This window comes from Streptomyces sp. TRD_SC_5 (assembly GCF_056836825.1).
In genome coordinates, this window is record NZ_JBWZZS010000001.1 from 4,315,019 (window position 1) to 4,372,219 (window position 57,201).

Genomic DNA, 57,201 nt, shown 5'->3' on the forward strand with positions numbered 1-57,201 from the left:
GGCTCAAGGAGGTGCGCGGCTCGACGGTGGTGGCGGCCGACGGGACCGAGGCGGAGGTCGACGCGATTGTCTTCGGTACGGGCTTCCACGTCACCGACATGCCGATCGCCGAGCGGGTGGTGGGCGCGGACGGCATCACGCTCGCCGAGGCGTGGAAGGACGGGATGGAGTCGCTGCGCGGCGCGACGGCGGCGGGTTTCCCCAACTGGATGACGATCATCGGGCCGAACACCGGGCTCGGGAACAGCTCGATGATTCTGATGATCGAGTCCCAGTTGAACTACATGGCCGACTATCTCCGGCAGTTGCGGGTCCTGGGCGGCAGGGTGGCGCTCGGCGCGCGGGCTTCGGCCGTGCACGCGTGGAACCGGCGGGTGCAGGACCGGATGAAGCGGACCGTGTGGAGCACGGGCGGCTGCGACAGCTGGTACCTGGACGCGAACGGTCGCAACACCACCATCTGGCCCGGTACGCCGAGCGAGTTCCGGCGCGCGACGCGGGAGGTGAACCTCGCGGAGTACGAGGTCATCCGGGCGGCGCGGGATGCGGAGGGCGCTCCGGGTGCTCAGGGCGTTGAGGGCGTTGACGGTGCTCAGGGTGCTCAGGGTGCTCAGGGTGCTCGAGCGACCGTCGGTGACGAGGCCGAGACCGCGGAGGCCGTCGCATGAGCCGGCTGATGAAGGTCGTGGGTGAGCCGCTGGTCGCCTCGCGCGAGCTGACCGCCGTCTCCGCCGACGGGTCGCGCCTGCATGTCGAGGTGTACGGGCCCGAAGGTGCCCCCGCGCTGGTCCTGGCGCACGGCTGGACCTGCTCGACGCTCTTCTGGTCGGCGCAGATACGGGAGCTGGCCGGTGCCGGCTCCGGTGAGTACCGGGTCGTGGTCTACGACCAGCGGGGGCACGGGCGTTCGCCGGCCGTCGGGCGCGACGGTTACAGCACCGACGCCCTCGCCGACGACCTCGAAGCGGTGCTCGCCGCCGCGCTCGCGCCGGGCGAGCGGGCCGTACTGGCCGGGCACTCCATGGGCGGCATGACGATCATGGCCGCCGCCGGGCGGGCCGGGTTCCGTGAGCACGCGGCGGCCGTTCTGCTGTGCAGTACGGGCAGTTCGCGGCTGGTCGCCGAGTCGCTCGTACTGCCGATGCGGGCGGGGCGGCTGCGGACGCGGCTCACGCGGGCGGTGCTGGGGGCGCGGGCGCCGCTCGGGCCCGTTACGGCGCTGTCGAAGGCGCTTCTCAAGTACGGGACGATGGGGCCCGGGACCTCGCCGGAGCGGGTGGCGGAGTGTGCTCGTATCGTCCACGCCTGTCCGCGAGCGGCGCGGGTGGCCTGGTCGCACGTGCTCGGGGAGCTTGATCTCGCGGCTGGTCTAGCGGAGTTGACCGTCCCCACTGCCTTCATCGCGGGGAGCGCCGACCGGCTGACGCCGCCCGTGCACGCCCGAGAGATCGTGGCCGCGTTGCCGAATTCGCTGGGGCTCACCGAGCTGACCGGGGTCGGGCACATGACTCCGGTGGAGGCGCCGGAGGCCGTCACGGCGAAGCTCCGTGAACTTGTGACCCAGTACGTCGCCGTCCCGGCTGTCCGTGATGAAGAGAAGGAGCAGGCCGTATGAGCAGCAGGCAGAGCCTTGAGGGTCAGGTCGCGGTCGTCACGGGCGCGGCGCGGGGGGTCGGCGAGCTGCTGGCCCGCAAGTTGTCGGCGCGCGGGGCGAAGGTGGCGCTGGTCGGCCTGGAGCCGGACGAGCTGAAGGCGGTGGCGGGGCGGCTGCACTCGGAGGCGGACTGGTGGTACGCCGATGTCACCGACCACGAGGCGATGGCGCAGGTCGCGCGGGAGGTGAAGGAGCGCTTCGGGAAGGTCGACATCGTCGTCGCCAACGCGGGGGTCGCTTCCGGGGGGCCGTTCGTGGACTCCGATCCGGTTGCGTGGCGGCGGGTCATCGAGGTCAACCTGATCGGCGGGGCGGTGACGGGGCGGGCGTTCCTTCCGGTGCTCATGGAGAGCCGGGGGTACTTCCTCCAGATCGCGTCACTGGCGGCGATCACGCCGGCGCCGATGATGACGGCGTACTGCGCGTCGAAGTCGGGGGTCGAGGCGTTCGCGCACTCGCTGCGGGCCGAGGTCGGGTATCGCGGGGTGCGGGTCGGGGTCGGGTACCTGTCGTGGACCGACACGGACATGGTGCGGGGCGCGGACGAGGACGACGTGATGCGGGAGCTGCGGCAGCGGCTGCCCTGGCCTTCGAACCGGACGTATCCGCTCGGTCCGGCGGTCGACCGGATCGTCGCGGGGATCGAGCGGCGCTCGTCGCACGTGTACGCGCAGTGGTGGCTGCGGGGGATGCAGTCCGTGCGGGGCTATCTGCCGACGCTCATCGGTGTGGTGGGGCAGCGGGAGATGAAGCGGTTCGAACCCCGGCTGGCGGGGGTCTCGAAGGGGCTTGTGGGGGCGGGCGGCGAGGCGGACGAAAAGGCGCGTACGCAGCGTTGATGAAGGCGGTGTACGCAGCGTGATGATCGAAATGCGTTGAATGTCCGGTCGTGTCAGTCTGGTCGAGGCCCAGCGGGGCGATACGCCCCGCTTCCACCCCCTCACATCCCCGTAGGAGTGAACCTCATGGGTATCAAGGACCAGTTCAAGGACAAGGCGCAGGAGCTCGCGGACCAGGCGAAGCAGGCCAAGCAGTCGAAGCAGGGCACGCAGGACAACCCGCCTTCGCGCGGTACGCAGGACGAGGCGTCGGAGCGACTCCGGCGGGCCCGGGAGGACCGGGACCTGGGGCAGGGCCAGGACATGCTCGACGACGAGCTGGGCGAGGGCCCGGAGCGTTACCGGGCTTGACGCGGTGGCTTCGCGAGGCGGTGCCTTGCGACTGCCCGCGTGAGGAAGGGCGCACCCGATCACCACCGGGTGCGTCTTTCCGCGTGGCGGGGCGGGGCGGGGTTGGGGGTGGGCCGGCTTCGCCCCGGCCCGGTGGGCCGGTTCCGGGCGCTGCGCGCCGGGCCCTGGCGGGTTCGGCGACGGCGGCTGAGGTGCGGTGCGTGTTTCGGGGGCTGCGGGGTGTGGTGCGGGGCGGGTTTCGGCGCCGGGCGCCGAGACGGACGTACTGCAACCCGCAGTCGCCGGCGGTGCTCTGCCGAGTGCTGGGTGCTGGTGACCTGCGCTACCCGCAACCCCTCCAGCGGGCGGGTGGGGCGGCCCTCGGCCGCGCTCCAGCCGGCGCTGTGGCGTCCTCCGGGCGTCAGCTCGTGCGGGGCGGGAGGTCGGGGCGGGTCTTGTTGGGGACGTTCGTGTACGTCGGCGGGGTCGCCGCCGGGCGCGACGCCAGGAGGTCCAGGGCCACCTGGACCGCGTCGTCCAGCTGCGCGTGGCGGCCTTCCGCCCAGTCGAGCGGCGTGCGCAGTGCCTCTATGTCCGGCTCCACACCGTGGTTCTCCACCGACCAGCCGTACGCGTCGAACCACGCCGCGTTCATCGGCACCGTGATCACCGTGCCGTCGCCGAGGGTGTGGCGGCCCGTCATGCCCACCACCCCGCCCCACGTGCGCTGGCCCACCACCGGGCCGAGGCCCAGGAGTTTGAACGCCGCCGTGATCATGTCGCCGTCCGAGGACGTCGCCTCGTCGGCCAGGGCCACCACCGGCCCCCGGGGGCCGTTCGAGGCGTACGACACCGGCTCCGCGTCCCGCGTCAGGTCCCAGCCGATGATGACGCGGGTGAGCTTCTCGACGACCAGTTCGCTGATGTTGCCGCCCGCGTTGCCCCGTACGTCGACGATCAGAGCGGGGCGTGAAACCTCCATCCGCAGGTCGCGGTTGAACTGCGCCCAGCCGGAGCCCCCCATGTCGGGGATGTGCAGGTAGCCGCATTTGCCGCCGCTCAGCTCGCGGACGACCTCGCGGCGTTTGGCCACCCAGTCCTGGTAGCGGAGCGGGCGCTCGTCGATCAGCGGGACGATCGCCACCCGGCGCGCCGGGCCTTCGCCCTCCGCCGGCTTGAACGTCAGCTCCACCGTCGTCCCCCCGGCCGCCGCGAGGAGCGGGGACGGGCCCGCCACCGGATCCACCGGGCGGCCGTCCACGTGCGTGAGGATCGCGCCCTCCCTGATGCCCGTACCGGCCAGCGGCGACCGCGCCTTGGAGTCGGACGACTCGCCGGGGAGGATCCGCCGTACCATCCATTGCCCGTCCCGGCACACGAAGTTCGCGCCGAGCAAACCCATCGCCCGCTGGTAGTGCGGCGGCCCCTCGTTGCGGCGCGCGGCGGCGACGTACGCGTGCGAGGTTCCCAGCTCGCCCAGCACCTCGCGGAGCAGATCCGCGAACTCGTCGGGGGTCGCCACGCGTTCGAGGAGCGGGCGGTACTGGTCGAGGATCGCCCCCCAGTCGATGCCGCACATGTCCGGCTCCCAGAAGTACGCCCGGACGATGCGGCCCGCCTCCGCGTACGCCTGCCGCCACTGCGCCTCCGGGTCGACCTGGTGCAGGATGCGGCGCAGGTCCAGATAGACCGTCGAGTCGCTGTCGCCCGTCTCGGTGGCCGGGACCGCGCGCAGCTCGCCCTCGTCCATCACCACCAGGCGTGACCCGTCACCGCTCACCGCGAACCAGTCCAGGTGGTCGACCAGTTCCGTCTTGCGTGCCTTGGTGAGGTTGAAGTGTTCGAGGGTCGGGCGCCCCGACATGTCCGCCGGATTGGCGAACGTCTCGCCCAGGGCTCCCGAGATCGGCCAGCGCAGCCACACCAGACCGCCGCCGGAAACCGGTTGCAGACCTGAGTATTTGGACGCGGAGACGGGGAACGGCGTCACGCGGTTGGGCAGGCCCTCCACCTCCACCAGCACCGTCACGCCGTCGGTGCTCTCGCTGTCCTCGCCCTCCACCGGATCCAGCCCGCCTGCCGCCGGGCGCCCTTCCGCGGACAGGGCGAAGGGGGACGGTGTCGCCGAGGAGAGCGTGACGAGGTACGGGCGGCAGCCCAGGGGGAACGAGAGGTCGCCGGTGTGGACGTCGTACACCGGGTCGAAGCCTCGCCAGGAGAGGAAGGCCAGGTAGCGGCCGTCGCTCGTGAAGACCGGGTTCTCGTCCTCGAAGCGGCCGTTCGTGACGTCGATGATCTGCTTCGTCTTGATCTTGGCCATCTTGATCTGGCGCAGCGAGCGGCCGATGCCGGGGTGCGACCAGGTCAGCCAGGCTCCGTCGGGGGAGAAGGCCAGGTCGCGGACCGGGCCGTTCGTGGAGCGGGTCAGTTCGGTGACGCTGGGTGCGGCTGGTGTCTCTTCTGGTTCTTCCGTCGTGTCCACCAGGAGCAGCCGGCCGTCGTGCGAGGCGATCGCCAGGCGTTCGCCCTCCGGGTCCGACACCAGTTCGTGTACGCGCCCGAGCTTGCCGGACGCGAGGCGGCGTCGCTCGCGGTCGCCGCTCGCGCGCGGCAGGTACGCGATCTCGATCGCGTCCTCGCCCTCCGCGTCGGTGATGTACGCGACCTTGCCGCCGCCACCGAGCATCTCGGGCAGGCGGGCCCGTACGCCGGGGATGTCCGTGATCGTGCGGGCCGGGCCGTCGCGGTGGGTCAGCCAGTACAGGCTGCCCCGGACCACCACGGCGCTGGCGCGTCCTGTTGTGTCGACCGACAGGCCGTCCACGTTGGCGGCCGCCGGGACGTGGTACTTGCGCCGGCCGGCGCGGGGGCCGCCGAGGCGGACTTCCAGGCGGCGGGGTGTCGCGCCGGGGGAGAGGTCGTCCACCAGCCACAGGTCGCCCGCGCACTGGTAGACCACCCGGGTGCCGTCGCTGGAGGCGTTGCGGGCGTAGAACGCGTCGTGGTCGGTGTGGCGGCGGAGGTCCGTGCCGTCGTACGCGCAGGAGTAGAGGTTGCCCACGCCCTCGTGGTCGGAGAGGAAGGCGATGCGTCCGTTCACGAACATGGGGCAGTTGATGTGGCCGCCGATGTCGGGGAGCAGTCGCTTGCCGTGCAGCCACAGGCGGCCCGTGGCGCCGCCCCGGTAGCGCTTCCAGGCTGCCGGCTCGTGCGGGGGCTTTCCGGTGAGCAGGAGCGTACGGCGCTCGTTGTCGATGTCCGCGATCGCGATGTCGGAGACCGGGCCCCAGGGCAGCTTGGAGCCGGGGCTGCCGTCTGTGGGGAGGGTGTAGGCCCAGGAGAAGTGGGAGAAGGGCTGGCCGTGGGAGGCGACGGCCAGGATGTGCGCGGGGGCGTCGGGTGTTTCGGGCGCCCAGCCGCAGACCCGGGTGTCGAGTGAACCCCAGTGGCTGAGCCTGCGGGCGGGGCCGCCGTCCACGGGGGCGATGTGGACCTCGGGGTCCAGGCTGCGCCAGGTCGTAAACGCGATGTGGCGGCCGTCGGGGGAGAAGCGGGGGTGGGAGACCTTCGTACGGTCGACGGTGATGCGCCAGGCGCGGTCCGGCTGCTTTCCGGGGGGCGCGATCGGGGCCAGCCAGAGGTCGTCCTCTGCCGCGAAGCACAGGAGGTCGCCGTGCAGGTGCGGGAAGCGGAGGTACGCGTGCGTGTTGCTTCCGGGGGTCGGCTTTTCTCCGGGGGCGTCGGGGTCGGTGCCGCGCCGGGGCGTTTCCTCGGGCGTCGAACGTTCGGCTACCGCTTTGTATCCCTCGGGGTGGTTGCGTTCAACGCCCTGCGGGGAGCGCCCCGGCACGTCCCCTCCCGGCACCGTGGAGTGCGAGGCGGGGGTGTCTGTCGCGCCCTCGGTCGCGTCGGCCGGAGGTATGCCCTCCGCGCCCAGGGGCTCGGTGGGCTGGGGCTCTTGCGGGCCGACGGACCCGGGTGCGTCGCTCACCCCCCAATGCTTTCCCCGGGGCGGGGGCGCGGCAACTTGTGGCGCAGAACACCACCGAAACGGTTTCGTTTCGGTGGGAGAGCTACGTAAAGTTGTGGTGTACGAAACCGTTTCGTTCGCTAGGAGGTGGTGGGGATGGCACGTACGCGGCTCACGCCTGAGCGTGAAGGCGAGTTGTACGAGGCTGTGCTCGACCTGCTCCGCGAAGTCGGGTACGACGGTCTGACCATGGACGCCGTCGCGTCCCGCACCCGGTCCAGCAAGGCCACCCTCTACCGCCAGTGGGGGAGCAAGCCGGAGCTTGTGGCCAGGGCGCTGCGGCACAGCAAGCCCGTCAGTCTGGCCGATATCGACACCGGGTCTTTGCGCGGTGACTTTCACGCCCTGGTGGAGCGGACGGACGACTGTCAGCTGGAGAGGGACTCCGCGCTGATGCGGGGGCTCGCCCAGGCCGTGCACCAGAACCCCGATCTCCACCAGGCGCTTCGGGAGTTGCTCATCGCGCCCGAGCTCACCGGGCTCGACGGCCTGCTGCGGCGTGCCGTCGACCGGGGGGAGATCCCCGCCGAGACGGCCGCCCTGCGGTACGTCCCGCACATGCTGGTCGGCGCCTTCGTCGCCCAGGAACTCATCGAGGGCCGGTCGCCCGACCGGGCCTTTCTCTCCGACTACGTCGATGCCGTGGTGCTGCCCGCGTTGGGCGTCGCCTGATGGTCTTGGCTTAGCGCCGTAGCGGCGCCGTGGTCTCCCCGCCCGGCGTCCGTCCCCGTAGAAACGCTCCACCTGACGCGCACCGCTCTTGTCGTCGGGCTGGTCACCCCTGCCCTGTTCGCACCAACGACCTGACCGGGAGTACGCCCTCGTGGCCACATTCCTCTACAAAATGGGCCGGTTCGCCTTCAGGCGCCGCCTCTTCGTCGCCCTCGCGTGGATTGTCCTGCTGGTGCTCGCCGGTGTCGGCGCCGCCTCTGCTTCCACCGCCACTTCCAGTTCCTTCTCCATACCGGGGACCGAGGCTCAGAAGGCCTTTGATCTCCTTGACGAGCGCTTCCCCGGTGCTGCCGCGGACGGTGCCACCGCCCGTGTGGTGTTCAAGGCTCCTGACGGGGAGCTGATGACCGATCCCGATCACCGGGGTGAGGTGCAGAAGGTTGTTGACGGCCTGAAGTCCGGGGCCGGGGCCGACCAGATCGCCTCGGTTGTCGATCCGTACGCGGGCAAGGCTGTGAGCCGGGACGGGACTACGGCGTACACCCAGGTCTCGTACAAGGTCAGCGGCATGGAGCTGACCGAGGAGGCCCGGGAAGCGCTTGTCGAAGCCGGTGACGAGGCTCGCGACGCCGGGCTGACCGTCGAGATCGGCGGCGACGCGCTTCAGGCCGTGCCCGAGACGGGCGCCGGTGAGATCGTAGGAGTTGTGGTGGCCGCGATCGTGCTGGTCATTACCTTCGGGTCGCTGGTCGCCGCCGGGCTGCCGCTGCTCACCGCGATCATCGGGGTGGGGATAGGTGTCTCCACCATCGCCGCGCTCGCGAATGTTCTTGATCTCGGTTCTACGACGTCGACGCTCGCCATGATGATCGGGCTCGCCGTCGGGATCGACTACGCGCTGTTCATCGTGTCCCGTTACCGCGCCGAACTGGCCGAGGGGCGTGAGCCGGAGGACGCGGCCGGGCGGGCCGTCGGCACCGCCGGGTCGGCCGTGGTGTTCGCCGGGCTGACCGTCGTGATCGCGCTGGTCGGGCTCGCTGTCGTCAACATTCCCATGCTGACGAAGATGGGCTTCGCCGCCGCCGGGACCGTGGTGATCGCCGTTCTCATCGCGCTCACGCTGGTGCCGGCTCTGCTCGGCTTCGCGGGCAAGAAGGTCTTCGGACGCAAGGCCCGCAAGCGGCAGAGTGCCGCCGCCGAAGGTGCGGACAAGCCCAACATGGGTACGCGCTGGGCCCGCTTCGTACTGCGCAGGCCCGTTGCTGTGCTGGTCGCGGCAGTGGTGGGGCTCGGTGTCGTCGCCGTACCGGCGGGCTCGCTGGAGATGGGGCTGCCCGACGACGGTTCTCAGCCTGTCAGTACTACTCAGCGCAAGGCCTACGACCTCCTCTCGGACGGCTTCGGGCCCGGGTCCAACGGGCCGCTGATGGTGGTCGTCGACGTCGAGGCGGCCGAGAAGCCCAAGGACGCGGTTGGTCGGGTCGTCGAGGTGGTCAAGGGCATGGACGGTGTCGCCGCCACCGTGCCGGGGCCGCTGAACAAGGCCGGTGACACGTCGGTCGTCACCGTTGTCCCGAAGGACCGGCCCAGCTCGGCGGGGACCGAGGAGCTCGTGCGCTCCATCCGGGAGGCCGGTGCGGGCATTACGTCCGACACCGGCGCCGAGGTCCTGGTCACCGGCGCCACGGCCATGAACATCGACTTCTCGCAGAAGATGAACGACGCGCTGCTGCCTTACCTCGCGCTCGTCGTGGGGCTCGCGTTTCTGCTGCTGATGCTGGTGTTCCGCTCGATCCTCGTTCCGCTCAAGGCGGCGCTCGGGTTCCTGCTGTCCGTGGTGGCGGCGCTCGGCGCGGTGGTCGCGGTGTTCCAGTGGGGCTGGCTGGCCGGTGTGTTCGGTGTGGAGCAGACCGGGCCTGTGATGTCGATGATGCCGATCTTCATGGTGGGTGTCGTCTTCGGGCTCGCCATGGACTACGAGGTCTTCCTCGTCACGCGCATGCGTGAGGCGTACGTCCACGGGGAGCGGCCGGGGCAGGCGATCGTCACCGGATTCCAGCACGGCGCGCGCGTCGTCACCGCCGCCGCCGTGATCATGATGGCCGTCTTCGCCGGCTTCATCGGGTCGAGCGAGTCGATGGTCAAGATGATCGGCTTCGGGCTGGCGATCGCCGTCTTCTTCGATGCCTTCGTCGTACGGATGGCCATCGTGCCGGCCGTGCTGGCGCTGCTCGGCAAGAAGGCGTGGTGGCTGCCGCGCTGGCTCGACAAGGCGCTGCCGAACGTGGACGTCGAGGGCGAGCAGCTGCGCAAGGTGCTGGGTGATGGCGCCGACGACGCTTCCGAAGGCGAGCGGGAGCTGGTGCGCGCCTAGGCGCTGAGAGGCTCCGGGGCCGCTCCATGAGCGGAAGGCGGCCCCGGTCGCGCACCGGCTCGTGGGGACGGGTTCCGGTGCGGCGGTGAGGTCCCCCCGGCCACAGGCCGGGGGGACCTCACCGTTTCAGTGGGCCGCTGCTTCCGGGGTTACGGGCTCCTCTGCGGCGTGTGTACGGCGCAGGAAGCGGAGCAGTGGCGCCCGGTCGAACTGGATCACGGCCGTGCCCTGGTCCGACCGCAGTTCCAGCACGGCCTGCACCCTGCCGCACGGCCATACCCGTACATCACCGCTCTCGGTTTCGGCCGGACGGGTCATGCCGGCCTCCAGGAGGGCGCGGGTGAAGACCCATTCGTTCTCGGCGCCGTCGGGCGAGACGTCCGGCGGGAAGACCAGGTGGACGGCTGTCGGGTCCGCCTGCGGGTCGTAGCGGAGGGCCACGGGGACGGCGTGGCGCTGGGGGCCGTCCGTGACGAGGCAGGCCCGTGCGTGGTCCTCGATTGCGGGGTGCATCGGGCGGCTCCTCAGGTTCGTGGCTTATATCCTCTAATGTCCCATATTTTGGGGCGCGCGCTCCGCGTTATTTGTGACCCGTGCGCTCTTGCGACCTCTTTGCAAGAGGGCACTATCATCGAACGGTTCACCACACCGCAGGAAGCGGAGCCTCCCCATGCATGTCCCCGACGGATTCATCAACACACCTGTCTCGGCTGTGGCAGGTGTTGTCGCGGTAGGTGCCGTAGCTGTCAGCCTGCGCGGCGCCCGCCGTGAACTGGACGAGCGGACGGCTCCGCTCGCCGGGCTCGTCGCCGCGTTCATCTTCGCCGTACAGATGCTCAACTTCCCCGTGGCGGCCGGTACCAGCGGGCATCTGCTGGGTGGTGCGCTCGCCGCGATACTCGTCGGCCCGTTCACGGGTGTGCTCTGCATCTCGGTCGTGCTGCTGATGCAGGGCATTCTGTTCGCGGACGGCGGCCTCACCGCGCTGGGCGTCAACATCACCGTGATGGGTGTGGTGACGGTGGTCGTCGCGTACGCGCTCTTCCGCGGGCTGGTGATGGTCCTTCCGCGCGGGCGTCGCTCCTCGGTCACCGCTTCGGCGTTCGTCGCGGCTCTGGTTTCCGTGCCCGCCGCTGCGGCGGCCTTCACGCTGATCTACTCCGTCGGGGGCACGACGGACGTACCGATCGGCAAGGTGCTGACCGCGATGGTCGGCGTACACGTCCTCATCGGCATCGGTGAGGCCGCGATCACCGCACTGACCGTGGGCGCCGTCATCGCCGTACGCCCCGACCTGGTGCACGGCGCGCGCGGACTCTCCGCGCCGCTCAAGCTGCTGGTGCGCGGCGAACTGGTAGACGCTGCTCCGGCGGAAGAATCGGTTCCGGTCGCTGCGCGCTCCACCCGCAAGGTGTGGGGCGCCGGGCTGGCCTCAGCGGTCGTCCTCGCCGGGTTCGTCTCGTTCTACGCGTCCGCCAGCCCCGACGGGCTGGAGAAGGTCGCCGCCGACCAGGGCATCGACAAGAAGGTCGAGGACCACGCCGCCGCCGACTCCCCGCTCGCCGACTACAGCATCAGCGGCATCAGCGACGGCCGGATCTCCGGTGGCCTCGCGGGCGTGGTCGGCGTCGGCGCGACCGTCGCCGTCGGCAGCGGCGTCTTCTGGACGGTACGGCGCCGGCGCGGGCACCAGTCGGCGTCGGCGTCCGCCTCGGCGCCGGGGTCGGCGGGCGTAGGCACGCCGGCTGCTGCCGAGGAAAAGGAAACCGCCTGACATGGGCGCAGGCCACGCCCACAAGCTCTACCGGCACGGGCACACCGCCGTGCACGCCCTTCCGCCGCACTGCAAGCTCGCCGCCGTCTTCTGCTTCGTGCTGGTTGTCGTCTCCACCCCGCGCGAGGCGATGTGGGCCTTCGGGGTGTACGCGGCGCTGCTCGGGGCGGTCGCGTACGCCGCGCGCGTTCCGGCCGGGTACCTGCTGAAGCGGCTGCTCATCGAGGTGCCCTTCGTGGCCTTCGCTGTACTGATGCCCTTCGTGGCGCAGGGGGAGCGGGTGGAGGTGCTCGGCATGTCACTGAGCGTCTCGGGTTTGTGGGGTGCGTGGAACGTCCTGGCCAAGGGCACGCTCGGCGTCGCCGCCTCTGTGCTGCTGGCGTCCACGACGGAGTTGCGGTCTTTGTTGCTCGGGCTGCAGCGGCTGAGGCTGCCGCCGATGCTCGTGCAGATCGCGTCGTTCATGATCCGGTACGGCGATGTGATCACCGATGAGATGCGCCGCATGTCGATCGCCCGGCGCTCGCGCGGATTCGAGGCGCGGGGCGTGCGGCACTGGGGCGTTCTGGGCAAGACCGCGGGTGCGCTCTTCATCCGCTCGTACGAGAGGGGTGAGCGGGTGCATCTGGCGATGGTCAGCAGGGGGTACACCGGCACCATGCCGGTGATCGACGAAGTGACCGCGACGCGGGCGCAGTGGTCGTACGCGGCGGCGCTCCCGGTGTCCGCGCTCGCTGTCTGTCTGTTGGGATGGACCCTATGACCTCCACCATGTCCCTCGAGGTGAACGGCCTCGCCTACGCCTACCCCGACGGCCACCAGGCGCTCTTCGGCGTCGACCTGAACGTCGCGCGCGGCGAGCGCGTCGCGCTGCTCGGGCCGAACGGTGCGGGCAAGACCACGCTCGTACTGCACCTCAACGGCATCCTCACGGCGGGCGCGGGTTCCGTGACCGTGGCGGGGCTGCCGGTCGGCAAGCGGCACCTCGCCGAGATCCGGCGCCGGGTCGGCATCGTCTTCCAGGACCCCGACGACCAGCTCTTCATGCCGACGGTCCGCGAGGACGTGGCCTTCGGGCCCGCGGCGGCGGGCATGCGCGGTGCCGAGCTGGAGGCGTGCGTGACGGCGGCGCTGGAGCGGGTGGGCATGGCGCAGTACGCGGACCGGCCGCCGCACCACCTGTCGTTCGGGCAGCGGCGGCGGGTGGCTGTCGCGACCGTACTGGCGATGGAGCCGGAGATCCTGGTGCTGGACGAGCCGTCGTCCAACCTGGACCCGGCTTCGCGGCGCGAACTGGCGGACATCCTGCGGTCGTTGGATGTGACGGTGCTGATGGTTACTCATGACCTGCCGTACGCCCTTGAGCTGTGCCCGCGTTCGGTGATTCTGAGTGGCGGCGTGATCGTCGCCGACGGGCGGACGCAGGAGCTGCTGTCGGACGAGGCGGTGATGCGGGCGCACCGGCTGGAGCTGCCGTTCGGGTTCGACCCCGGGTCGGTACGGGTGGAGGCGTAGGGCCCCGCTTGCGGCGGCTCTCAGCCCCTCCGGCATTTGAAGGAGCGGGGTCTGGGGCGGAGCCCCTCACGCGGCGGCACCCGCACCCCCCGCCACCCCGCTCCGGCAGGTCCATGGACCATGGAGGGATGAGCGCGAGCGCAGTAGTGGATGCACGAGGCACGGTGGCTGCCGGATTCGAGCCGGTCAGGGACGCGTTCGTACGTAACTTCGGGCAACGCGGCGAACGCGGCGCCGCCGTCGCCGTCTACCGCCACGGCCACAAGGTCGTCGACCTGTGGGCGGGGACCCGCGACGTGGACGGCGTGGAGCCGTGGGCGGTCGACACCGCCCAAGTCGTACGGTCCGCCACCAAGGGCGTCGCGGCGGCCGTGCCGTTGCTGCTGCACCAGCGCGGGCAGATCGACCTGGACGCGCCGGTCGCGACGTACTGGCCGGAGTTCAAGGCGAACGGCAAGGAGCGGGTGCTCGTACGGCACCTGCTCTCGCACCGGGCGGGCATACCCGTGCTCGACCGCCCGCTGACGCCCGCCGAGGCGATCGACGGCGTCTCGGGACCGCGCGCCGTCGCCGCCCAGGCGCCCGAGTGGGAGCCCGGCACCGACCACGGCTACCACGCGCAGACGTACAGCTGGCTGATCGGTGAGCTCGTGAAGCGCGTGACGGGGCGGACCGTCGGACGGTGGATCGCCGAGGAGATAGCCCGGCCGCTGGGGCTCGACTTCTGGGTCGGGCTGCCGGCGGACGAGGCGCACCGCGTGGGCCGGGTCGGGTCCGTCGAGGCGCCGGCCCCGGACGGCGGGGCGCTGCGGCTGCGGCCCAAGCGGAGCGTGAGCGAGGCGTACGGGGATCCGGCGTCGCTCACCCGGCGCGCGTTCGGGGCGATCGATCCGCTCGCGGACGAGAACGACCCGGCGTACCGGGCAGCCGAACTCCCCGCCTCCGGCGGGATCTCCACCGCGCGGGCGCTCGCGCGGTGTTACGCGGCGATGATCGGGGAAGTCGACGGGCACCGGCTGTTCGCCCCGGCGACGCTCACCCTTGCGCGGACCGAGGAGTCGTCCGGACCGGACCGCGTCCTCGTCGTCAACACCCGCTTCGGACTCGGCTTCATGCTGCACGGCTCCGGCGCGCCACTGCTCGCGCCCGGCTCGTTCGGACATCCGGGGCGGGGCGGCTCGCTCGGGTTCGCCGATCCGGAGGCGGGGATCGCCTTCGGGTACGTGACGAACGGGCTCCAGAAGGGAGTCACCGCCGACCCCCGCGCACAGGCCCTGGTCGGGGCAGTGCGGTCCGCTGCATGATCGGTCGATGCTGACACAGCGGTTCGAGGGATACGGCGTACTGGTCACCGGCGCCGGACAGGGCATCGGCGAGGCGACGGCGCGGCGGTTCGCGGCGGAAGGGGCGCGCGTCCTGGTCACGGACCTGGACGGGGAACGCGCCGAGAAGGCCGCGGGAGCGATCCCGGGCGCGCGGGCGCTGGCCTGCGACGTACGGGACACCGGGGCGGTCGACGCGGCGGTCGCTCACGCGGTACGGGAGTTCGGGGCGCTCGACGTGCTCGTGAACAACGCGTACTCGTGCGGGCCGGACACGGAGCTCTTCGAGGACGACGACGAGGCGGCGTGGCAGCGCGACCTCGACGTCACGCTCACCGGCGCGTACCGGTGCGCGCGGGCGGCGCTGCCGCACCTGGCCGCGTCGGGCCGCGGGGCGATCGTGAGCGTCGGTTCGGTGAACGGGGAGCAGGACTTCGGCAATCACGCGTACAGCGCGGCCAAGGCGGGCCTCGCGAGCCTGACCCGGACGCTGGCGGGGCACGCGGCGGAGCGGGGCGTACGGGTCAACCTGGTGGAGCCGGGGACGGTACGGACGGACGCGTGGGCGGGCCGGGACGGCGCGCTGCGGCGGGCGTCGGCGCAGTACCCGCTGGGCCGGGTCGGGGAGCCGGACGACATCGCGGCGGCGATCGCGTTCCTCGCCTCCCGCGACGCGGCGTGGATCACGGGGGTGACGCTTCCGGTGGACGGTGGCCTGCTGATCAGCAACTTGGGGCTGCGGGGTGCGTTCGCCGGGCCGCAGGACTGCTGACTCGGGACGCGGCCTGGGCTGGGCTGGGGGGCGTTGGGGTCGGTGCCGCGCCGGGGCGTCTCCTCGGGTGCCGAACGTTCGGGCACTTGCGGTTCTTCGGGGTGGTTGCGTTCGACACCCTGCGGGGAGCGCCCCGGCACGTCCTCTCCTCCACCGTGGACCGCGATGCGGGACCGCGCCGGTGCGACGGCGTACCTCAGCGGTAGCCGTACGGGCCATGCGAGTCGGTTGTGTCAGCCGGCGCGCAGTACCGCCGCCACCAGCGGGCCCGCCGCGTCGCCGCCGTGGCCGCCCGACTCGACGGACGCCGCCGCCGCCACGTCGTCGCTGAAACCGGCGAACCAGCTGTTGGACTTGCCCTGTCCGTCGACCTCCGCGGAGCCCGTCTTCGCGCCCTTGTCGCCGCCGACCGAAGCCATCGCCTGTGTTCCTGTGCCCCAGGGCGCCGTCGCCGTCTGGCGCATCATGGCGACCAGCTGGCTGTGGGTCGAGGGGGAGAGGGAGCGGGAAGCGGTGGCCAGTTGCCGGTGGTCGAGCGACTGCGGCACGATGATCGGCTGCTTGAACGTGCCGGCCTTCGCGGTGGCGGTGACCGACGCCATGTTGAGGGCGTTCATCTGGACCGCGCCCTGTCCGATGTACTGCGCCGCCGCCTCGCCGCCGGTCACCTCCGGCAGCGAACCGTCGGCGGTGACGATTCCTGTCTGCCAGTTGTCGAGGCCCAGACCGAAGACCTCGCGTGCTGTCTTGGGCAGCGCCGCGTCGTCCTTGGTGTCGTCGATGAGCTTGATGAAGGCGGTGTTGCAGGAGCGGGCGAAGCTGCGGGCGAAGGTGCCGTCGGGGATGGCGAAGTGGTCCAGGTTGTGGAAGGTGCGGCCCTGGTACAGAACGGTCTTGTCGCACTCGACCTTGCGGTCCGCCCCTACAAGGCCCTTCTCCAGCAGCATGGCCGCCGTCACGATCTTCATGGTCGAGCCCGGCGCCTGCGCGCCCTGGACCGCCGCGTTGAAGCCGTCGGAGCGGTTGTTGGCGATGGCCAGGATCTCGCCCGTGCTCGGCTTGACCGCCGCGACCGACGCCTCGTTGTGCTTCTTCACCGCCGTCTCCGCGGCCGCCTGCACGCCCGCGTCCAGCGTCGTCGGCAGCCTGCCCGGCTTGCCCTTGGTGACGGTGACCAGAGTGCGCGGGGCGACATCGCCGCCGCTCTCGATCGCCAGCTCGACGCCTGGTTTCCCGCCCGCGTTCTCGCCGTACTTCTCACGCAGCGCGTCCAGGACGGGCCCGAGCGACGGGTACTTCTCCTTCGTCAGCTCATTGCCGTTGCGGTCGACCGCCTTGATGGGCGGGGCCGAGGCCTCGCCCGCCGTCAGCACCTCGCCCTCGTTCAGGTCGGGATGGACGACGGACGGCTTCCAGTCGACCAGCGCCTTCCCCGAGGTCAGGCCACGCACGACGGTCAGCTCCGACGCGTACGAGAATGCCTTGCTCCTGCCCTTGTACGTCACCGTCGCGTCGGCGGTGAACGGCACCTTCGCACCCACCGCCGTGCCCGGCGTCAACTTCACCTCGCTGATGCGCGCCTGGTCGCGGTAGGCGAACAGCGCCGGTTGCGCGGCGGCGGCGTTGTTGGTCAGGTCGGCGGCCGCGCGGGCGTTGCCCTTCGCCCAGGCGGCGAGGAAGTCCTTCGCGGTCTGCTCGATCTCGTCCGCGCTCGGCGGTCCCGACTTCTTCGGCGCCGAGACGGTGTTGGCGTCCCTGCCGCCGGTCTCGCCGCTCACCACGGAGTACGCGCCGTAGCTCACCCCTCCGGCCATGACGAGGAACACCCCGCCAACTACGGCGACCTTCGCTCCACTGCGCATGTTGTGCAGTCCCCTCCCCAGGAGTCCCTCCTGAACTGAACGTGTTCAAGAGGTGCATTACCGCACTGTACGGGACAGCAGTGACACCCGGGGTGACCGTTACAGGACCGGGACGAACACCCGTTCACACCCGGGTGTCGAGCCAGATGCGGTCGCGCCAGTCGAATCCCGAGCGGTGGCCACCAAGCCTCGGGCCGTCTGCGGGTCGCGGGTGGGCGACCGGATGACGCCTGCACGAAGGGCTCGCGCGCCATCACCCGCGGGGCTGTTTCCCGGGGAGGCGGCTCGCCGCACTGGCGCGTAGCGTGGAAGTGCGGCAAGGATTTCGTGCGAGCTGGATCGCTGCGAAATCGACCAACCCTGTTGGCCCGCTGGCCGTCGTCGACACGGAATTGGAGGCCACGGACATGGGTGAATTCGTCTTGCTCGAATCGAGGAACAAGGCCGGTTTCTTCCTTCGGCACCAGAACTTCGAGGGTGAACTCAACCGGATGGAGCCCGCCTTCGGGCAGGACTATCAGTTTGAGCTCTTGAAGCATGAGAACCCTGAGGGAGGTTTCCTGTTCTCCCTGAGATCGCGCAACTTCCCAAGTCGGCGCTTGCGGCACAAGAACTTTCGACTCCTGCTCGAGGAGAGGCCTGAGGACAGGGAGGGGCGGCAGCTTTTCGATCAGGACTCACGGTTTGTCCTGAGAGATGGGTTGGCGGATTCCCGCGGGCACTCCTTCGAATCGGTCAACTTCCCTGACCACTTCATCCGTCATTTCGACTTCCACCTGTTCATCGGAAAGAGGGATGGCAACGACGAAAATTTCGCCGGGGACGCAACGTGGCTTGAGCGGGACCCGCGAGATCCCAGCCTCCCGTAGCAACAGAGCGCGTCATCAGCTAGACCCAGGTGTCGAGCCAGATGCGGTCGCGCCAGTCGTCTATGGGGAGCGTCTGGCCCGTGTAGATAGGCCAGAAGTAGATGAAATCTCGCGCAGGAGCGGCATCCGGGCCCCGACCAGCACGTTTGTCACTGCGCGGGGCCGTCAGATGCTTACTGGGCCGTCTCTGGGCCGTGATCATGTGCCGGTGGCGCCCCGTACAGGGCATCCACGGCCTTGCGGGTGCGCCCTTCGCTGCTCGGCATGAGGTGCGTGTAGATCCGCAATGTGAAGCCGGGGTCACTGTGGCCGAGGTAGGCGCTCAAGGCGCGAATGTTCTCGCCGGCGTCCAGCAGAACGGATGCGTAGAAGTGCCGAAGCGCGTGCATTCCGTCCTCTGGCGCTGCTGCGTACCGCTCACCAGGCTTGGGCTGCGGGATGATGCCCGCTGCTGCAAGGGCGGGTTTCCACATGTGGTCGTTGAAGTGGCTGACCCGTACGTGGGCGCCGGATGCTCCGCTGAAGAGGAGCGTCCTCGTCACGGGCGGCCCGTCGGGGGTGCGCCACGGCAAGGTCACCTTCACCGAGGCGTACCGCTCCGAATGAGCGCGAAGAGCGTTCCCTACGGCCGCTGGGAGAGGCACGCTACGGAGCTTGCCGCCCTTGGGCGGAGCGAACACAAACTTGCCCCGGATGCGCTTCAACTGATGGTTGACCGACAGCCACCCGCCGGCGTAGTCGAGTTCTTCCTCTGAGAGACCGAATACTTCCCCTTGTCGGAGGCCGCAGCCGCTCGCGACGTCCACCGTCGCCCGCAGGTGCTCGGGCAACGCTCCGCGCACGGCGAACACCTGAGAGCTGTTCCAGGGGTTCACTCTGGGCGCGCCCGCCTTTGGGATCTGAACTGATCGTGCGCGGCACGGGTTCTTACTCAGCAACGTGTCGTCCACCGCCGCGTTAAAGGCGGCGGACACGGTTCCGAAGATGATTCGGCGGTGCGAAGACAGCGGGACGGCGGCCTCCAGCTCACCCAGCCAGGTGCGGATATGACCGGGCTGGAACGAGGCGAGCGGGCGCCTTCCGATGTACGGGTACGCGTGAAGTCGCAACCGGCGCTCTGCTGCCTCGCGGCTGTTGATCTCGGTCGTGTGGGTGGCCACCCACCTCTCTGCGAACTGCTGGAAGGTAATTCGGGCCGCTCGTGGGTCGATGTACTGGCCGCGTGACATGTCGGCGGCAGTCTCGGTGAGCCACCTCTCTGCCAAGCGCTTCTGCTTGTCCGGGAAAGACTTGGACTTCTCGGTACCGTCAGGGCCGACATAGCGGGCGCGGTAGCGGAGCCCGAGCCCATAGCGGTCTGTCTTCACCCTGGTGGTCTTGCCGTCGGCTGCGGTCTCGGTTTTGAACCAGCGGTCTTGGATGTGGCCGGCCAATGAGTGCTCCTGTGGGCATGCGGCAGGGGCACGACCGTGTTGGTCGTGCCCCTGCTGGGTGGTGGGGTGTCAGGCGGCGGCGGTTTCGGTGTTGTTCTCGACCCAGGCGCGGATGGCGGCGGGGTCGTAGCGCAGGTACTTGCCGATGCGGATGGCGGGAGGGCCGACGCCCGTCTTGCGCCAGGTATAGAGCGTCTCGATGCTCGGCAGGCTGAACATTTCGATGAGGTCGTCAGGGGTGAGGTAGCGGTCAGGGAGGCCGGCGCGCAGGGTCATCTGCGGGTCGGTCCCTGGGGCACGTTTTGGGGCCACGGTGCGACTCCTTGGGGGAGGGCGACGGCTGCGTGTGTCCTAGGTGTGGATTTCTGCGTCACCCGCGTCATCTGCGTCATTCATCCCTCTGACCTGCGGTTTCGGGGTGACGCAAGGTCGGGAGGGTGTGTCACCGGTGACGCAGACCTTCGTCATCGGGTGACGCAGGTGACGCGAGGTGACGCAGGAATCGGCCGTCTGCGTCACCGCTCTTTCGGCAGGTCACTGGCCGTTTACGGGGTGCGGGTGACGCAGGTGACGCAGCGTCTTCCTACTTCGGACAAAGAGGGGGTGGTGTCTGTTGTGGTGCGCGGCTCAGGACGTGAAGAAGGAGCCGCTGCGCGGCGCGACCCTTGCAGGGCGGCGCCGCCGCCGAACAAGCAAGAGGAGCACCCGGCGCCGCGTGCTCCTCTTGCTTGTTCGAGCGGTCGCGGTGCCGGACGGTCAGAAGGCCGCTTCCTGCTCTGACGGGGGCGGTGCGGCGGCCGGCCGCGCGATCTCGATGTAGCGGGATGTCTTGGTGCGTCCCCAGTCGATGAGGACGCCCCGGGCGGCGAGGGTGGGCTGAAGGCGCTTGAGGCGGTCTGAGAGCACCTTGCCGGTGGTCGGCCACCCTTTAGGCAGGGGGCGGAAGTCCTCGCCCGTATAGAGGCCCGTGAGGCAGTGCAGCCATTCGGCAGACGTCATCCGCTGCTCGCCCCCGGGGTCGATGCTGGTGGCGTGCTTGAGCACGGTCTGTGCCAACAGGTCGCCCTCGATGACGTCGTCGTTGAGGTCGTCCAGGCTGGCCCGGTAGGCGGCGAGCGCCCCGAGGCCGGTGGCCGCGTCGAGCTGCGCGCACAGGTGCGCGAAGTCGGCCATGCGCAGGTCGGTTGGGATGTCCGCCTCAGCCGCCCGTACCTGCACCGTGAGATCCAGCAGCGAGCCGAGGATGACGGGCAAGACCTCTGCGAAGTCGGACCACAGTTCCGCCTCGGTGCGCCGGACGCGGGGGCGTTCCAGCCGCAGGGGCAGGAGCCGTTCCGCGAGGTCGGGCCGGATGACGCCCACGTCGATGCCGGTCAGGAGCAGGGGGCGGCGGTAGCCGACGCGGAAGACGGCCCCGTCGGTGAACAGGGCGCGCTTGACGTTCTCGGCTCCGGTGACGATGCAGCACATGGCGTCGGACAGGTCCGGGGTCATGTGGGAGAGGTTGTCCAGGGCGGTGACCCATCCGGCCGCGACCGCCGCGATCAGGTTCTCTTCGTCCTTGGGCGCCCGGCGCAGGTCCCCGGTCATGCCCTCGATGATCCGTACGAGCATCCGGCCGCCGGTGGACTTGCCCGCCCCCTGTGGGCCGGTGAGGAACGGGGCCGGGACGGGCACGGACGGTCCGAGACAGCCGATGAGCCAGGCGATGGCCAGGCATTCGGTTTCGGCGTTGGCGAAGTTGCACAGCCGCATCAGGAGGTCGATGCCCTTGCCGTCGGTGTCCTTGACCGGCAGGGGCAGTTCCCCGGTGAGCTGGGTGCGCCGCCAGCAGATCTCCTGCGGGTCGGGGGTGCGGATGTCCCAGCCGGTGGGGTGGATGCGCACGGACTGTCCGTCGCTGCGGCCCAGGTCCAGCCACGTCGCCCCGTCGAATCCGGGGGCGACGCGGATGTGCACGGGCTGCACGTCCTCGGTCAGTGCGAGTGCTTCGATCAAGTCGAGCGCCTCCTTCATGGCGGTGCCGTTGAACACGCCGATGCCGTCCTTGAACAGTCCGACCATGAGTTCCTGCCGGTGGCTTCCCGTGGTGCCCTGGGAGCGGATCGGGCGGGCCACGGGGTGGCCGTTCTTCTGCGCGTACACGGTGCCGTCGGCGGTGCGGAAGTACCGGAAGTGGGATTGCGCGTAGTCGGTGATGATCTGGCGGGCGGGGTTCTTGTCATCGTCAGACACGGTCACAGTCCCAACGTGGTGCGGGCGTTGGTCCACGCGTCGGTGCAGTGCCGCAGGGACTCCCCCTTGGTCTGCGCGGCGGTGAACAGCCGGGCGACGTGGGTGTCGGTGAGGCAGCCGCATCGGCCGTGCGTGGACAGCACCGCGAGGAACGTCCGGTACACGGTCGCGTGGACGGCACTGCGGGTCTCGGTGATGCGCTGCACGGCCATCACGATGCCGCGTTCCAGGTAGGCGGGCGTGCGGTGCGGGCACTCCCCGATCCCCGGCCCTGCGGGCACGGCGCCGGCGTACGGTGCCGGCCGGGCCGGGGAGGGCTTCTTCACCGCGAGTACGCGCACGGCGTCCGGCAGGGTGGCCATGCGGCCAGTGCCGGGCCCGAGGTAACGGGCGTAGGACATGGACGACTTGATGTCGACACCGGGACGCACCGCGTTGCGGGAGGTCATGGCACCCCGGTAGATCCAGTGCTCACCGCGAGTCGTCGGCACGGACCGCGTGGCGGGGAGCGAACCGCGGGCCCATCCGATGGCTTCCGCGTTGTCCAGGTCCACCACGGTCAGGCGGGCGCCGCCGGGGTGGTAGCCGACGCCCACCGCCCGCCGCCACGCCGCCGCCCACGGGGGCGAGACGATGACCGCCGGATCGGTGGTGGCGGCGGCCCACGCGTGGCAGACGCCAGGGCACCGGCAGGGCCCCGGGGTTTTCATGTTCGGCCGGCCCCCGCACGCGTTGCCCGCGCAGGTAGGACAGTTACCGAAGGGGACCTTGCCCCGCCGCAGGGGCAGCACCGGCACGCCGGAAGCGGCCAGTGCCAGCGAAGTCGGCAAGGGTTCGGGCTGCGCGCTCATGCCGTCACGCCCTCGCCGGACCAGGCTTGGTTGCGTCATGCTGGGAACCTCCACAGGTCAAGTGGTTGGCAGGTGGGCAAGGGCGGCCCCGCTTCTTTGGCGAGAGGGAGGGGCCGCCCTTGGCGTAGCTAGCCGTGGAAGTGGTTGCGCTTGATCACGGCCTTGCGGATGTTGACCGTGGTCCCGCCGCCGTGGCCGCTCGCGCTGAAGACCTGAACGGCGATCCATCCGCCGAAGATCACGGCAGCGAGGATGATGAGCTGGCCGATGAACGCGGTCAGGGCGGCGATGAACGAGGTGAGCAGCAGCAGCCCGCCGCACACCGCGAGGAACCCGACGCCCCCGAGAGCGACGTTCACCGCCGTGCGGGACACGGCCGGCGGCTTGATGACGATCGGTTCCGGCTGAACCGGTGCCACGGCGTAGCCGGTGACGACGCGGCCGTCCGGCAGGACGACGCTCGCGACCGCCGGGATCGTGCCCGGCTGGACGGGGACGACCGGCGCCGGGTGGACGACGGGGGCGATCGGGGTGGGCTGGTGGACCACGAGAGGCGCGGTCCGGTGAGTGGTGGGTTCGTTCACGGCCGGGTCTCCTTCAGTTGCCGAGGGCGGAGAGGGCGTTGGCGGATGCCTGCACGAGGTTGTGGATGGGCTCGTAGGCGCCGGTGCCGGCGGCGAAGAACCCGAACAGGAACAGCACGAGCGCGGCGCCGCCGCCGGCGGACTTGGTCTTGACGGCGAAGACGGAGGCGGCGCCGAACAGCAGCACGGCGGAGATGTTGAGGATCATCGGGACCCTTCCGGGGTGTCGGTGCCGGCGCGGTAGATGCGCGCCCAGCGGTTGTAGAGCCAGCGGCCGGTACGGATGCGCTTGCCGGTGGCGTGGCAGCGGCGGCAGTCCTTGCCGCGCTTCATGCGTCCCTTGCGGTCCGTCTTGAGCGCGTGGCCCATGCCACGGCAGCGACGGCAGTCACCAAACGGCGACACCGAACACACCCCGACGTAACAGAGCGTGATGCCAAGTATGAGGGTGATAGCGAGCAGGGCGGAGGTCATGCAGGGCCCCTTCCTGGCAGGTTTTGGGGTTTGCGCAGGTGGGCCACTATCCGCTAGCGGCCTGATCAGGGGCGGTTTGGGGCGCTAGCGGGGCCGCTAACGTTAGCGGGGGGTGCCGCTATCATTAGCGGCCCCGGAGCGTCAGCCCGCGTCGCGCTTTCCGTCACGCTCCGCAATTGCGGTGGTGATGTGGGAGCGATCGACACCGCGCCGGTTGACGACCTTGCCGTTCACCCGGCGCCCCACCTGGATCGTGGACACGCCGTGCGGCTTGAGCGCGGCGGCGAGCGCGTCGGGGTCCCATCCGTCGTAGACCTCGGGGCGCAGGTCCGCGAGCCGGGTCACGATGGTTTCCGACCACGCCTTGACCTCCTTGGCCGGGACCACGGCGAGGATGTCCGCGAGCAGGTCGTAGGCGGCCGTGGTCGGCTCCGGTGCTTCCCCGAGGGCGTGGCCGGCGAGCAGTCCAGCCTTCTCCCGCACGCGGCGGGCGCGGGCCGCGATGGTTTCGGCGCCGCTGGCGTCGACGTAGACGGAGCGGACGATCCGGGCGTCGGAGCCTTCACCCACGAAGTAGTGGATGCCCTTGTCTCCCCAGGCGAACATGGTCGCCCGCACCCCACGCTTGTAGGCGGAGGTGCCCAGCACCATGTCGTTCTCCAACTGGCCCATCACCTTCAGGCACCACCGGGCCGACGCGTTTGCGCTGATTCCGGTGGGCAGCGACTTGGCGTCGGGGCGCTGCGTGGCCAGCAGGACCACGATGCCGGTGGCAGGGCCGCGCTTGACCAGGTCGGTGATGATCTCCTCGAACTCCTTGCCATGCTCGGGGTGCTCGAACAGGACCTGGCACTCATCCACCCCGACCACGATCGGATGCAGCCCCAACGACCGCTTGGCGGCAAGGGCGCTGGTCACTTTGGACTCCGGGCAGATGTCCCGGGGCAGGGAGCGGATCACCTTCGTGCGCCGGCGCAGTTCCTCGCGCAGGGCCCGGAAGTCGTCCAGGGCGTACCGCACGGGTTCGTCGTCGTCGCCGGCGGCGTGCCGGTACCCGACCGCGTTGCCCACCGGGTCAAGGTCGCCGGTGCCCTTCATGTCGTAGGTGTGCAGCTCAGCACGCGGGTCGAGCGCCGCGATCAGCAGCAGCAGACGCAGAAGGAACGTCTTGCCCATGCGCGGGATGGCACCGATGACGCCCGCGATGTACATCAGCGTGACCTCGGTCCACCGGCCGCGCTGGTCGGTGCCGTAGGCGACCGGCTTGAACAGGTCCACGCTTCCCGTCTTCAGCAGCGGCCACGCCGGCTGAGAGGCACGGGACATGTCCTGATCCCCGACCCACAGCACGAGGTGCCCGGTGTGTTCGTCGGGGACCGCTTCGGGCCACACGCACCCGAGCGGGCGGCGCAGACCGGAGGCGAGCCGCTCGCGGCGTTCGATGATGTCCGTCACCGTGACGCCGTAGGGGAGGTTGCCTTCCGCGCGCCAGCCGGGGCCGTCGCGGGTGATGGGGGCGGTGAACTCGAAACCGTCCCGGCCCTTGCCCTGCGCCTGATTGATCGCGGGAATGCCAAGCGCCCCCAGCGCCCGTAAGACGATGTCACTGGTCAGCTTGGTTGCCTTGGGCAGTTCCACGGCCCGGTGCACGACCGGGGCGTCCGCCTTGCGGCCGGCGGCCCCGAGGGCGAGGACGACCGCGCCCACGGACACGGCTTGCAGCCAGTCGGGGGCCAGCACGTACAGGGCGAGCGCCAGACCGAGGCCGACAAGCATCGCGAGCGCGGCGACCAGGGTCCGCAGCCGGACCCGTCCGTCACGCTGCCTCGACAGCTTCAGGTACTCGGCGGCGTCCTCACGCCGCACGGCGGCGAGCCGGACCGGTTCACCCTCACGGTCGGCCACCCACCGCAGCGTGCCCCCGACGAACTTCGCGGCGCCGGCCGGGGCCTGGAAGGCAAGGCGGGCGGCGTAGATCGGGGCACGGAGCGCGTGGTAGCCGGCGGCGTGGGTGTAGTGGCGGGCCACCCACGCGGACGCGGTGCGCAGCTCAGCCACGGATTTCAGCCAGACCGGTACGACCGCGCGGCGGCGGGCGCCGGCGAGTCGACCGAGGTAGCCGGGGCCAGCAGCGACCGGGGCGGGCTGGTCGACCATGACCGGGGTGTCCGGGTCGGCCGGCTCAGGCCCCGCGGCGGGGGTGGTGGGGGCTGGTTCGCGGGCGGCGCGGGCCTTGTCCAGGTCGACCACGTCGGCGCCGTGGGCGGAGGCCATTTCGGCTTCCAGACGGTTGAACAGTTCGTGGTCGTCGTCGGGATGCTTCACTGAGACGTCCTTCTCTCGCAGACGAAGGCGGGGCCGGTCCGTCGCTGTAGGAGGTGGGCGGACGGGCCCCGCCGGGATTTCAGGCGCGTACTGCTCGGGATAGGCGCAGGGGGTGCACATGCCGAGCGAGGTGGGGATGACGTAGCCGGCGTCACGCCGGCAGGCGGGGCAGAGGCGGCGGGCGGCATTGGCCTTGGCGAGCGCCGCCCGCCGGGCCGGGGTCATCGGCCGGACCGGCTTGGCGAGGTCGATGCGGTAGAGGTAGGCGACCAGCGGTTCCCGGCGGCGGCGCGGCCGTTCGAGCTGCGCGGCCACACCCTGGCCACCGGGCCGCAGGCCACGGGCGCGGAGTTGGCGGCGGGTGGCGTAGCCCTTCGGGGCCAGGCGCCACCGGTAGACCGGCAGCGTGGCCATCAGGCGACGCGTTTCCACGCGGCCCGGAGACGGACCTCGGATGCGGAGTGGCCGGCGGCCCGGAAGCGGGCGGCCATGTCGCGGTACGACAGGGGCGGCGTCTGGCTGTGCCGGATGTCGTGAACGAGCGTGTCCAGCGCGTCATCCGACAGTGCCGGGGCGGCCGTCTCCAGCGCCGGGACCGGCTCGGTCGGGCCCCACACCGGGAGTTCCCAGCGGGGTGTGACGCCGGGTGTGACGGGGTTCGTCACGCTGGTCAGCGCCCTGCCGGTCTCCTCGCCCTTGCGGGCGGTCTCCAGCGTCGACCACGCCCCCGCGAGGGTCTGTGCGGTCTGCGCCTGGACGCGTGCGACGCGTGCCCCGGCGGCGGTTACGGCCGTCAGCCGCGTCTCCTCCGTGGACGCTTCCGCCCGCAGACGGGCGCGGGCCACGGCCGCCTCGTCACGCGCCTCCTGCTGGATACCCCGGATCGCGTCCAGTGCGAGCGGGGTGAGCGCGGTCCGCTCCCACAGGCTGTGCACGAGCCACAGGGCCTTGGCAGCGATCGGCAGCCACGCCACGGCCAGCCACGCGCTGGCGGAGTGTTCAGCGGTCAATGCGTGCGCGACCAGGACGCCGGCGGCGAGGACACCGAAGGACCAGCCCACCGCCGTTACGGCGCGGTTGTGGTCGCCCTGCGCGGCGAGACGCCGTTCGTAGGCGAGAGTGGCCAGCCATCCGCCGTCGATGCCGAGACCGACGACCAGGGCGACCGGCCATGGCACCGCCGCCCCCAGCCAGATCATGACCACCGCGAGGGTGAGCACCATCGACACGGCCGTCATCGCGACAGCCGGAAGAACCGTCTTCGCTTTCACGTGGTGGCCCCTTTCTGCTCGCGCACGTTCACGGTCGCGATCAGGACGACCGGGGTGCTGTCGTCGAAGGGCTTCTGGCTGTCCTCGATCCACGCCCACTCGGCACCGGGCGCCACCTCGTAGCCGAGGTAGGTCAGGGCCTTCCGGCGATCCGACCCGGTGGGTACCGGACCGGACTGGAACCGGACGGTGGGCCACTCGCTCTCGCCGTACAGGACGACGTACAGGCGCCACTGTCCGCCGTCACTCGACATCTGCGCGGTCAGCTTGCTCACGCGGCACCCCCGGGCAGGCTCGTACCGGCCGCGCGGTTGACCAGCGCGACGCGGGCGGCGAGCGCCCGGCGCCGGGCCCGGCGGATACGCCGCTCGTCCAGCTCAGACGGGGCGCGGTCAAGGGTGACGATGTGCGCGTCCAGCAGGTCGACGTCCGCCAGGATCACGGGCATCTCCTGCTCGATCGCGTTCAGCTCCGCATTCGTCGGCTCCATGAAGTCGGCGAACGCGGTAACAGCGTCCTGAACAGTGACGATGTGGTTCATGGGTCGTGGTCTCCCTAGCAGGTGAAACGGCCCGAACAGAGCCCCCGGGTTGCACCTCCGGGGGCTCGCGCCGTTCATCGGGTGTAGGTGGGGCAGGCAGGTATGCCTACTTCTGGGTGATCGTGATGTTGCCGGTCGGCTCGTATCCCCGGCTGCGCAAGCTGCGCTCGACCGCCTTCCTGGCGGCCTGCGGCGAGGATGCGCTCAACGTGCCGCTCGCGCTCGTGATCTCCCCAGGGGTCAGGGTGTCGGCGAGCTTTTCGGCGGCGAAGGTGTACTTCGGCACGAGGTTCCCCCCTCGATTTCGGGTCCGGCCCGTTCCGGCTCCCCTCAGCGCCGCTCGTACGAGACGAGCAACGGAGGCAACCGCCCGCAGCGGGAAACGCTGCGGTGGGGTTGAGCAGTGCGAATGTCCCCTTCAGGTCTGCCGCTCCCGTGTCAGGTAGAGCGGCCATGCCTGGCGAAGGCGTATGGGGACGTGACCTTTCGGTCTAAGCCCTCCGGGACTGACAAGGGACCCGGGACCCTCCCCCCGTCCGATGCGGGGCTCCTGGCCGTGCAGCCCGGAACAGGATGAACAGACCTGTTCCGGTCGACCGGTTCGCCGTCCGAGGACCGTGAACCGATGCAGTACCTGTATTACAGGTACTGCATAGTGGTTCCGTCAAGTAGGTCGACGGAACTTCTTGCTTTCGCGCCGGGACTTCCTGGCGCACAATCAGAATCGCTCCAGGTCGGGGGCGTTGGTTACCCCGCCCATGGACACCTTGGGTTGATCTGGCTACCGTCAAGAGCTCCCAAGACGTCCCACCGGGGGTGGAGATGCCCAACGAACGCTTACGCTCGGCGCTCTTGGCTCAGGGCCTGACCGTGCAGCAACTCGCAGAGGCGATCGAGGTCAACCCGAAGACGGTCGAACGCTGGATCACGCAGGGGAAAGTGCCGTACCGGCGCCACCAGTACGCCACCGCGTCCATGCTGAAAGTCGACGTCACGACGCTGTGGGAGGACGCTCGCGCGGTCGACACTTCCGCGGACCTGAGCCGGGCGGAAATCCTCACCGTCTACCCGCACCGGCACATGGTCCCGTCCGGCTTGTGGCGCGAGATGTACGGGCGCGCGTCACACCACATCGACGTGCTCGCCTACGCCGGGCTGTGGCTGTCCGAGGACCCGCAGTTCATCGCGCTTCTGCGTACGAAGTCGGAGGCCGGGGCGCAGGTCCGCATCCTGCTCGGGGACCCCGGTTGCCCGGCCGTCCGGCAGCGCGGCATAGACGAGGGCCACCGCATCATGGACGGAAAGATCCGCAACGCCCTGGTGAACTACCGACCGCTCTTCACCACCCACCCGGACATCAGCTTCCGGCTGCACGAGGCGACGCTCTACAACTCGCTCTATCGCGCCGATGACGAGATGTTGGTGAACACTCACGTCTACGGCATCGGCGCGTACCTCGCCCCGGTCCTGCACCTGCGGCGGCTCCCCGGTGGCGGCCTCTTCGACACCTACGCGAATAGCATCGAGCAGACCTGGACAGGTGGCCGCCAGGTCACGGACAACGACATCACGGGAGCTTGAGCATGGGACGCATTGACTACCTGCACGACCCCGACGCCCCGCCGGCCAACTCGGTCGTACCGTCCGTCGTTGCATTCGTGCAGAACGAGGCTGGTCAGGTGCTGATGATCCAGCGCTCGGACAACGGCCGGTGGGCCCTGCCCGGTGGTGGACACGATGTCGGCGAGTCCATCGGTGACACCGTTGTGCGCGAGGTCTGGGAAGAGACTGGCATCAAAGCCGAGGTCATCGGGATGTCCGGCATCTACACCGACCCCGGCCACGTGATGCTCTACGACGACGGCGAGGCTCGGCAGCAGTTCAGCATCTGCTTCCGTGCGCGGCCCGTCGGTGGCGCGGTCCGTACGAGCGACGAGACGACTCAGGTCCGCTGGGTGGACCCGGCGGACCTGGCGACGTACGACGTCCACCCCACCATGCGGCTCCGCATCGAGCACGCGATGGACCAGGGGCGGAAGGCTCCTTACATTGGCTGACGCTCGACAGCAGCGAGACGTTCGAGGACGCGCGCCGTGCTGGCCAGGATCTCAGGCTCGGCTCGGCGGATGAACGTTCCGATCAGACTGTCGGGCCCGTAGCGACCGGCGATCTCGTTCACCCGGTCTACGGGGTTCGTGGGCGTTCCGTCCGGCGTCGTGTTCATGTCGCAGTAGCAGAGCGCGTCGACGAGGTGCGCATGCTCGCGGGGGAACTCCTCCTCCAGCTCCTCGCGCATGCCGCGCGCCTCGGCCTCCATCCACGCACAGGAGTGGTGGGCGACCAGCCGTACGAGACGTTCGTCAGCTCGGGCCACATCACGGAGGTACCGAGCGCCGTCCAGCGGGTGAAAACCGGTCTTGGCCAGGTCGGGCGAGTAGCCGACATCGTGGAGGACCGCCGCGGCCTCCATCAGGTCGGCGTCCCTGCCGAGAATCGGAGCCAGCGACCGGGCACGTTCGGCCACTCCCTGCGAGTGCGCCCATCGGCGCGGCAGTGGCTCAGACAGCAGTGATTCAGCGATCGGGTAGGCCCATTCGGCCAGTCCTGTAGTCCTCAAGATGGGGAACGCTCCTCTTGGCTCGGTAGGGCTCGTACGGTCCGCACCTTGCCTTGCCCGCCCTCTGACAGCAGTCCGGCAGCTTCCAACTTCTCAAGCGCCTTGCTGGCTGTCGGCCGCGATACTCCGAACCGGGCGCTCAGCGCGGACGCACTCGGGAACGCTGCCCCAACCTCTAGCCGCTCATGTTCGATCAGCGCCGCGATCCGCTCGGCCAACGGCCGGCGGTCCTCCCCCTGCCCGTTACGGACCACTCGCCAGCGGCCACCCGGCACAGGTTCGGCCACTCCTTCTTCTCGCAGCACGTGGAACGCTCTCACCGCCACACCCCGCGAGACGTCATAGTCACGCATGATGTCCGCCAAAGTCGGCAGCTCCGTCATGCTCGAATCCTTCTCGATGTCCGCCTTCACTGCCTCGGCGATCTGCAAGAAGGTCCCCCGAGGACTTGCCTGCTGCGCCACTCGTTCTCCCTCTTTTGGCCCCTGCCGTCGGTCTCCAGCGTCCCACGTCGCAAGCTCAGAGCGGAGACCCTACCCACCTGCAACGCAGGCCCGATACCGAACAGCGGCACAGTCTCATCCGTGCGCGTTCAGGGGCGTGCAGCAACCCGTTGACCAGTCTCCGGACACCCTGTCGGGGCGCGGTAGAACTTTCCCTACTTCATCAAGGCGGCTCGCTCCGCTCCCCGCGCGCGGCCCGGCCACCGGCCGGGCCTGCGCTCCTGTCTCCGCCCCGCTCCAGCCCAGCCAGCGTCCGTGCCGCGCGCACAGCAATCAGCCGCCTGATGCCGGAGAGGGGTACGTCGTGGCTGGGGCGGTCGGCTCCACGGCTTTAGGCAGGCACTTTGGCGCGAGCCTCGAAGATCATGGCCCGAACGTCGTGCTTTACCGGGCAGGTCCACAGCTGCCCGACGCGCCGGAGGCTTACGGGGCATGATCACTCGCGCCAAAGCAGCTCCAGCCCAAAGCCGCTCCACCGACCTACAGCCAATGGGCGCCCCGCTCATAGCGCGGGCGGGCCAGTCAACGTTCCCCGACGGCCGGCCGTGCTGACCGCAACCGCCGCGACGCCGCACCAACGTCCCCGGGATCACCCACTGAGATCAGCCCTCGCGTCCCAGTCAAGCACCAACCGCCTCACCGGTTTCCGGAACAACCTCAGGGCATTGCCCCTACTCTATGCAGAGCCAACGCGTCACTCCTGCGGCCGCATTAGCGCGACGACGCGGACGTTTTGGCGGCGTTGCGGCTGGCCTCATGAAAGGCTAATCATGCTGAAGCTATTTATGGACGAGTCAGGAAACGGAAATGTCTCCCAACCTCTGATCGTAGGCGCGGTTGAGCTTGGCGAAGATGCAGATGACATAGAGAAAAAAATTCGGGATTTGCACAAAGACCTCTCCGCAAGGAGAAGCTTGACCGGACTCCCCAGCTTCGAGAAATTCCGCGAGAACGGTTTTCACAGCTCGACCGATCCACGAGAGGTCTCCGCCCAATTCGCAGAACTCATGCGGAGAATCTTCTTCAGGACATACATGGTCGCAACCGATCGAACGCGTTTTCCTAACGTCGCGGAACCCGAGCAAATCGAGTGCATGTATGTGAAATTGCTGAGTGATCTATCGATCCGACATCGCCGTGAACCTGAGTTGCTCTGCTACATAGAGCAAAGCGAAGACATGAAGTCGATCCTGAGTCGACTTCCCGACAGGGTCGCCAGACAGGCACACAAAACGACCGGCAAAACTGTTTCGTTGCCGCGACTAAATATCACAATAGTCGGTAAGCGTGATTACATGTCTACGGCCATCATCGACTATGTCATGGCAGCCGTAAGTAGATGGCTCCAAGCGGACCGCACGACGAGCCCGAAAGACTACGCTTATAGAGCGTTCAGTGACATTGAGCCGTACATTTCCATGCTCTATTCGTTCGAGGATGGTCGCATCTCCAGCCGGAAGGACCCCCTTCATTGACGTGTGATAGAGTCCCGGCGAAGGTAGGGTCGCGGTCAACTTTGTGCGCGAGTTCGCGTGCGTTGCAGGATAGCTCTTGCACGGGAGTGCGACCCTACCTTCTTTACGTCTCAGTACGGGGGGCCAGTGCCATACTCGGTTGAAGACCTGGCGCAGCAAGCTGGCGTATCGACTGAAATTCTAGAGTGGCTGAGTTCAGAGATTCCTGTCGGTGATGGCCAGCTCTACGAGCAGCGAATACATCGCAAAAAGCACGGCGGAGTACGCGAAGTATTCAAGCCGAAGCCGCCATTCGATGCAGTTAGTAAGAATTTGTATCGGAGCTTCACAAGGCTATTCTCATATGAGGCCCCCGATCATGTTCACGGATTCGTTCGCGAACGTTCTACGATCAGCAATGCCAGTCAGCACCTAGCAAAAAGGTGCGTCTTGCGCATGGATCTAGAGGATTTCTTTCCGTCGATTGGCGCCGCAACAGTAAAGGCGCTTTTGCGAGAGCAAGGTTACGAAGGGAAGGTCGCAGACTTTGCTGTCAGTCTCGTCACCATCGGCGGCAAGCTGCCCATCGGACTCAGCACGTCGCCCCTCTTGTCTAATGTGGCCTTCCTGAGTACGGACCGCTCCCTTGCCGAGTATGCGCAGTCGGAGGGGTTGTCGTTTACACGCTATGTGGACGATCTCACATTCTCCGGCGACGTCACTGACCGCCACTCAACGGATATTGCTCGAATTCTCGATGAGGCTGGCTGGTCGGTGAACACGCGTAAAACTGTTTTCATGCGCCGTGGCGGTCCACAATACGTCACCGGCTTGTATGTGGGAGAATCGGACGGGCCACGGATTCCGCGCAAGGTCAAGCGTAAGATGCGTTGGGTCTTGCACGTGATATCGAAATTCGGTTACGACACATATATGGCAGAGTTCGGCGGCCAGGAAGAGGAGATGCGTCGGCGTCGCCTCTTGGGCTGGGCATGTTATATCGCCGCCGTCGAGCCAGAGGTGGGTTTCCCACTCCTACGAAATTTCGATGAACTGGTGTCAGAGGGGGATGAAGAGTATCTATATGACCTGCCCTGAGATCATACCGGAAGCCCGGAAGCGATGATGCTTGACTGGGACGCGAGGGCTGATCTCAGTGGGTGATCCCGGGGCAGATCGAGCCGTTCTACGGGCTGAGCGATGTGCAGTTTGCCAGGCTGGCGTTGGTGTGGTTGGGCGGCCATGACGTTCAGCGTGGCCAGCCGTAGTGGCTGACGTGCGCCTTCACCACGTTCCAGCACTGCCGCCGAGCCCGCGGCCTATTTGTGGACGGGGGCTTCCCTGGCGACGCGCCTCAAGCCTCTGACCAGCAGATACGCGCTGCGCACACGGGGTCTCTGGGGCCGCGCGCCCACGGCAGGACACTTCGCCCCCGGCACGTGTGACGGCAGCGGTTGACGGCAACGTCGCCACACAACGGCGGATCCCGGATGACAGTGGCGGCCCCCGCACCGGTGAAGGAAGGGCGGTGCCTTGGGCTCGCGACTGCCCGGTCGAACTCCTAAAGCGGTGCTCACATGGCACGTTTCGACGGCTTGGCGTTAGCGGCCGCCGCCGAGCGCACCGCAGCCCAAATCTCGGCTGCGGAGATTGACCGCACAGAGACCGTCTCCGTGTAGCCGTCGTAGGCAAGGCCGTTGTCCAATACCGGTGGCCAGCCGCGAACACGCCACAACTCGACCGTGGCCCGCTCAATAGCCCGAGCGTCACGTCCTACCGGGAAGATCAACGTGTTCAGGACAGTCCACCCATTACGGCTGTGTTCGTACAGTCGACTGTTCTTGGGCGAGTGCTCACAGATACCGATTTTGGCGGCAGCGAGGGACGATTTGATCACGAGATAAAGCAACGCAGGCCGGTCGGGTTTGAACCCATGGCTGGCGCACGCCGCACATGGACCGCCGCTGAAACGGGCATTCAGGGACGGGTCACAGTCGTGCCCCATAGCCAAGCATCGGCCTGGCCACCTGGTCGTATCGTTCGAGTACGGGTTCTCGGGGGCAGGCTCGTAGCCCCATGCACGGGCTAGCTGGCGTGCCTTTTCGTCGGGGAATCGGGCTTTACCACCGCAATACTCACAACTGCCTTGACCTGAACGGATGTTGTCTAAACGAGGGCTGACGATGTTCCAGCAACGGAGACACCATGCTCGGACAGACTGCTTGACATCGTGGATGGTTTCCATCGGCAGCACGCGACCACGGGTGATCATGTCCGCACGGCGCTCATCCGCTCGCCGCTTCTTGCGACAGTGACCACAACCAGCTCCCCCATATACCGGGTTGCGGATGTAGCTGAGGTACACGTAGAACGGCGTCTCATGGCCCAGGCATCGCTTGTTGAGGCACCGGACCCGCCACGGTAACGACGTGCGCCCCGGGTAAGACTCCATCGGTTCGCAGCCGGCCTCCTTGAGTTCCGCAGTTGCTTCGGCGTGGTCGGTCTTAGGTCTCTTTGCCACAGGCGCATTCTGCCGACGGCCACTGACACGGCAGTGAGCTTCCGGGTCGTGCCGGACGCGTGCCAGGTTGTGCGGGGAACCACGGGGAACACAGCGGTATCGAGCGACGGTCAAGTAGAGTGCCGCAGCCCCTGCTCACGCAGGCCAGTACGGCGCCCTAAGCCAGAAGACGCGAGCTTCCCACGCTGATGCCGCTCACGCCGGTGTGAGAGTTGGGAGCGAGCAGGTCACAGGGAGCCAGCGAACTCCGCCTGCGCCCGCGGGCTTGTCAGCAGCAGCCCGATGCCGAAAATCAAATCGTTCCCTACGTCGTTGAACTCTTCCCCCACCGTACGGTCAGAGAAGAGCCTCGATAGCGGACCATCGGTGGGCGCTGCGAGCGCGGGGCGCAGCTCCGCGTACTCCTGCTTGGATTGCTTGTAGAACGCCTTCGCCTGACCAAGCAGCTCTTCCGTCACGTGCTTGCCCCTCAGCGCTTGCATGGCTGCGGCCACGGCTGACGCCTTTGCCAGGACCGCCTCCATCGTGAGAGGCAGTGTGTGAGGGCCAACCGCCCGCACCATCCCTGTGGTTCTGAAGACACTCGGCGGCTCAAACACCGCCCGTACAGCTGTCTCAAGTTCCGCACGGTCAGTGCCGATCATTCCGCCCCGGTAGCTGATCTGTGCGAAGGTCCGAACAAGGCGAGTACGTGCGGTTTCCGAGGCCATCGGGTGATCAAGCTGCTCAAGCAGCCCCCGGGCTGCATCCTGGCACACCTCCTTACTTCGGGCGCCGTCTCCGAACCAGGTCATCAACGCCTTGAGCGCCTGGCGGCGCGGCACCCATTCGTCGCCCCACCACAACCAGATGGTCAGCGGAATCAGGGCGAGTGCCGGCAGCTTCGGCATCTCTTCACGCTTGGTCAGCAGGAGCAGGAAGAGCTTGCGCTGGTTCTCCGGGTGGAGCCCCGGGCGTGACCCCCGCCCAGCCCCACGTCGATGAGGGCGGTCGAGAAGCCCCCGAGCGGTCCAGTCAGTCACGGTGCGCTTCTGGATGTCGAAGCCGGCTGCGTAAGCGTCTTCGATCATGTCGTCAAGGGTGCCCGGTCCGGTCACTGTGTCCCACGGCTGCTCCACGCTCAGAAATTACATCGGATCCGTGCCAAGCGTGGTCGGCCAGCAGCAGACGGAGAGGCACGCCCCTCACTAACGTCTAAGACAGAAAGCAACCCCGCAGGCCAGAAGCTTGCCGGCCAGGTCTGCGGGGTGCCCACACATGAACCGACCATCACTGGAGGTAGATCCATGCAGTTCGACTCTAAGGCTGTCAGCTTCGATCAGCCGCGAGCCGTTGCCCGATACCGTCGCTTCCTGACAGCCAAGATCGTCGGAGGAGCTTGTAGCGCCCTGGGTGCCATCGTCGTCCAAGCCTTGATGTACGCCGTCCGGCGCCACCTCTGAGCTGGGCCTGCCATCCTGTGCGGTACAGCAGCGGAGTACAGCAACCTCCGCGACCTCGCCTAACCGTCAACCGCTCACAGTGGCCGGGTGGCCAGCCCACCAGCCCTCAATGACCGCCCCGCTCGTAGTTCGCATTGAGAGGGACGTGGTGGGCTACGCGGGCCATCGTGGCCAACCTCTGGCCAGAAAGGCCGGTGATGAGGGCGTTGCGGCTCGTCTGTCGAGGTCAGTGCATTGCTGGGACCGTAGGTGGACTGGTCCTGAAATCCGTCGGGTATCTGCCTGGGCCGTCTCTGGGCCGCCCGAGAGTGACTGACGACAACCGCTGACGGCCAACAACGACCACGAGGGCGCCGCAGACCGCCGCGCCCTCGTGGTGTGTCTGCCCAGCTAGACCCAGGTGTCGAACCAGATGCGGTCGCGCCAGGCGTCTATCGGGATCGTCTGCCCGGTGTAGATCGGCCAGAAGTAGATGAAGTTCCAGATGATGAGCAGTACGAGCACTCCCGCGCCCACTGCCCCCGCCACCCGCCGCCGCTCGTGCGAGCCCGGTGGTCCCAGCATCGCGCCGATCGTCATCGCCACCGCCAGACACAGGAACGGCAGGAAGACGACCGCGTAGAAGAGGAAGATCGTCCGCTCCTGGTAGAAGAACCAGGGCACCCAGCCCGCCGCGATCCCGCACGCGATCGCGCCCGCCCGCCAGTCCCGCCGGAACCCCCAGCGCCACAGTACGTACAGCACCGCGAAACACGCCGCCCACCACAGCAGCGGGGTGCCGAGCGCCAGCACTTCCTGGGCGCAGTCGCTCTTCTCGCTCGCCGGGCAGCCCTCCTCGCCGGGCTTCGGTGATTCGTAGAAGTACGAGACCGGGCGGCCCAGGACGATCCAGCTCCACGGGTTCGACTGGTAGGTGTGACCGGACGTCAGGTTGACGTGGAAGCTGTAGACCTCGGTCTCGTAGTGCCACAGGCTGCGCAGCCAGTCGGGCAGCCAGGTCCAGTTGCCGCCCTTGCCGTCGCCCTGGGCCCAGTTGCGGTAGTAGCCCTCCTTGGTGACGATCCAGCCCGTCCAGGAGACGACGTACGTCACGAAGGTGACCACGACCGTCGCCACGAAGGCGGGTGTGACGTCCCGCTTCAGGACCGCGACGTACGGCCGCATCGCGCCCGCCGTCCGGCGCGCGCCCACGTCCCACACCACTGTCATCAGGCCGAACGCCGCCAGGATGTACAGGCCGTTCCACTTCGTGCCGAAGGCGAGGCCGAGGCACACCCCCGCCGCGATCCGCCACGGCCGCCACCCCAGCCGCAGCGTGTCCGCGACCTTGGCGTCCGGGCGCAGTACGCCCTCGTCGTCCGACGGGAGCGCCGCCGCGAGCCTGCGCCGTGCCCAGTCCCTGTCGATCAGCAGGCAGCCGAACGCGGCAAGCACGAAGAACATCAGCACCTGGTCGAGCAGCGCCGTGCGGCTCATCACGAAGTGCAGGCCGTCCACCGCGAGCAGCGCGCCCGCCAGGCAGCCCAGGAACGTCGAGCGGAAGAGACGGCGGCCGATCCGGCAGAGCATCAGGACCGAGAGGGTTCCGAGTACGCACACCATGAAGCGCCAGCCGAAAGGTGTGAAGCCGAACAGCTGCTCGCCGAGCCCGATGACCCACTTGCCGACGGGTGGATGGACTACGTAACCGGGGTCGGCGGGGACCGTGATGCCGGAGGGGTCGGCGAGAATCGACTTGTCGATGTCCTTCGGCCACTGGCCCTCGTACCCCTGGTGAATGAGCGCCCAGGCGTCCTTCGCGTAGTACGTCTCGTCGAATATCACCGCCTTCGGGCTGCCCAGGTTCCAGAACCGCAGCAGCCCCGCGACGAGCGCGACCAGCAGCGGCCCGCCCCACGCGGCCCACCGCACCAGGTGCCCCGCGAGCACCGGCGGCACGCCGAGCACTCTCCAGATCTGGGTGCCGGGCTTGCTGTACGGCGGCACGAGCCGTTCGCGCAGCCCGATGCCGGGCCTGGGTACGTAGCCGAATCGGCGCAGCCGCTGCTGCCACGAGGGCGGCTGTTCCCCGGGGGCCCGGCCCTGCTGGGCTTCTGACGCGGTACTGGTCACCGCGCCATCGTAGGGAACACATCTGTGCGCGTGGTGTGCGCGCCCTGCGAGGATGGCTCTTGTGACTGGAACGACTGGAACGACCGCATTGGCTGGAACGCTCGTACTTGCTGGGACGCCCATCGGTGATGTCGCCGACGCGCCGCCCCGCCTCGCCGCCGAACTCGCGACGGCCGACGTGGTGGCGGCCGAGGACACCCGGCGGCTGCGCCGCCTGACGCAGGCGCTCGGCGTGCAGACGACGGGGCGTGTCGTGTCGTACTTCGAGGGCAACGAGAGCGCCCGTACGCCCGAACTCGTCGAGGCACTCGAGGACGGCAAGCGGGTGCTGCTGGTGACGGACGCGGGGATGCCTTCCGTCTCCGACCCCGGCTACCGGCTGGTCGCCGCGGCCGTCGAGAAGGACATCAAGGTCACGGCGGTGCCCGGCCCTTCGGCCGTACTGACGGCGCTGGCTCTGTCGGGTCTGCCCGTCGACCGCTTCTGCTTCGAGGGCTTCCTGCCGCGCAAGGGCGGCGAGCGCCTCGGCAAGCTGCGGGAGGTCGCCGGGGAGCGGCGGACGATGGTGTTCTTCGAGGCGCCGCACCGGCTCGACGACACCCTCGCCGCGATGGCCGAGGTCTTCGGCGACGAGCGCAGGGCCGCCGTGTGCCGCGAGCTGACCAAGACGTACGAGGAAGTAAAGCGCGGCCCGCTCAAGGCGCTCGCCGAGTGGGCGGCCGAGGGCGTACGGGGCGAGATCACCGTCGTGGTGGAGGGTGCCTCCGACGCGCCGCAGGAACTGGAACCGGCGGAGCTGGTGCGCCGGGTGCAGGTGCGCGAGGAGGCGGGGGAGCGGCGCAAGGAGGCCATCGCGGCGGTCGCCGCCGAGGCGGGGCTGCCCAAACGCGACGTGTTCGATGCCGTCGTCGCGGCAAAGAATGCGGCACGGGCAGGCTCTGCGGACGGCAAGGGACTATCGTGAATAGCTAAAGCTTCCTAAAGCGCAGACCGCGCACCGGGCCTTTTTCCATGGAAAGGCCAAGACCGGTCCATATCTCGACAGGCACCGATGCGCTCCCGCCGAAACAGGCGTCCACTGGACCAGTGGAAAGGAGCTGGCATGAGCGAGATCGCAGACACCGCCGGCGCAGGAACCACCGTTCACGAGGCCTACGCCTTCGCCTGCATGAGGTGCGGCCACGGCTGGGAGCAGTCCTTCGAGATACACCATCACGTCGACGGCAACGGCCACGCATTCGTGGTCTACACGGCTGACGGCCAGCGCGTTCCCTCGCCGCTGTCCCGCCCCACCTGTCTCAATTGCGGCGGGCATGTCGTGCGGATCATGAAGGCGGGGCAGGTCTCGTCGATCAGGGAAATGCTTCGCGCGGCTGTGGTGGACGCCCCGATGGGCGGGCCGGTGGTGGGCATCGCCGGACCGGCGATGGAAGACGCCCCCGGTCCGGTGCGGGTGAAGCACAACTGGCACCTGTCGGATCTGCTGCATCCCTTCCAGCACCGGAAGTGAGTGGCGGCTTTCGTACGATCGTGACCATGAGCCCCAAGGACGCACTTCCGCCGCTGCCCGAACCCCTCCGGGGAGAGGTCGCCGATTCGCACACCCACCTGGACATGCAGGACGGCACCGTCGAGGAGGCCCTGAAGAAGGCCGCCGCGGTCGGTGTCACGACCGTCGTCCAGGTGGGCTGCGACGTGAAGGGCTCGCGCTGGGCGGCCGAGACCGCGGCGGCGTACGAGAGCGTCCACGCGGCCGTCGCCCTGCACCCCAACGAAGCCCCGCGCATCGTGCTCGGAGACCCCGACGGCTGGTCGCGCCAGGGCGCGCGGGTCGCGGGCGGGGACGGCGCCCTCGACGACGCCCTCACCGAGATCGACCGGCTGGCGGCCCTGCCGTACGTGCGGGGCGTGGGCGAGACCGGTCTCGACTACTTCCGTACGGGCCCCGAGGGCATGGCCGCCCAGGAGCGGTCCTTCCGGGCCCACATCGAGATCGCCAAGCGGCACGGCAAGGCGCTCGTCATCCACGACCGCGAGGCGCACGAGGATGTGCTGCGCGTCCTCGACGAGGAGGGCGCTCCCGAGCGCACGGTCTTCCACTGCTACTCCGGCGACGCGGCGATGGCCGAGATCTGCGCGCGCAAGGGCTACTTCATGTCGTTCGCCGGCAACGTCACTTTCAAGAACGCCCAGCCGCTGCGGGACGCGCTCGCCGTGGCGCCGCTGGAGCTGGTGCTCGTCGAGACGGACGCGCCCTTCCTGACCCCGGCGCCGTACCGCGGACGGCCCAACGCCCCGTATCTCATTCCGGTCACCGTGCGGGCGATGGCGGCGGTCAGGGGGATCGAGGAGGACGTTCTGGCGACGGCACTCGCGGCGAACACGGCACGCGCGTTCGACTACTGACCCAGCCGGCGAGGGAATGTCGCGACTCTCCGTGGCCGTGTTGCTTTGGAGAGTGACGACGGCTCCGCTAGTGTCCCGGCCCGCAGCGTCATCGGGGCGGACCGGACTTCTGGAGCGTCGTGGGCAATTCGCAGGGCAGTCACCGTGCGGTGCGCGGCAGCGGCCGCCGCACGGTGGAGTACGACACGGTGCCGGTGGCTCACGACACGGTGCGGTACGCCGCGGAGCCGAATGACACGGTGGAGTACGGCACGGTCGAGTACGACACGTACGTGCCGGCGTACGCGCTTCAGCCGCCGCGGCTGCCGCGCCAGAACCCCGGCGTGGCCTCGGCCGGTGCCGCAGCGGGTGACGGGCACGGTGGCAGGGCGGAGGCCCGGCGGGCCGCCAGGCGCCGCAAGGGCGCCGAGCGGCCCGACGCGCTGCGCCGGCTCGTGCCGCAGGCGCTGGTCGTCGCGTTCCTGGCCGGCGGCACCTCGGCGTTCGTGGCCAGCGACAAGGCGGTCAAGCTCAGCGTCGACGGCGTACCCCGCACGATGCACACCTTCGCCGACGACGTCACCGAGCTGCTGGAGGACCAGGGCGTGCAGGTGGGGGCGCACGACCTCGTCGCGCCCGCCCCCGGCGCGCGGCTGGCCAGCGGGGACGAGGTCGTCGTCCGGTACGGCCGTCCGGTGATGCTGACGCTGGACGGGCAGCGGCGCCGGGTGTGGACCACCGCCCGTACGGTCGAGGGCGCGCTGCGCCAGCTCGGGGTGCGCGCTGAGGGCGCGTACCTCTCCACCTCGCGCTCCCTGGAGATCGGGCGCGCCGGGCTCGCCCTGGACGTACGCACGGAACGGAGTGTGACGTTCATGGCGGACGGGCGCGAGCGCACCATTCGTACGAACGCCGCGACGGTGGCGGAGGCGCTGGCGGAGGCGGGGATCAGTCTGCGCGGCCAGGACACCACGTCCGTGCCGGCCGACGGCTTCCCGCGCGACGGGCAGACGATCACCGTGATGCGGATCAGGGGCGCGAAGGAAGTGCGTGAGGAGCCGATTCCGTTCGATGTGGTGAGGAGCCCTGACGCTTCACTGTTCAAGGGGACCGAGGTCGTGGTTCAGGCCGGGCAGCAGGGGTCCAGGCGGGTGACGTACTTCGTGCGTACGGTCAACGGCGTGCGGCAGAAGCCGAGGCGGATCGCGGAGGAGATCGCACGGGAGCCGGTCGCGCGGCGGGTGAAGGTCGGCACGATGGACAGGCCGTCGTCCGTGGCGGGAGCTGACGGGCTCAACTGGGACGGGCTCGCCCACTGCGAGTCCGGGGGGCGGCCCGGCGCGGTGGACGCGACGGGCAACTACGGCGGTCTGTATCAGTTCGACACGCAGACCTGGCAGTCGCTGGGCGGCAGGGGGCGGCCGCAGGAGGCGAGCGCGAGCGAGCAGACGTTCCGGGCGAAGAAGCTGTACGTGCAACGGGGGGCCAGTCCTTGGCCGCACTGCGGGGGCCGGCTGCGGGGCTGAGGGCGGACCGGGTGGGTGCCGGGGGCCTTTACGCTTGACCGGTGAGCAGCACTGAGCCTTCTGAGCCCCTGCACGACCTTCTGGGCCCCTCCGACATCCGGGAGCTGGCGGCGGCGCTCGGCGTACGTCCGACCAAGCAGCGCGGCCAGAATTTCGTGATCGACGCCAATACCGTCCGCCGGATCGTCCGGACGGCCGGTGTTCGTCCTGATGATGTCGTTGTCGAGGTCGGGCCCGGGCTCGGCTCGCTGACGCTGGCGCTGCTGGAAGCCGCTGAGCGTGTGGTCGCGGTCGAGATCGACGACGTACTCGCGTCCGCGTTGCCCGCGACGATCGCCGCGCGGATGCCGGAGCGGGCGGAGCGGTTCGACCTTGTGCATTCTGACGCGATGCAGGTGACCGAGCTGCCGGGGCCGCCGCCCACCGCGCTGGTCGCGAATCTTCCGTACAACGTCGCCGTTCCCGTACTGCTCACCATGCTGGAGCGCTTCCCGAGCATCGAGCGGACGCTGGTCATGGTCCAGGCGGAGGTCGCGGACCGGCTCGCGGCCCGGCCCGGCAACAAGGTGTACGGCGTGCCGTCGGTGAAGGCCTGCTGGTACGCCGACGTCAAGCGGGCCGGGTCCATCGGGCGGAACGTCTTCTGGCCGGCGCCGAACGTCGACTCCGGGTTGGTGTCGCTGGTGCGCAGGAGCGAGCCGGTCAAGACCACCGCATCGAAGGCGGAGGTCTTCGCCGTGGTCGACGCGGCGTTCGCGCAGCGGCGCAAGACCCTGCGGGCGGCGCTGGCGGGCTGGGCCGGGTCGGCGCCGGCGGCGGAGGCCGCGCTGGTCGCGGCCGGGGTTTCGCCCCAGGCGCGGGGCGAGTCGCTGACGGTGGAGGAGTTCGCCCGTATCGCGGAGAACAAGGGAGCGGCGGCATGACGGTCACGGTCCGGGTCCCCGCGAAGGTCAACGTCCAGCTGGCGGTCGGCGGCGCGCGCCCCGACGGCTTCCACGATCTGGCGAACGTCTTCCTGGCTGTCGGGCTGTACGACGAGGTCACGGTCAGCGCCTCCGACTCGCTGCGGATCACTTGCTCCGGTCCGGACGCCGGCCAGGTTCCGCTGGACCGTACGAACCTGGCCGCGCGGGCGGCGATCGCCCTGGCCGGACGTCATGGCCTGTCGCCCGATGTGCACATCCACATCGCCAAGGACATCCCGGTCGCGGGTGGCATGGCGGGCGGCAGCGCTGACGGCGCGGGCGCGCTGCTGGCCTGCGACAAGTTGTGGGGTACCGAGTCGTCGCTGGATGAACTGCTTGATATCTGTGCTGATTTGGGGAGTGATGTGCCGTTCGCTCTGGTGGGCGGCGCGGCGCTCGGCACAGGGCGCGGCGAGAACCTGACGCCGCTTGATGTCGGTGGCACCTTCCACTGGGTGTTCGCGGTGGCGGACGGCGGGCTGTCGACGCCGGCGGTGTACGGCGAGTTCGACCGACTGACGGCGGGCACCGACGTCCCGCCCCCGGCGGCGTCCCCGGCGCTCCTGGACGCCCTGCGCACGGGCGACGCGACGGCTCTCGCGGGCGCGCTGCTGAACGACCTCCAGCCCGCCGCCCTGTCCCTGCGCCCCTCCCTCGCCGCCACCCTCGCGGCGGGCATGGACGCGGGCGCGCTGGCGTCCCTGGTCTCGGGCTCGGGCCCGACCACCGCGTTCCTGACGAAGGACGCGGAGGCGGCCGAGTCGGTGGCGGCGGCCCTCAAGGCATCGGGCACCTGCCGGACGGCCCGGGTGGCGCAGTCGCCCGCGGCGGGCGCGACGGTGGCCGGCGACTGACGCCCGGTCGGCGACTCCGTACTCAGGCGGGAGATGAGTACGGGCGCCCTGTCGGGCAGCTGTGCGGGGGCGAGAGCGTACCCGCATGGGAAACAGTGTTCGCGAGCTCGCCGACCGTACGCCCGCCGGGCGCGACCGGTACGTAGACCTGCTGCGCGTCGCCTCGCTCGCCACCGTCGTCGCCGGACACTGGCTGATGGCCGCCGTCTCCGCCGACGGCGAGGTGGGGAATCTGCTGGCCGTCGTTCCCGAGCTCCAGGTCTTCACATGGGTGCTTCAGGTCATGCCCGTCTTTTTCTTCGTCGGCGGCTTCTCGCACGCGCTCTCGTACCGGTCGCTGCGGCGTAAGCACCCGGGGACAGCGGTGTACTCGGTGTTCGTACGGGCCCGCCTCCAGCGGCTGCTGCGGCCCACCATGGTCTTCGTCGTGGTCTGGGGCGCCGCCGCCCTCTTGCTCCAGTCACTGGGCAGCCAAGAGGGCCTGACGGGCGTCGCGCTGCGGCTCGTCGCCCAGCCGCTGTGGTTCATCGGGATCTACCTGGCGATGGTCGCCTTCACCCCGGCCCTGCTGAGGCTGCACGAGCGCCACGGCTGGGCCGCCTTCGCCGCGCTCGCGCTGGCCGCCGCGGGCGTCGACGTACTGCGTTTCGCGTTCGGTGTGCCGTACGTCGAGTTCCTCAACTTCGCCTTCGTCTGGCTCGCCGTACACCAGCTCGGCTTCCTGCGCGCCGACGGACGCATCCGGATGCCGGCCGCCCTCGCGGTCGCGGGCCTGGCGGGCGCCGCGGCGCTGGTCGCGTTCGGCCCGTACCCGCTCAGCATGGTGGGGATGCCAGGCGAGAAGGTCAGCAACATGGCTCCGCCCACGCTGGCGCTCCTCGCCCACGGCCTGTGGCTGGTCGGCGCGGTCGAGCTGCTGCGCGCTCCCGGCGCGCGTCTCGTCGCACGGCCGCGCGTCTGGCGTGCCGTCGTGGCCGCGAACGGTGTGGCGATGACGGCGTTCCTGTGGCACCTGACCGCGATGCTGGGCGTGTACGGGGCCATGCTCGCCCTCGACGTACCGCTGCCGGCGCCGGCGAGCGCCGGCTGGTGGGTGCAGGTACCGCTGCGCTTCGCCGCGGCGGCGGCGCTGACCGCGCTGTGCGTGGCGGCCTTCCGGGCCTTCGAGCGGCCCTCGCGGGGAGGTGCGGCGACGGTTTCCCCCGGGCGCCTGGCCGGCCCGGCTTCCGCCGTCGGCGTCACGCTGTGCCTGCTGGGCGTCCTCGGCCTGTCGATGGTCGGCTTCGCCGGCCTGCTGGAAGGGCGTACGGCCATGCTCATCGCCGTACGCGTCAGCGCCCCCACGGCGGTCGTGATGGCCCTCGCGGGCTGGCTGCTGGTCGAGACGGCGGGCCGGGCGCGGCGGGCGGCGGCCGTCTGAGGCGGGGGGTCCGGGCTCTGGCGTACCGGGTGGTCGTTGGGGAGGTGGTGGGGGCGACTACGCTTGAGCGTCTATCCCTTTCCCGTCCCTGGAGCGCGCACCAATGGCCGTCAACCTCGTCAACGTCGAGGCCGTCAGCAAGGTCTACGGCACCCGTGCCCTGCTCGACGGCGTGTCCCTCGGCGTCTCCGAGGGGGACCGGATCGGTGTCGTCGGCCGCAACGGCGACGGCAAGACGACCCTCATCCGCATGCTCGCCAAGCTCGAGGAGGCCGACGGCGGCCGCATCACGCACAGTGGCGGCCTGCGGCTCGGTGTCCTCACGCAGCACGACTCGCTCGACCCCGCCGCGACCGTACGCCAGGAGATCATCGGCGACCTCGCGGACCACGAGTGGGCGGGCACCGCCAAGATCCGCGACGTACTGAACGGCCTCTTCGGCGGGCTCAGCCTGCCCGGCTTCGAGCACGGCCTGGAGACGGTCATCGGGCCGCTGTCGGGCGGTGAGCGCCGGCGTATCGCGCTCGCCAAGCTGCTCATCGAGGAGCCGGACCTTCTGGTACTCGACGAGCCGACGAACCACCTCGACGTCGAAGGCATCGCCTGGCTCGCCAAGCACCTCCAGGTCCGCCGCTCCGCGCTCGTCTGCGTCACCCACGACCGCTGGTTCCTCGACCAGGTCTGCACCCGCATGTGGGACGTGCAGCGCGGCGCCGTGCACGAGTACGAGGGCGGTTACTCCGACTACGTCTTCGCCCGCGCCGAGCGCGAGCGCATCGCCTCGACCGAGGAGACCAAGCGCCAGAACCTGGTCCGCAAGGAGCTGGCGTGGCTGCGCCGCGGCGCACCCGCCCGTACGTCCAAGCCGCGCTTCCGCGTCGAGGCGGCCAACGAGCTGATCGCCGACGTGCCGCCGCCCCGCGACACGTCCGCACTGATGAAGTTCGCCAACTCGCGGCTCGGCAAGACCGTATTCGATCTTGAGGACGTCACCGTCCAGGCCGGGCCCAAGGTGCTGCTCAAGCACCTCACCTGGCAGCTCGGGCCCGGCGACCGCGTCGGACTCGTGGGTGTCAACGGCGCGGGCAAGACATCGCTGCTGCGCGCGCTGGCGGATGCGGAGCGTACGCAGGGCGACACCCAGCCGGTGGCCGGCAAGGTGGTGGTGGGCAAGACCGTGAAGCTCGCCTACCTCTCGCAGGAGGTCGGCGAGCTCGACCCGAAGCTGCGCGTGCTCGAAGCCGTTCAGCGCGTACGGGACCGGGTGGACCTCGGTACGGGCCGCGAGATGACGGCGGGGCAGCTGTGCGAGCAGTTCGGGTTCAGCAAGGAGAAGCAGTGGACTCCGGTCGGCGACCTGTCCGGCGGTGAGCGGCGGCGGCTGCAGATCCTGCGGCTGCTGATGGACGAGCCCAATGTGCTGTTCCTCGACGAGCCGACCAATGATCTCGACATCGAGACGCTCACGCAGCTCGAGGACCTGCTCGACGGCTGGCCCGGGTCGATGGTCGTCATCTCGCACGACCGGTTCTTCATCGAGCGGACCACGGACAAGGTGTACGCGCTGCTGGGCGACCAGACGCTGCGCAACCTGCCGCGCGGGCTCGACGAGTACCTGGAGCGCAGGCGGCAGATGATCGAGGCCGCCACCCCGGCGCCCGCCGCTGCCGCCGCGCCCGTCAAGAAGAAGGCGTCCGGCGACGCCCGCGCCGCCCAGAAGGAAATGCAGAAGATCGAGCGCCAGCTCGGCAAGCTCTCCGACAAGGAGACCAAGCTGCACGCCCAAATCGCGGACAATGCGACCGACTTCGAGAAGGTGGCCCTGCTCGACGCCGAGCTGCGTGAACTCGTCACCGGGCGGGACGAGCTGGAGATGCGCTGGATGGAACTCGCCGAGGACGCGTAGTCAGGCGCAGCAGGAACCCAGAGGCGAATAACGGGCGCGTCACGGGTCGGTCCTCCCTTGGGAACAGGGGCGGGGCCGGGCCCTCGTTCGAAGGGGTCCAAGTGGTAGAAAGAAGCCCCGCTCGACTGACGTAGATCTGCGGGGCTCAAGCCCGATTCGCTCCTTTCTGGGGGAATTACGCCGCCGGAATTGCGGGGGAGACCGAACGGGCGGCGGTCTCGTGTGAAGAGGTAAGCGCTGATGTCTCAGCCGCCCAACCAGCCGCCGCAGGGCGGCTTCGGAGCCCCCCAGGACCCCCGGCAGCAGCCTCCCCAGCAGCCGGCCCAGCCGCCGCAGATGCCCCCGGCCCCACCGGGACCGCCGGCCGCCGCGCCTCAGCAGCCCCCGGCCCAGCCCGGATACGGCTACCCGCAGGCGCCGCCGCAGCAGGCACCGCAGCCGGGGTACGGCTACCCGGGCCAGCCCGGTCAACAGCCGGGCCAGGCAGGCCCGTACGGCCAGCCGCAGCCCGGACCGTACGGTCAGCAGCCCGGCCCCTACGGCCAGCAGCCCGGTCCGTACGGTCAGCAGCAGCCGGGCCCCTACGGCGGCTTTCCCGGCGCACCCGCCCCGGGCCCCGGCGGCAGCGGCGGCGGGCCCTTCAAGGGAAAGCCGGCGGTCATCATCGGTGCGGCCCTCGCCGCGGTCCTCGCCGTCGGCGGCGGCACTTACCTCGCCCTCAGCGGTGACGACGGCGGCAAGAAGAAGCAGCCAGTCGCCGGCAAGACCAAGGACGACAAGCCGGACGCTCAGCCCTCCGGCGACACCGGTGACGACTCCGCCGGCGGCCGCGACGCCGGTGACGACCTCAACGCCGGGCGCGAGGCGGGCGAGTCCAAGGTCCTGTGGCTCCAGAAGAACGACGTGGACCTGCCGCGCAACGGCTCCGACGTGTACGGCCCGTGGTTCACCGACGGCCTCGTCGTCAAGGCGATGTACAAGAAGGTCGCCGCCTACGACACCACCGACGGCAAGGAGAAGTGGAATCTTCCGCTCTCCACCGAGATCTGCGCGGCGCCCGTGAAGACCGCCGACGACGGCAAGATCGTCATCGGCGTGAAGAACGGCACCACCGAGAAGGCCAAGTGCAGCCACTTGCAGATGGTCGACCTCAAGACCGGCAAGGCGGGCTGGAAGGCCGAGGTGAAGAAGGAGGGGACGTTCGACCTCCTCTCCGACATCACCGTGGCGATCAGCGGCAACACTGTCGTCGCGGGACGCACCGGCCACTCCACCGCCTTCAGCATGAAGGACGGCAAGGAGCTGTGGGGCAAAGTCCCCGGTGAGTGCCAGCCGTACGCCTTCACCAGCAGCGCCAAGCTGATCGCCGCCGCGGCCTGTTCCAGCGGCGAGGCCGCCAAGAACCACCAGCGCGTCCAGGAGCACGACCCGGCCACCGGCAAGGTCAAGTGGAGCTACCCTCTGGCCAAGGGCTGGGACGTCGACAGGGTCTACTCCGTCTCCCCGCTCGTCGTGTCCGCGACCAACCGTGAGAAGAAGAGCTGGAGCGTCTTCGCTCTGACGGACAACGGCAAGCTCCGTTCGGAGATCGACGGCGGCAAGGACAAGTTCCAGCCCCAGTGCGGCGGCACCTTCGTCATCTTCGGCAGGAACCTCGAGGGCTGCACCGGCGTCGCCGCCGACTCCGACGCCTTCTACATGGCGACCGCCGAGAAGACGAGCGGCCTCGAGCGCACCAACGAGGTCGTCGCCTTCGACCTCGACACCGGCAAGCCCAAGTGGCGTTCCCCGGCCCCCGGCCGGACGATGATGCCGCTCAAGATGGAGGGCGGCGAGGTCCTGGTCCACCTGCCGGCGTCGTACCAGAAGGCCGGTGGGCTCGCGACCATCGCGGCCTCGGGCGGCAAGCCGAAGACGCTGCTCCAGAACCCGCAGTCGACCGCCGAGATCGAGAACGGCTTCTTCACGACGAAGATCGCCTACGAGGGCGGTCAGCTCTACGTCGTCGCCTCCCGCGTCAGCGCCACCAACGACGAGGACGAGTTGGAGACGAAAACCATGATGGTCTTCGGCAAGTGACGGCCGTGACTGAGTACCGGGTCTTCTCCCACGTTCTCGACTCCCCTTCCCCAGAGGTACGCACCCCATGACGCAGCCACCGCCTCCGCCGCCGAACGAGCCCCCGCAGGGCGGATTCGGCGCTCCGACGCCCCCGCCCGCCGACCAGCCGGGTTACGGCTACCCGCAGACGCCTCCGGCGCCGCCCGGCCAGCAGCCGGGTTACGGCTACCCCGCCCAGCCCGGCCAGCAGCCCGGTTACGGCTATCCGGCCCAGCCCGGCCAGCCCAACCCCTACGGTCAGCAGCCCCCTTACGGCCAGCAGCCGCCGTACGGTCAGCAACAGCCGCAGTACGCCTACCCGCAGGGCATGCCCCCGCAGGGCGGCGGCGGCAAGAAGGTCAACACCACCACCGCGATCGTCGTCGCGGCGGTCGTCGCGGTGGCGCTGATCGTCGGCGTCGGCGTCTGGTACGCGTCCGGCGACGAGGGCGGCAAGGACGACCCGCAGAACTCCTCCGCGGGCTCGACCGGCGGCGGTGGCGGCGACGAAAAACCCGCCCCCGACGGCGCCGGCAAGGAGGAGAAGCCCTCCAACGCCGGCTCCAAGCTCCTCTTCCAGCTGCCCGCCCCGAAGGTGACGGAATCGGTCGCCGGCGTCAACGGCTCCTGGATCACCGACAAGGCGTACGTGAAGAGCGGCCTCAACGAGGTCGTGGGCCGCGACCTGGACAAGGGCACGGAGCTGTGGACGATCCCGCTTCCGGGTGAGGTCTGCGCGGCGTCGCGCCACGTCACGAAGGACAGCAAGACCGCGATTCTCTTCGCCGGGCCGATGCCGGCGGGCAGGACGTACTCGCCCTGCACCGAGGTCGGTGTGATCGACCTCGACGCGGGCAAGCTGCTGTGGCAGAAGTCGGTGAAGGACGGTGACGAAAAGGTCATGTTCAGTGAGGTCACCGTGGGCGGCGACGCGGTCGGCGCCGGCGGTACCCGCGGCGGCGCGGCCTTCGACGTCAACACCGGCAAGGTCCGCTGGCAGCCGAAGCCCAACGCCGAGCAGTGCCGGGACGTGGGCTACGCGGGCGGCGAGGCGCTCGCCACGGTGCGCAGCTGCGGTTCGTACAGCTCTCCCCAGCTCTCCATCGAGTACCTGAACCCGAAGACCGGCGCGCCGCTCGCCAAGTACAAGATGCCCAGCGGCGTGGAACGCGCGAGCATCGTCTCCACCAAGCCGCTGGTCGCCGCCGCCGATGTCGGCCGCACCGCCGGTGACGGCAGTGGTGTCTCCGACTTCTTCTCGATCGACGAGAAGACCGGCAAGCTGCGCGCCAGGATCGCGGCCGATGCCGAGAAGTACGCTCCGAGGTGCCAGGACACCGAGGGCTGCACCAAGGTCGCCGTCGGCAACGGCAAGATCTACGTGCCGACCGAGGAGCACGAGGGCGGCAGCCAGGGCGGCCGTACGAACGAGATCGTCTCGTTCGACCTCGCGACCGGCAAGCTCACCGGCGACCGGGCCGACGCGGGCGAGCGCTACACGATCCACCCGATCCGCATGGACGGCGGCAACATCATCGCGTACAAGAACCCGCCGTACGACAAGGGCAGCCAGGTGGTGAGCATCAACGGCGGTTCCATGAAGGAGACGCTTCTGCTGGAGAACCCGGCCGACAGAGCGGCCCGTGAGCTGTCGATGGGCTTCTCGGTGGACTCCGCCGAGGTCCGTTACGCCGACGGCCGCCTGTTCATGGCGTCGCGCCTCATGAGCAAGGAGCAGCCGGGTATGAAGCGTTACCTGGCGATCGGCTTCGGCGCCCGCTGACGCGCCCGGCGCGCCCGGCGTGCTCGGCGTGCTCGGCGTGCCCGGCGTGCTCGGCGTGCGAGACACACAGGTCACAGTGGCCCCGGCAGTGGTTTCTCACCACTGCCGGGGCCGTCCCATGTCACACCCGCTCGGCAAGTAGTCCTGAATCGCGAGGAATTCGGCAATCCGGGGGGCTTCTTACCAGTAAGGGGCGCGCAACCTCGAACAAGCGTGTAGCTTGCCGGGTCAGGAGGGCCGGGGGGCCAGCTCCAGGGGCAGGAGTACAGGAGTATGGGGGGTCTTCTATGGGCGTGCGGCTCATGGTGGTCGACGACCACCGATTGCTCGCCGAGGCGCTCGCCTCGGCACTCAAGTTGCGCGGGCACCGGGTGCTCGCGGCGACCGCCCCGACTTCGGGCGCGGCGGAACTGGTCGTCAGCAGGGCGCCCGAGGTGTGCCTTTTCGGTACGGCGACTCCCGCCGAACCAGGAGTCTTCGACCCGATCGTCCGCATCAAGCGTGAACGGCCGCAGGTGGCCGTCGTCGTGCTCGGCCCGGTGCCCAGCCCGCGCGGCATCGCCGGGGCCTTCGCCGCCGGGGCGTCCGGCTACGTACGCCACGACGAGCGCATCGAGGGTGTCGAGCGCGCCATGGTGAAGGCACGCGCGGGGGAGGTGGCGGTGGCACCGCAGCTCTTGCAGGGCGCCTTCGCCGAGCTGCTCAACCCGGCCGCGCAGCCCGACGACGAGGGGCAGCGGCTGCTCCGGATGCTGACGCCGCGCGAGGTCGAGGTCCTGATGCGGGTCGCGGACGGCGAGGACACGCGGCTGATCGCGGCGGGCATGGGCATCGCACCGAGCACCGCACGCACGCACGTCCAGCGGGTCCTGATGAAGCTGGGCGTGGGCTCCCGCCTGGAGGCGGCGGCGCTGGCGGCACGAACGGGCTTGCTGGACCGGGCGACGGCGGAGAGCTGACCGCAGGCGCCCTACTCCGCCGGATCGGCCGCCGGCCCCGGCGGCGGGGCCAGTGGCCGCAGCTTCAGCCAGACCAGGAAGAAGAGGCCGAGGGCCAGCATGGCCAGCCCTGTCCAGAGGTTGATGTGGACGCCCTCGGCCTTCTTCAGGTCGGCGTCGGACGGACTGATGCCGGCGATCGTGACGATCACGCCGTACACGACGAACAGGCCGCCGATGATGCGCCGGATGTCGAAAAGGCGTGCCGCAGTCGCGGACTTGCGCTCCAGCTCGGAGACTTCGTGGTGCAGATCGGACATGTTCTGGCCTCCGGTCAGAAGGAGTACGGGACGTAGCACAGGGCGGCGATGACGATCGCACCCCAGCCGAGCAGTGCGGGCTTGCGGTACCACGCGTCGTCGCCCTCACCGGGCGGCTCCTCCAGCCCCGGCGAGCGGGTCCCGTACACCAGACCCGCCAGTTCGGCCTCCGGCTTCGGCGCGGTGAAGAGCGTGACGACGACCATGACCAGCGCACCGGCGACGAAACCGACGATCGCGGAGACGAAGTTGGCGCCCTGGTCGGTCGGGATGTCGATGACACCCTGCTTGTAGACGTAGAAGTAATTGATCATCGCGGCGCCGGTGCCCGCGACGAGGCCCCAGACACCGGACTTCATCGAGGCCCGCTTCCAGAACATGCCGATGATGAAGACCACGAACATCGGGACGTTGAAGAAGGAGAAGAGCGTCTGGAGGTAGCTCATGATGTTGGAGAAGCTGGAGGCGATGAAGGCCGTGCCGATCGAGGCCAGTACACCGATCGCCGTGATCAGCCGCCCGAAGCGCAGGTAGTACGCGTCGTCGCGGCCGGGCTTCACGTACTTCGCCCAGATGTCGCTGGTGAAGACGGTGTTGAAGGACGACACATTCGCCGCCATGCCCGCCATGAACGCGGCGAGCAGGCCCGTCACCGCGATGCCCAGCACACCGTTCGGCAGCAGCTCCTGCATGAGGAGCGGGATCGCGTCGTTGTACGTCAGGTCCGAGCCGGCCGTGCCGATCTTCGGTACGAGTACGGCGGCGACCAGGCCCGGGATCATCACCAGGAACACGATGAAGATCTTGGGGAAGGCGGCGATCAGTGGGGTGCGCTTGGCGGCGGAGAGGTTCTTCGCGGACAGCGCGCGCTGGACCTCGGCGAAGTTGGTGGTCCAGTAGCCGAAGGAGAGCACGAAGCCGAGGCCGAGGATGATCGTCAGCCAGTTGGCGCCCAGCGGGTTCGCGTCACCTATGCCCGTGCCGCCCCAGGCGGTGAGGAACTCGCCACCATGACTGGCTTCCAGTGAGCCGGTCAGGCCGTCCCAGCCGCCGACCCGCTTGAGGCCGAGGATGGTGAGCGGTATGAGCGCGGCGAGGATCACGAAGAACTGGAGTACCTCGTTGTAGATCGCCGAGGAGAGGCCGCCGACCGTGATGTACGCGAGCACGAAGAAGCCGGCCACCACGATCGACACCCACTGCGGCCAGCCGAGCAGCGCCTCGACGACGATCGACAGGGCGTAGAGGTTCACGCCCGCGATGAGGATGGCGGCGAAGGCGAAGAGGACCGAGCTCAGCAGGTGCGCGGACTTGTCGAAGCGCTGGAGCAGGAACTCGGGGACCGAGCGGACCTTCGAGCCGTAGTAGAACGGCATCATCACCAGGCCGAGGAAGACCATGGCGGGGATGGCGCCGATCCAGTACCAGTGGACGACGGCCACGCCGTACTGCGCGCCGGTGGCGGCCATGCCGAGGATTTCGGTGGCGCCGAGATTCGCGGCGACGAACGCCAGACCGGTGACCCAGGCCGGCAGTGACCGGCCCGACAGGAAGAAGTCGAGGCTGGTCTTCACACTGGCCCGCGCGGCGAAGCCGATGCCGAGGACCACGGCGAAGTAGATCGCCAGAATCGTGTAGTCGAGCCCGTTGGTGGGGAGCCGTAGCCCTTCGGCCAGGTAGTGCATTGAGACCTGCTTCGTCTTCGTCGAGCGAACGGATCGGTACGGAACCTACGCTTCCGAGTAGCGAAAATGAATACTTCTGGTGGTGCTCTTTGTTGGATTGTGATGAACGGGTCGAGTGTGGACCTGTTGACTGTGCTGTTTGCTCATGGTTAGTTGTGTTCACTTATGTTGGGTAGTGGTGATGAGGAGCCTTCGTGTGAAGAAGACGTCGACTCGGCTGGCTGACGGTCGCGAGCTGCTCTACTACGACTCCCGCGACGACGCCGTGCGCGATGCTGTGGACCCGCGCCCCCTCGACCCCATCGCCACCACCGCGCAGATCCGCCGCGACCCGCTCCTCGGCGACTCCGTCGCCATCGCCTCGCACCGCCAGGGCCGCACCTACCACCCGCCCGCCGACGAATGTCCGCTCTGCCCGTCGCGCGACGGGCGGCACAGCGAGATCCCGGCCGCGGAGTACGACGTGGCCGTCTTCGAGAACCGCTTCCCCTCGCTGGCCGGGGACTTCGGGCGCTGCGAGGTGGTCTGCTTCACCTCCGACCACGACGCGTCCTTCGCCGACCTCACCGATGAGCAGGCGGGCCTCGTTCTGGAGGCATGGACCGACAGGACGGCCGAGCTGGCCGAACTGCCGGGAGTCCGGCAGGTGTTCTGCTTCGAGAACCGGGGCGCGGAGATCGGCGTCACCCTCGGCCACCCGCACGGCCAGATCTACGCCTACCCCTTCGTCACCCCGCGCACGGAGCTGATGCTCCGCTCGGCGGCCGCGCACCTGGCGGAGACCGGGCGGAATCTCTTCGACGACGTCGTGGCACGGGAGCGCGCCGAAGGGACCCGGGTGGTGCTGGAGGGTGAGCACTGGGTGGCCTTCGTGCCGTACGCCGCGCACTGGCCGTACGAGGTGCACCTCTACCCGAAGCGGCGCGTGCCCGACCTGCGCGGGCTCGACGACGACGCGCGCACAGAGTTCCCACAGATCTATCTGGAACTGTTGCGCAGGTTCGACCGGATCTTCGGCCCCGACGAGCCCCCGACGCCGTACATCTCCGCCTGGCACCAGGCGCCGTTCGGCGCGGCCGGCTTCGCACCCGAGTTCGGGCTCCACCTCGAGCTTTTCACCATTCGACGCACTTCGGGCAAGCTGAAGTTTCTCGCGGGTTCCGAATCCGGCATGAATGTGTTCATCAACGATGTGCCGCCGGAGACCGCGGCAGCGCGACTGCGAGAGGTAGCGAGCGAGTGAGTCAGCACAAGTACTTGGTCACGGGTGGCGCGGGGTATGTCGGCAGCGTGGTCGCGGCCCATCTCCTGGAGGCCGGCCACGAGGTGACCGTCCTCGACGACCTCTCCACCGGCTTCCTCGAGGGCGTCCCGGCCGGCGCCACCTTCATCGAGGGCCGCATCCAGGACGCGGACCGCTGGCTGGACTCCTCGTACGACGGTGTCCTGCACTTCGCCGCGTTCTCCCAGGTCGGCGAGTCCGTCGTCGACCCCGAGAAGTACTGGACGAACAACGTCGGCGGGACCATGGCGCTGCTCGCCGCGATGCGGGACGCGGGCGTCCGCAAGCTGGTCTTCTCCTCCACGGCCGCGACGTACGGGGAGCCGGTCTCCACGCCCGTCACTGAGGCGGCGCCGACCGCGCCGACCAGTCCGTACGGCGCCTCCAAGCTGGCCGTCGACCACATGATCAGCGGCGAGAGCGCCGCGCACGGTCTGGCGGCGGTCTCGCTGCGCTACTTCAACGTCGCGGGCGCCTACGGGACCTGCGGCGAGCGGCACGACCCCGAGTCCCACCTCATCCCGCTCGTCCTGCAGGTCGCACAGGGCCGGCGCGAGTCGATCGCGGTGTACGGCGACGACTACCCGACGCCGGACGGCACCTGCGTCCGCGACTACATCCACGTCGCCGACCTCGCCGAGGCGCACCTGCTGGCGCTGGGCGCTGCCGAGCCGGGGACGCACCTGATCTGCAACCTCGGCAACGGCAACGGCTTCTCGGTCCGCGAGGTCGTGGAGACCGTACGCGAGGTCACGGGGCATCCGATCCCCGAAACCCCGGCGCCGCGCCGGGCCGGTGACCCCGCGGTGCTCGTCGCGTCCGCCGACACGGCGCGCGAGAAGCTCGGCTGGAAACCGTCCCGCGCGGACCTCGCGGGCATCGTCGCGGACGCGTGGGCGTTCGCCCGCCGGGAGGAGCAGGACGTATGACAGTCAGATCCGCCGTCTCCGTCGCCGCCGCTGTCGCGGAGGCCTTCACCACGCTGTACGGCGCCGAGCCCGACGGGGTGTGGGCAGCCCCCGGCCGCGTCAACCTCATCGGCGAGTACACCGACTTCAACGACGGCTTCGTGATGCCGCTCGCGCTGCCGCACACGGCGGTCGCGGCGGCCCGGCGCCGCGACGACGGCGTGCTGAGACTGCACTCGGCGGACGTCGACGGCGGCATCGTCCAGCTGCGCACGGACGCACTCGCGCCGCCGCTCGCGGGCGGCAGCTGGGCGGCGTACCCGGCGGGCGTGGTGGGGGCGCTGCGGGAGGCCGGCCACGAGGTCGGCGGAGCGGACATCCATCTGACGTCGACGGTGCCGACGGGCGCCGGTCTCTCGTCGTCCGCCGCGCTGGAGGTGGTCACGGCGCTGGCCCTGAACGACCTGTACGAGCTGGGCCTCTCGGGCTCCCGGCTGGCCGTGGTCGCCCAGCGGGCCGAGAACGCGTTCGTGGGCGTGCCCTGCGGGATCATGGACCAGATGGCGGCGGCCTGCTGCACGGAGGGCCACGCGCTGCACCTGGACACGCGCGACCTCACGCGCCGTCAGGTCCCGTTCGACCTGGCCGCCCACGGCCTCGAACTCCTGGTCGTCGACACCCGCGTCAAGCACGCGCTGGGCGACGGGGCGTACGCGGAACGGCGTGAAGGCTGCGAGGCGGGGGCGCGGGCGC

The 57,201-nt window shown here is 69.4% G+C and carries 50 protein-coding genes and 1 pseudogene (2 of these 51 only partly in view); 30 read left to right on the top strand and 21 right to left on the bottom strand.

What is annotated here, in order from left to right; translation table 11 throughout:
- From AC1P0E_RS20030 to AC1P0E_RS20045, 4 genes are all read left to right on the top strand, one after another.
- Window positions 1-668, top strand: partial view of a flavin-containing monooxygenase gene (locus tag AC1P0E_RS20030; RefSeq protein WP_482743520.1) — the 3' portion only. 934 nt of this gene lie to the left of the window's left edge; 668 of the gene's 1,602 nt are visible here — the last part of the coding sequence; the start codon falls outside the window, past its left edge; the stop codon is at window positions 666-668.
- A complete protein-coding gene (locus tag AC1P0E_RS20035) occupies window positions 665-1,615 on the top strand; it encodes an alpha/beta fold hydrolase (protein WP_482743521.1) in 951 nt (316 codons plus the stop codon). Before AC1P0E_RS20030 ends, AC1P0E_RS20035 begins: the two co-directional genes overlap by 4 nt.
- Window positions 1,612-2,493 carry an SDR family oxidoreductase gene (locus AC1P0E_RS20040; protein ID WP_482743522.1) on the top strand — a complete coding sequence of 294 codons (882 nt, stop codon included), beginning with the start codon at window positions 1,612-1,614 and terminating at the stop codon, window positions 2,491-2,493. Before AC1P0E_RS20035 ends, AC1P0E_RS20040 begins: the two co-directional genes overlap by 4 nt.
- Before the next feature lie 126 nt (window positions 2,494-2,619).
- On the top strand, window positions 2,620-2,844 hold the full coding sequence (locus AC1P0E_RS20045) for a hypothetical protein (protein WP_482743523.1): 225 nt from the start codon (window positions 2,620-2,622) through the stop codon (window positions 2,842-2,844).
- Window positions 2,845-3,244: 400 nt separating this feature from the next.
- Here the strand turns inward: AC1P0E_RS20045 and AC1P0E_RS20050 are convergent, their stop codons facing one another.
- On the bottom strand, window positions 3,245-6,502 hold the full coding sequence (locus AC1P0E_RS20050) for a S41 family peptidase (RefSeq protein WP_482745825.1): 3,258 nt from the start codon (window positions 6,500-6,502) through the stop codon (window positions 3,245-3,247).
- 447 nt (window positions 6,503-6,949) lie between these two features.
- Here AC1P0E_RS20050 and AC1P0E_RS20055 point away from each other — a divergent pair, with 447 nt between their 5' ends.
- Together AC1P0E_RS20055 and AC1P0E_RS20060 are read left to right on the top strand one after the other, a co-directional pair.
- Window positions 6,950-7,525 (top strand): TetR/AcrR family transcriptional regulator, encoded by a 576-nt coding sequence (locus AC1P0E_RS20055; RefSeq protein WP_482743524.1) that lies wholly within the window; start codon window positions 6,950-6,952, stop codon window positions 7,523-7,525.
- Window positions 7,526-7,676: 151 nt separating this feature from the next.
- On the top strand, window positions 7,677-9,899 hold the full coding sequence (locus tag AC1P0E_RS20060; protein WP_482743525.1) for an MMPL family transporter: 2,223 nt from the start codon (window positions 7,677-7,679) through the stop codon (window positions 9,897-9,899).
- Between the two features lie 126 nt (window positions 9,900-10,025).
- Here AC1P0E_RS20060 and AC1P0E_RS20065 read toward each other — a convergent pair whose 3' ends face one another.
- Window positions 10,026-10,412, bottom strand: coding sequence for an SsgA family sporulation/cell division regulator (locus AC1P0E_RS20065; protein WP_482743526.1), 387 nt, complete (start codon window positions 10,410-10,412; stop codon window positions 10,026-10,028).
- Between the two features lie 80 nt (window positions 10,413-10,492).
- On the opposite strand from AC1P0E_RS20065, the pseudogene AC1P0E_RS20070 reads away from it, so the two are divergent.
- The 5 genes and pseudogenes from AC1P0E_RS20070 (at window position 10,493) to AC1P0E_RS20090 (ending at window position 15,282) form a co-directional block, all read left to right on the top strand.
- Window positions 10,493-11,673: pseudogene (locus AC1P0E_RS20070) on the top strand (energy-coupling factor ABC transporter permease).
- Window position 11,674: 1 nt separating this feature from the next.
- On the top strand, window positions 11,675-12,436 hold the full coding sequence (gene cbiQ, locus AC1P0E_RS20075; protein WP_482743527.1) for a cobalt ECF transporter T component CbiQ: 762 nt from the start codon (window positions 11,675-11,677) through the stop codon (window positions 12,434-12,436).
- Window positions 12,433-13,188: an energy-coupling factor ABC transporter ATP-binding protein gene (locus AC1P0E_RS20080; RefSeq protein ID WP_482743528.1), complete on the top strand. Its 756-nt coding sequence runs from the start codon at window positions 12,433-12,435 to the stop codon at window positions 13,186-13,188. The genes cbiQ and AC1P0E_RS20080 overlap by 4 nt, the downstream gene beginning before the upstream one ends.
- Window positions 13,189-13,334: 146 nt before the next feature.
- A complete protein-coding gene (locus AC1P0E_RS20085) occupies window positions 13,335-14,492 on the top strand; it encodes a serine hydrolase domain-containing protein (protein ID WP_482745826.1) in 1,158 nt (385 codons plus the stop codon).
- A 7-nt stretch (window positions 14,493-14,499) separates the two neighbouring features.
- Complete coding sequence (locus AC1P0E_RS20090; protein WP_482743529.1) at window positions 14,500-15,282, top strand: SDR family NAD(P)-dependent oxidoreductase; 783 nt, start codon at window positions 14,500-14,502, stop codon at window positions 15,280-15,282.
- A 233-nt stretch (window positions 15,283-15,515) separates the two neighbouring features.
- Here the strand turns inward: AC1P0E_RS20090 and AC1P0E_RS20095 are convergent, their stop codons facing one another.
- Window positions 15,516-17,144 carry a penicillin-binding transpeptidase domain-containing protein gene (locus tag AC1P0E_RS20095; protein ID WP_482743530.1) on the bottom strand — a complete coding sequence of 543 codons (1,629 nt, stop codon included), beginning with the start codon at window positions 17,142-17,144 and terminating at the stop codon, window positions 15,516-15,518.
- A gap of 407 nt (window positions 17,145-17,551) precedes the next feature.
- On the opposite strand from AC1P0E_RS20095, the gene AC1P0E_RS20100 reads away from it, so the two are divergent.
- Complete coding sequence (locus AC1P0E_RS20100) at window positions 17,552-18,013, top strand: AbfB domain-containing protein (protein ID WP_482743531.1); 462 nt, start codon at window positions 17,552-17,554, stop codon at window positions 18,011-18,013.
- Window positions 18,014-18,186: 173 nt separating this feature from the next.
- On the opposite strand, the gene AC1P0E_RS20105 is transcribed toward AC1P0E_RS20100, so the two are convergent.
- From AC1P0E_RS20105 to AC1P0E_RS20160, 12 genes are all read right to left on the bottom strand, one after another.
- Window positions 18,187-19,446, bottom strand: a complete 1,260-nt coding sequence (locus tag AC1P0E_RS20105) for a tyrosine-type recombinase/integrase (RefSeq protein WP_482743532.1) — start codon at window positions 19,444-19,446, stop codon at window positions 18,187-18,189.
- A gap of 69 nt (window positions 19,447-19,515) precedes the next feature.
- Window positions 19,516-19,722 carry a helix-turn-helix transcriptional regulator gene (locus AC1P0E_RS20110; RefSeq protein WP_482745827.1) on the bottom strand — a complete coding sequence of 69 codons (207 nt, stop codon included), beginning with the start codon at window positions 19,720-19,722 and terminating at the stop codon, window positions 19,516-19,518.
- A 480-nt stretch (window positions 19,723-20,202) separates the two neighbouring features.
- Window positions 20,203-21,681: an ATP-binding protein gene (locus tag AC1P0E_RS20115; RefSeq protein WP_482745828.1), complete on the bottom strand. Its 1,479-nt coding sequence runs from the start codon at window positions 21,679-21,681 to the stop codon at window positions 20,203-20,205.
- 2 nt (window positions 21,682-21,683) lie between these two features.
- Window positions 21,684-22,571 (bottom strand): bifunctional DNA primase/polymerase, encoded by an 888-nt coding sequence (locus AC1P0E_RS20120; protein WP_482743533.1) that lies wholly within the window; start codon window positions 22,569-22,571, stop codon window positions 21,684-21,686.
- Window positions 22,572-22,660: 89 nt separating this feature from the next.
- Window positions 22,661-23,116, bottom strand: coding sequence for a hypothetical protein (locus AC1P0E_RS20125; RefSeq protein ID WP_482743534.1), 456 nt, complete (start codon window positions 23,114-23,116; stop codon window positions 22,661-22,663).
- 13 nt (window positions 23,117-23,129) lie between these two features.
- Entirely contained in the window at window positions 23,130-23,324 is a 195-nt protein-coding gene (locus AC1P0E_RS20130; protein WP_482743535.1) for a hypothetical protein, read from the bottom strand.
- On the bottom strand, window positions 23,321-23,590 hold the full coding sequence (locus AC1P0E_RS20135) for a hypothetical protein (protein WP_482743536.1): 270 nt from the start codon (window positions 23,588-23,590) through the stop codon (window positions 23,321-23,323). Before AC1P0E_RS20135 ends, AC1P0E_RS20130 begins: the two co-directional genes overlap by 4 nt.
- Before the next feature lie 141 nt (window positions 23,591-23,731).
- Window positions 23,732-26,329, bottom strand: coding sequence for an RRQRL motif-containing zinc-binding protein (locus tag AC1P0E_RS20140; RefSeq protein WP_482743537.1), 2,598 nt, complete (start codon window positions 26,327-26,329; stop codon window positions 23,732-23,734).
- Entirely contained in the window at window positions 26,329-27,186 is an 858-nt protein-coding gene (locus tag AC1P0E_RS20145; RefSeq protein WP_482743538.1) for a protein spdB, read from the bottom strand. Before AC1P0E_RS20145 ends, AC1P0E_RS20140 begins: the two co-directional genes overlap by 1 nt.
- Window positions 27,183-27,461 carry a DUF6303 family protein gene (locus tag AC1P0E_RS20150; RefSeq protein ID WP_482743539.1) on the bottom strand — a complete coding sequence of 93 codons (279 nt, stop codon included), beginning with the start codon at window positions 27,459-27,461 and terminating at the stop codon, window positions 27,183-27,185. The genes AC1P0E_RS20145 and AC1P0E_RS20150 overlap by 4 nt, the downstream gene beginning before the upstream one ends.
- On the bottom strand, window positions 27,458-27,727 hold the full coding sequence (locus AC1P0E_RS20155; protein ID WP_482743540.1) for a DUF6284 family protein: 270 nt from the start codon (window positions 27,725-27,727) through the stop codon (window positions 27,458-27,460). The genes AC1P0E_RS20150 and AC1P0E_RS20155 overlap by 4 nt, the downstream gene beginning before the upstream one ends.
- A 106-nt stretch (window positions 27,728-27,833) precedes the next feature.
- Window positions 27,834-28,013, bottom strand: coding sequence for a hypothetical protein (locus AC1P0E_RS20160; protein WP_482743541.1), 180 nt, complete (start codon window positions 28,011-28,013; stop codon window positions 27,834-27,836).
- Between the two features lie 536 nt (window positions 28,014-28,549).
- On the opposite strand from AC1P0E_RS20160, the gene AC1P0E_RS20165 reads away from it, so the two are divergent.
- Both AC1P0E_RS20165 and AC1P0E_RS20170 read left to right on the top strand, forming a co-directional pair.
- Window positions 28,550-29,308: a helix-turn-helix domain-containing protein gene (locus tag AC1P0E_RS20165; protein ID WP_482743542.1), complete on the top strand. Its 759-nt coding sequence runs from the start codon at window positions 28,550-28,552 to the stop codon at window positions 29,306-29,308.
- Window positions 29,309-29,310: 2 nt separating this feature from the next.
- Window positions 29,311-29,784, top strand: coding sequence for an NUDIX domain-containing protein (locus AC1P0E_RS20170; protein WP_482743543.1), 474 nt, complete (start codon window positions 29,311-29,313; stop codon window positions 29,782-29,784).
- Here the strand turns inward: AC1P0E_RS20170 and AC1P0E_RS20175 are convergent.
- Entirely contained in the window at window positions 29,772-30,344 is a 573-nt protein-coding gene (locus AC1P0E_RS20175; protein ID WP_482743544.1) for an HD domain-containing protein, read from the bottom strand. The genes AC1P0E_RS20170 and AC1P0E_RS20175 overlap by 13 nt on opposite strands.
- Window positions 30,341-30,808: a GntR family transcriptional regulator gene (locus tag AC1P0E_RS20180; protein WP_482743545.1), complete on the bottom strand. Its 468-nt coding sequence runs from the start codon at window positions 30,806-30,808 to the stop codon at window positions 30,341-30,343. The genes AC1P0E_RS20175 and AC1P0E_RS20180 overlap by 4 nt, the downstream gene beginning before the upstream one ends.
- 809 nt (window positions 30,809-31,617) lie before the next feature.
- Here AC1P0E_RS20180 and AC1P0E_RS20185 point away from each other — a divergent pair.
- Window positions 31,618-32,322, top strand: a complete 705-nt coding sequence (locus AC1P0E_RS20185) for a hypothetical protein (RefSeq protein WP_482743546.1) — start codon at window positions 31,618-31,620, stop codon at window positions 32,320-32,322.
- 126 nt (window positions 32,323-32,448) lie between these two features.
- Window positions 32,449-33,399: a reverse transcriptase family protein gene (locus AC1P0E_RS20190; protein WP_482743547.1), complete on the top strand. Its 951-nt coding sequence runs from the start codon at window positions 32,449-32,451 to the stop codon at window positions 33,397-33,399.
- 1,650 nt (window positions 33,400-35,049) lie between these two features.
- Here AC1P0E_RS20190 and AC1P0E_RS20195 read toward each other — a convergent pair.
- Complete coding sequence (locus tag AC1P0E_RS20195) at window positions 35,050-35,892, bottom strand: hypothetical protein (RefSeq protein ID WP_482743548.1); 843 nt, start codon at window positions 35,890-35,892, stop codon at window positions 35,050-35,052.
- 762 nt (window positions 35,893-36,654) lie between these two features.
- Window positions 36,655-38,376 carry a dolichyl-phosphate-mannose--protein mannosyltransferase gene (locus AC1P0E_RS20200; RefSeq protein WP_482743549.1) on the bottom strand — a complete coding sequence of 574 codons (1,722 nt, stop codon included), beginning with the start codon at window positions 38,374-38,376 and terminating at the stop codon, window positions 36,655-36,657.
- A gap of 52 nt (window positions 38,377-38,428) precedes the next feature.
- On the opposite strand from AC1P0E_RS20200, the gene rsmI reads away from it, so the two are divergent.
- From rsmI to AC1P0E_RS20255, 11 genes are all read left to right on the top strand, one after another.
- Window positions 38,429-39,340 carry a 16S rRNA (cytidine(1402)-2'-O)-methyltransferase gene (gene rsmI / locus AC1P0E_RS20205; RefSeq protein WP_482743550.1) on the top strand — a complete coding sequence of 304 codons (912 nt, stop codon included), beginning with the start codon at window positions 38,429-38,431 and terminating at the stop codon, window positions 39,338-39,340.
- A gap of 138 nt (window positions 39,341-39,478) precedes the next feature.
- Complete coding sequence (locus AC1P0E_RS20210; RefSeq protein ID WP_482743551.1) at window positions 39,479-39,886, top strand: hypothetical protein; 408 nt, start codon at window positions 39,479-39,481, stop codon at window positions 39,884-39,886.
- 26 nt (window positions 39,887-39,912) lie between these two features.
- Window positions 39,913-40,782: a TatD family hydrolase gene (locus tag AC1P0E_RS20215; RefSeq protein ID WP_482743552.1), complete on the top strand. Its 870-nt coding sequence runs from the start codon at window positions 39,913-39,915 to the stop codon at window positions 40,780-40,782.
- Between the two features lie 239 nt (window positions 40,783-41,021).
- Window positions 41,022-42,287 carry a ubiquitin-like domain-containing protein gene (locus tag AC1P0E_RS20220; RefSeq protein WP_482745829.1) on the top strand — a complete coding sequence of 422 codons (1,266 nt, stop codon included), beginning with the start codon at window positions 41,022-41,024 and terminating at the stop codon, window positions 42,285-42,287.
- A gap of 41 nt (window positions 42,288-42,328) precedes the next feature.
- The gene (rsmA, locus tag AC1P0E_RS20225; protein ID WP_482743553.1) at window positions 42,329-43,210 is read left to right on the top strand and encodes a 16S rRNA (adenine(1518)-N(6)/adenine(1519)-N(6))-dimethyltransferase RsmA; all 882 of its coding nucleotides are present in this window, start codon (window positions 42,329-42,331) and stop codon (window positions 43,208-43,210) included.
- Entirely contained in the window at window positions 43,207-44,106 is a 900-nt protein-coding gene (locus AC1P0E_RS20230) for a 4-(cytidine 5'-diphospho)-2-C-methyl-D-erythritol kinase (protein WP_482743554.1), read from the top strand. The genes rsmA and AC1P0E_RS20230 overlap by 4 nt, the downstream gene beginning before the upstream one ends.
- Window positions 44,107-44,191: 85 nt before the next feature.
- A complete protein-coding gene (locus AC1P0E_RS20235; protein ID WP_482743555.1) occupies window positions 44,192-45,526 on the top strand; it encodes an acyltransferase family protein in 1,335 nt (444 codons plus the stop codon).
- A 103-nt stretch (window positions 45,527-45,629) separates the two neighbouring features.
- The gene (locus tag AC1P0E_RS20240) at window positions 45,630-47,432 is read left to right on the top strand and encodes an ABC-F family ATP-binding cassette domain-containing protein (protein ID WP_482743556.1); all 1,803 of its coding nucleotides are present in this window, start codon (window positions 45,630-45,632) and stop codon (window positions 47,430-47,432) included.
- A 240-nt stretch (window positions 47,433-47,672) separates the two neighbouring features.
- Window positions 47,673-49,511 (top strand): outer membrane protein assembly factor BamB family protein, encoded by a 1,839-nt coding sequence (locus tag AC1P0E_RS20245; protein ID WP_482743557.1) that lies wholly within the window; start codon window positions 47,673-47,675, stop codon window positions 49,509-49,511.
- 67 nt (window positions 49,512-49,578) lie between these two features.
- Window positions 49,579-51,315, top strand: coding sequence for an outer membrane protein assembly factor BamB family protein (locus AC1P0E_RS20250; protein WP_482743558.1), 1,737 nt, complete (start codon window positions 49,579-49,581; stop codon window positions 51,313-51,315).
- A gap of 287 nt (window positions 51,316-51,602) precedes the next feature.
- Window positions 51,603-52,274 (top strand): response regulator transcription factor, encoded by a 672-nt coding sequence (locus AC1P0E_RS20255; protein ID WP_482743559.1) that lies wholly within the window; start codon window positions 51,603-51,605, stop codon window positions 52,272-52,274.
- A gap of 11 nt (window positions 52,275-52,285) precedes the next feature.
- On the opposite strand, the gene AC1P0E_RS20260 is transcribed toward AC1P0E_RS20255, so the two are convergent.
- Window positions 52,286-52,573, bottom strand: a complete 288-nt coding sequence (locus AC1P0E_RS20260; RefSeq protein ID WP_482743560.1) for a hypothetical protein — start codon at window positions 52,571-52,573, stop codon at window positions 52,286-52,288.
- 14 nt (window positions 52,574-52,587) lie between these two features.
- Window positions 52,588-54,258 (bottom strand): sodium:solute symporter family protein, encoded by a 1,671-nt coding sequence (locus tag AC1P0E_RS20265; protein ID WP_482743561.1) that lies wholly within the window; start codon window positions 54,256-54,258, stop codon window positions 52,588-52,590.
- A 196-nt stretch (window positions 54,259-54,454) separates the two neighbouring features.
- Between AC1P0E_RS20265 and galT the strand changes: the two genes are divergently transcribed.
- The 3 genes in view from galT to galK are tightly spaced (each overlapping or abutting the next) and all read left to right on the top strand, a layout consistent with a single transcriptional unit that may run on beyond the window.
- Window positions 54,455-55,501 carry a galactose-1-phosphate uridylyltransferase gene (gene galT / locus AC1P0E_RS20270; RefSeq protein ID WP_482743562.1) on the top strand — a complete coding sequence of 349 codons (1,047 nt, stop codon included), beginning with the start codon at window positions 54,455-54,457 and terminating at the stop codon, window positions 55,499-55,501.
- Entirely contained in the window at window positions 55,498-56,469 is a 972-nt protein-coding gene (gene galE, locus AC1P0E_RS20275; protein WP_482743563.1) for a UDP-glucose 4-epimerase GalE, read from the top strand. Before galT ends, galE begins: the two co-directional genes overlap by 4 nt.
- Window positions 56,466-57,201, top strand: partial view of a galactokinase gene (gene galK / locus AC1P0E_RS20280; protein ID WP_482743564.1) — the 5' portion only. It continues 440 nt past the right edge of the window; the window shows 736 of its 1,176 coding nt (coding positions 1-736); its start codon is at window positions 56,466-56,468; the stop codon falls past the right edge of the window. Before galE ends, galK begins: the two co-directional genes overlap by 4 nt.

Excerpts from the sequence above, each read along its gene's own strand:
- AC1P0E_RS20035 (WP_482743521.1), top strand. The coding sequence starts at position 665 with ATGAGCCGGCTGATGAAGGTCGTGGGTGAGCCGCTGGTCGCCTCGCGC.
- AC1P0E_RS20040 (WP_482743522.1), top strand. The coding sequence starts at position 1,612 with ATGAGCAGCAGGCAGAGCCTTGAGGGTCAGGTCGCGGTCGTCACGGGC.
- AC1P0E_RS20045 (WP_482743523.1), top strand. The coding sequence starts at position 2,620 with ATGGGTATCAAGGACCAGTTCAAGGACAAGGCGCAGGAGCTCGCGGAC.
- AC1P0E_RS20055 (WP_482743524.1), top strand. The coding sequence starts at position 6,950 with ATGGCACGTACGCGGCTCACGCCTGAGCGTGAAGGCGAGTTGTACGAG.
- AC1P0E_RS20065 (WP_482743526.1), bottom strand. The coding sequence starts at position 10,412 with ATGCACCCCGCAATCGAGGACCACGCACGGGCCTGCCTCGTCACGGAC.
- cbiQ (WP_482743527.1), top strand. The coding sequence starts at position 11,675 with ATGGGCGCAGGCCACGCCCACAAGCTCTACCGGCACGGGCACACCGCC.
- AC1P0E_RS20080 (WP_482743528.1), top strand. The coding sequence starts at position 12,433 with ATGACCTCCACCATGTCCCTCGAGGTGAACGGCCTCGCCTACGCCTAC.
- AC1P0E_RS20090 (WP_482743529.1), top strand. The coding sequence starts at position 14,500 with ATGCTGACACAGCGGTTCGAGGGATACGGCGTACTGGTCACCGGCGCC.
- AC1P0E_RS20095 (WP_482743530.1), bottom strand. The coding sequence starts at position 17,144 with ATGCGCAGTGGAGCGAAGGTCGCCGTAGTTGGCGGGGTGTTCCTCGTC.
- AC1P0E_RS20100 (WP_482743531.1), top strand. The coding sequence starts at position 17,552 with ATGGGTGAATTCGTCTTGCTCGAATCGAGGAACAAGGCCGGTTTCTTC.
- AC1P0E_RS20110 (WP_482745827.1), bottom strand. The coding sequence starts at position 19,722 with ATGACCCTGCGCGCCGGCCTCCCTGACCGCTACCTCACCCCTGACGAC.
- AC1P0E_RS20120 (WP_482743533.1), bottom strand. The coding sequence starts at position 22,571 with ATGACGCAACCAAGCCTGGTCCGGCGAGGGCGTGACGGCATGAGCGCG.
- AC1P0E_RS20130 (WP_482743535.1), bottom strand. The coding sequence starts at position 23,324 with ATGATCCTCAACATCTCCGCCGTGCTGCTGTTCGGCGCCGCCTCCGTC.
- AC1P0E_RS20135 (WP_482743536.1), bottom strand. The coding sequence starts at position 23,590 with ATGACCTCCGCCCTGCTCGCTATCACCCTCATACTTGGCATCACGCTC.
- AC1P0E_RS20140 (WP_482743537.1), bottom strand. The coding sequence starts at position 26,329 with ATGGCCACGCTGCCGGTCTACCGGTGGCGCCTGGCCCCGAAGGGCTAC.
- AC1P0E_RS20155 (WP_482743540.1), bottom strand. The coding sequence starts at position 27,727 with ATGAACCACATCGTCACTGTTCAGGACGCTGTTACCGCGTTCGCCGAC.
- AC1P0E_RS20165 (WP_482743542.1), top strand. The coding sequence starts at position 28,550 with ATGCCCAACGAACGCTTACGCTCGGCGCTCTTGGCTCAGGGCCTGACC.
- AC1P0E_RS20170 (WP_482743543.1), top strand. The coding sequence starts at position 29,311 with ATGGGACGCATTGACTACCTGCACGACCCCGACGCCCCGCCGGCCAAC.
- AC1P0E_RS20185 (WP_482743546.1), top strand. The coding sequence starts at position 31,618 with ATGCTGAAGCTATTTATGGACGAGTCAGGAAACGGAAATGTCTCCCAA.
- AC1P0E_RS20195 (WP_482743548.1), bottom strand. The coding sequence starts at position 35,892 with ATGATCGAAGACGCTTACGCAGCCGGCTTCGACATCCAGAAGCGCACC.
- rsmI (WP_482743550.1), top strand. The coding sequence starts at position 38,429 with ATGGCTCTTGTGACTGGAACGACTGGAACGACCGCATTGGCTGGAACG.
- AC1P0E_RS20210 (WP_482743551.1), top strand. The coding sequence starts at position 39,479 with ATGAGCGAGATCGCAGACACCGCCGGCGCAGGAACCACCGTTCACGAG.
- AC1P0E_RS20215 (WP_482743552.1), top strand. The coding sequence starts at position 39,913 with ATGAGCCCCAAGGACGCACTTCCGCCGCTGCCCGAACCCCTCCGGGGA.
- AC1P0E_RS20230 (WP_482743554.1), top strand. The coding sequence starts at position 43,207 with ATGACGGTCACGGTCCGGGTCCCCGCGAAGGTCAACGTCCAGCTGGCG.
- AC1P0E_RS20235 (WP_482743555.1), top strand. The coding sequence starts at position 44,192 with ATGGGAAACAGTGTTCGCGAGCTCGCCGACCGTACGCCCGCCGGGCGC.
- AC1P0E_RS20240 (WP_482743556.1), top strand. The coding sequence starts at position 45,630 with ATGGCCGTCAACCTCGTCAACGTCGAGGCCGTCAGCAAGGTCTACGGC.
- AC1P0E_RS20245 (WP_482743557.1), top strand. The coding sequence starts at position 47,673 with ATGTCTCAGCCGCCCAACCAGCCGCCGCAGGGCGGCTTCGGAGCCCCC.
- AC1P0E_RS20250 (WP_482743558.1), top strand. The coding sequence starts at position 49,579 with ATGACGCAGCCACCGCCTCCGCCGCCGAACGAGCCCCCGCAGGGCGGA.
- AC1P0E_RS20255 (WP_482743559.1), top strand. The coding sequence starts at position 51,603 with ATGGGCGTGCGGCTCATGGTGGTCGACGACCACCGATTGCTCGCCGAG.
- AC1P0E_RS20260 (WP_482743560.1), bottom strand. The coding sequence starts at position 52,573 with ATGTCCGATCTGCACCACGAAGTCTCCGAGCTGGAGCGCAAGTCCGCG.
- AC1P0E_RS20265 (WP_482743561.1), bottom strand. The coding sequence starts at position 54,258 with ATGCACTACCTGGCCGAAGGGCTACGGCTCCCCACCAACGGGCTCGAC.